Here is a 54,908-nt window from a genome sequence, read left to right as displayed (position 1 = left end):
TCACGCCGGGCCTGGACAGCTTGCAGATGCTCGCCGACGCGCCCGGGCTTGCAGATCTTGCGCACATCTCGGCGAAAACCCTGCAGCTGTTACCCAGTGCCTCGTTGTCGTTCATTCAACTCATCGATGTCCTGTACTGGGCCAAGGCCCAGGTGGAAGAGGGCGCCCACGCCGTGGTGCTGAGCCAGGGCACTGACACCCTGGAGGAGGTCGCGTACTTTCTCGAACTGCTCTGGCCCTTCGATGCGCCCCTGATCCTCACCGGTGCCATGCGTGCCGCCAGCGAGCCCGGCGCTGACGGCCCTGCCAATCTGCTGGCAGCGGTGCGGGTGGCGCTGGATGCGCAGAGCCGCGGTCGTGGTGCGTTGGTAGTGATCAATGATCAGATCCATGCCGCGGCCCATGTGCGTAAAACCGAGAGCCTGGCCATGGCGGCTTTCAGCTCACCGCACTTCGGCTGCGAAGGCCTGCTGATAGAGGGGCGTATCTGTTACCTAAAACCCGCCCGGCCGCGTCAGCCATTACCAGAACCCTGGCGCCTGGATCAACGTGTGGCGCTGCTGGAGGCTGATTTTGCCGCCGATACCCTGCTGCTCGAGCAAGTCGCCGGGCTTGGGTATGAAGGGCTGGTGATCGCCGGGTTCGGCGCCGGGCATGTGTCGGCAGCCTGGGCCAAGTGCTTGGGATACATCACCACCCGGATGCCGGTGATTATTGCCTCGCGAACCGGTTCGGGGCCTACGGCAAATCACACCTATGGCTTCGACGGCGGCGAAATGGACCTGCAACGCAAAGGCGCACTGATGGCGGGTTTCTTGTGTCCGCGCAAATGCCGGGTACTGCTGTGGGTGCTGATCGGCTGCGGGATGGATGACGAGCTGGAGCACTGGCTGGCCGGGTATCGTCAGCCGCGATGAGGGGAAGGTCACGTGGGGCCGCGTGTCGGCCCCACGTGTCTTCGCAGGGGCGCTTAGACGAAGCGCTGAGGTGCTACGCCGCGCGGCAGGCGGCTGCTGCCAGGCAGGGCGCTCAGGCGTGCACGCCAGTTGGCCTTGAAGCAGAACGTGCTCGGGGCAGGGCTGGCCTTGGCCATGCGTTGTTTACGCAGCTCTGCCAGGGACGGGGTGGATTTCTTGGCCGACGCAGGCGACTCCGTCTTGACCAGGGACCGCTGACACGATTTGCAGGAAACCTGGTCAGGGGTGGAGGTGCTGGTGAGGTTATTACCGGCGCGACCGCAAGCGACTGCGTCGCCGCTGGTTGAGTAGTGCATTACCAAGCTGTACATCTCCAAACATATGAACAAAAGCCCCCTATTTTCGCACAGGTTGGCGGCGGATGCGGCGCCATCGTCAACGCGATGCTGGAGGCTTGAGTCAGAAGGTTGAAGGACAGCGTTGTTTACAGGGGAGAAATGGTACCGAGTGCGCCAATCGCAATGGCCAGCGCCAGAAAACCCACGACGAAGATTGCAAGCTTACCCATGGAGCGCTCCAGATGAAGGTTTTGCGGTGCAGCGCCAGGCTGCAGTCGCGAAATGCGCCCGGTAGAGCGGGGCGCAGGACTATTTTCGCTCTGGCGCTGTTACCGAAACAGATTCAGATGGCGCGGCAAAATGCGGATCAGATCAACTGGAGTGCTGTTGTTCAACGTCGCCAGGCACCTTCAGGCACTTCAACCTCCCGCTCGGCTTGCGCCAGGGCGCGCTTCAAGCCCTCGGCATCAAAAGGTATGCAATAAGCCGGTTTGGCCCGTTCGAACCGCCAGCTTTCATCCAGGCCCCCGGCATCGACTGCGTCGTAACCCAGGTCGTCGAGCAGCCTGCTCACCAGCGATTTCGCTTCATCATCATCGCTGGCAACAGGTAGGGCGCGCCGATCTGCTGCGCCGTTACCACGGGCGTCTTTCTCCAAATCCTGGGCAAGAATTGCATTGAATACCTTCACTACCCGCGAACCCGGCAGATGCTCGGCAAGCAGGCGACTGGTAGTGGTTTCGAAACGGTCCAGCGCAGGAAACAGACCATCGCGGTCCGGGTAGTAGTTGTTGGCGTCCATGACGATTTTGCCCTGCAGCCACTGCGCGGGCACGCTGTGGTAGTGCGCGAAGGGAATTGCCAGCAGTACCACGTCAGCAAACCGTGCAGCTTCTTCTGCACTGCCCACTTCGCAGCCGAGAATGCCGCTGCGCACGCTGCTCATGGTCTGCGGCCCCCGCGAGTTGCTGAGCATCACCTTATGCCCGGCGGCCAGCGCCAGCTGCGCCACTGCCCGCCCGATAAAACCTGCCCCGATTATGCCAATGCGCATGTCCTTGCTCCGTTGCGTGATAGGAGCGTTTATGATGATTGGCAACCAGTAGTAGATAAATTACCAAGCTGTATCGAGTGTCGTTACCAGGAGTGTTGAATGATGGATCGCCTGACCAGCATGGGCGCCTTTGTAATGGCCGCTGAAGAGGGGTCCTACGCCAGTGCGGCGCAGCGTCTGGGCATGTCGCCGCAGATGGTGGCCAAGCATGTAGCCGCCCTGGAGCATCGCCTGGGCGCGCGCCTGCTCAACCGTACAACTCGACGGCAAAGCCTGACCGAGCTTGGCAGCGCTTACTACGAGCGCTGCAAGCATATCCTCAGTGAGGCGCAGGCGGCCGACTCCCTGGCGCAGATCATGAATGACACGCCGCGGGGCAAACTGAAGGTCAGTGCGCCAGTTACCTTTGGCTCCTACAGCCTGATGCCAATGGTGACCGACTTTCTACGCCAGTACCCGCAGGTCGAAATTGACCTGCACCTGACCGACCGTTTCGTCGACCTGGTCGAGGAGGGCTTCGAAGTGGCATTTCGCATCGGCCCCCTGGGCACTTCCAGCCTCACCGCCAGGCCCCTGGCACCTTACCGCCTGGTGACCTGCGCTTCACCGCGCTACCTGACCGCCCACGGTATCCCACGAACGCCAGCCGATCTCGAACAGCACGAATGCCTGGGCTACGCCTACTGGTCGCGCCCAGCCGACCGTGAATGGCAATTCGTCCAGGGCGATACGCTGCACAAGGTGCAGGTCGCCAGCCGTTTGCAGGTCAACGAGAGCAGGGCGCTGATGTCAGCGGCGCTGGATGGCTTCGGCATTGTGCTGGGGCCGGAAGACTTTCTGCGCCCGGCGCTGCAAAGTGGCGAGCTGGTGCGGGTGCTGGCGGACTACCAGCCACCGAGCCGGCAGATGCATTTGCTCTATACGGCAAGCCGTCAGCGCACGGCCAAGCTTCGGTGCTTTGTCGAGACTGTACTTGGGCGTTTCGCTGAGGCTTGAGCAGGACAAATAAAAAAGGCCGCCTAGCGGCAGCCTTTTGTTGTCGAACATGAACGTGGAAATCAATCCCAGCTCAACGCCCCACCCGTCTGATACTCAATTACCCGCGTCTCGAAGAAGTTCTTCTCTTTCTTCAAGTCCATGATCTCGCTCATCCATGGGAACGGGTTGGTGGTACCTGGGTACTCTTCCTTCAGGCCGATCTGCGACAGGCGACGGTTGGCGATGAACTTGAGGTAGTCCTCCATCATCGCTGCGTTCATGCCCAGCACGCCGCGCGGCATGGTGTCGCGGGCGTATTCGATTTCCAGCTGGGTGCCCTGCAGGATCATCTGCGAGGCTTCTTCCTTCATTTCGGCATCCCACAGGTGCGGGTTTTCGATCTTGATCTGGTTGATCACGTCGATACCGAAGTTCAGGTGCATGGACTCGTCACGCAGGATGTACTGGAACTGTTCGGCAACGCCAGTCATCTTGTTGCGACGACCCATGGACAGGATCTGGGTGAAGCCGCAGTAGAAGAAGATGCCTTCCAGGACGCAGTAGTAGGCGATCAGGTTGCGCAGCAGCTCTTTGTCGGTCTCGACGGTGCCGGTGTTGAACTCAGGGTCGGAGATCGCGCGGGTGTAGCTCAGGCCCCAGGCGGCTTTTTTAGCGACCGACGGGATCTCGTGGTACATGTTGAAGATCTCGCCTTCATCCATGCCCAGCGACTCGATGCAGTACTGGTAGGCGTGGGTATGGATCGCCTCTTCGAAGGCCTGGCGCAGGATGTACTGGCGGCACTCGGGGTTGGTGATCAGGCGGTACACGGCCAGGGCCAGGTTGTTGGCAACCAGGGAGTCGGCGGTGGAGAAGAAGCCCAGGTTGCGCATGACGATGCGACGCTCGTCGTCGGTCAGGCCTTCCGGGTTTTTCCACAGGGCGATGTCCGCGGTCATGTTGACCTCTTGCGGCATCCAGTGGTTGGCGCAGCCGTCCAGGTACTTCTGCCAGGCCCAGTCGTATTTGAACGGTACCAGCTGGTTGAGGTCGGCGCGGCAGTTGATCATGCGCTTTTCGTCAACCGCGACGCGGGCAGCAGAACCTTCCAGCTCAGCCAGGCCTTCGGCGATGTCGAGTTTGTCCAGGGCCGCCTTGGCGCGTTTGACCGCTTCGGAGTCGTCGGCAGTCACGGCGCGCGCTTCCAGGGCAGCCACACCGCCAGCGTTATCGAGCTTGTCGATGCCTGCGGCAGCAGCTTGAGTGGCGGTAGTGCCTTTGGCGGCTTCTTCGCCTTCGTCTTTATCGAATTCGTCCCAGCTCAGCATGGTGGGTCTCCTGCTTGAGGGCCATATCAGTATGGCCGGTGGATCTTGGTTGCGGTGCTTGCGGTTGGGTACTGCGGTGCACGCAAAAACTTGGAATGCTTCCCCGGGCTGAGGCCCTCGGGGGAGGTCGGGGTGGCCCCGACCTTGTTGTTCGGCGCTTTGGAAAGGGGGCGGCAGGGCCGGCCCTTTCGCGGGTCAAGCCCGCTCCTACAGGGAGCGGGCCTTCAGGCGCTTATTGGCAGGCTTCGCAATCCGGCTCGTCGATCGCGCAGGCCTTTGGTACCGGAGCAGGGCCGGCTGGCGCTGCTTGTACCGGGGCGCTGTCGCCACCGCTGGAGACGGCGTTGAGCTTGCCGGTGTTGATGGTCGACTTCTCGGTGCTGGTCGCGGCCAGGGCACGGAGGTAGTAGGTGGTTTTCAGGCCACGGTACCAGGCCATGCGGTAGGTCACGTCGAGCTTCTTGCCCGAAGCGCCGGCGATGTACAGGTTCAGCGACTGGGCCTGGTCGATCCACTTCTGGCGACGGGAGGCGGCATCGACGATCCACTTGGTTTCCACTTCGAAGGCGGTCGCGTAGAGGTCTTTGAGCTCTTGCGGAATGCGCTCGATCTGCTGCACCGAACCGTCGTAGTACTTCAGGTCGTTGATCATGACCGAGTCCCACAGGCCGCGGGCCTTGAGGTCGCGAACCAGGTACGGGTTGATCACGGTGAATTCGCCCGAGAGGTTCGATTTCACGTACAGGTTCTGGTAGGTCGGCTCGATGGACTGCGATACGCCGGTGATGTTGGCGATGGTCGCGGTCGGCGCGATGGCCATGATGTTCGAGTTACGAATACCTTTTTGTACGCGGGCACGCACCGGCGCCCAGTCCAGGGTTTCGTTCAGGTCGACGTCGATGTACTTCTGGCCACGGGCTTCGATCAGGATCTGTTGCGAATCCAGCGGCAGGATGCCTTTGGACCACAGCGAGCCCTGGAAGGTCTCGTAGGCGCCACGCTCGTCGGCCAGGTCGCAGGACGCCTGGATGGCAAAGTAGCTGACCGCTTCCATCGACTTGTCGGCGAACTCGACGGCAGCGTCGGAGCCGTAAGGGATGTGCTGCAGGTACAGCGCGTCCTGGAAGCCCATGATGCCCAGGCCGACCGGACGGTGCTTGAAGTTCGAGTTACGCGCTTGCGGCACCGAGTAGTAGTTGATGTCGATCACGTTGTCGAGCATGCGTACGGCGGTGTTGACGGTGCGCTGCAGCTTGGTGGTGTCCAGCTTGCCATCGACAATGTGGTTCGGCAGGTTGATCGAGCCCAGGTTGCAGACCGCGATCTCGTCCTTGTTGGTGTTCAGGGTGATCTCGGTGCACAGGTTCGAGCTGTGCACCACGCCCACGTGCTGCTGCGGCGAACGCAGGTTGCACGGGTCCTTGAAGGTCAGCCATGGGTGGCCGGTCTCGAACAGCATCGAGAGCATCTTGCGCCACAGGTCTTTGGCCTGGATGGTCTTGAACACCTTGATCTTGTTGTACTCGGTCAGGGCTTCGTAGTACTCGTAGCGCTCTTCGAAGGCCTTGCCGGTAAGGTCGTGCAGGTCTGGCACTTCCGATGGCGAGAACAGGGTCCACTTGCCGTCATCGAAGACGCGCTTCATGAACAGGTCAGGGATCCAGTTGGCGGTGTTCATGTCGTGGGTACGACGACGGTCATCACCGGTGTTCTTGCGCAGCTCGATGAATTCTTCGATGTCCAGGTGCCAGGTTTCCAGGTAGGCACACACGGCGCCCTTGCGCTTGCCACCCTGGTTAACGGCGACGGCGGTGTCGTTGACCACTTTCAGGAACGGCACGACGCCCTGGGATTTACCGTTGGTGCCCTTGATGTAGGAGCCCAGTGCACGCACAGGGGTCCAGTCGTTGCCCAGGCCACCGGCGAATTTCGACAGCATTGCGTTGTCGTGGATCGCGTGGTAGATGCCCGAGAGGTCGTCCGGCACGGTGGTCAGGTAGCAGCTCGACAGCTGTGGACGCAGGGTACCGGCGTTGAACAGGGTCGGGGTCGAGGCCATGTAGTCGAAGGACGACAACAGGTTGTAGAACTCGATGGCACGGGCTTCTTTGTCTTTCTCTTCCAGTGCCAGGCCCATGGCCACGCGCATGAAGAACACCTGAGGCAGCTCGAAGCGTACGCCATCCTTGTGGATGAAGTAGCGGTCGTACAGGGTCTGCAGGCCCAGGTAGGTGAATTGCTGGTCGCGCTCGTGGTTGATCGCCTTGCCCAGTTTGTCGAGGTCGAAGTCGGCCAAGGCAGGGTTGAGCAGTTCGAACTCGACACCCTTGGCGATGTAGGCAGGCAGGGCCTTGGCGTACAGTTCGGCCATTTCGTGGTGGGTGGCGCTCTCGGCGACTTCGAGGAAGCCCAGGCCTTCGGCGCGCAGGGTGTCCATCAGCAGGCGGGCGGTCACGAACGAGTAGTTCGGCTCGCGCTCGACCAGGGTACGGGCGGTCATCACCAGGGCGGTGTTGACGTCGGTGAGGGCCACGCCGTCGTAGAGGTTCTTCAGGGTTTCGCGCTGGATCAGGTCGCCATCGACTTCGGCCAGGCCTTCGCAGGCTTCGCTGATGATGGTGTTCAGGCGGTTCATGTCCAGTGGCGCCAGGCTGCCGTCGGCGCGGGTGATGCGGATGCTTGGGTGCGGCTGCACGCCGGCGTCTTCGGCGTGACCACGGGTGGCACGTTCCTTGGCACGCTGGTCGCGGTAGATCACGTAGTCACGGGCGACTTTCTGCTCGCCGGCACGCATCAGGGCCAGTTCGACCTGGTCCTGGATTTCTTCGATGTGGATGGTGCCGCCCGAAGGCATGCGACGCTTGAAGGTCGCGGTGACTTGTTCGGTCAGGCGGGCAACGGTGTCGTGGATGCGCGACGAGGCGGCGGCGGTGCCGCCTTCAACTGCGAGGAACGCTTTGGTGATGGCCACGGTGATCTTGTCATCGGTGTAGGCGACGACAGTGCCGTTACGCTTGATCACGCGCAGTTGGCCCGGAGCGGTGGCAGCCAGATCCTGGTTCGAATCAGCGGCCTGCGGCGCCAAAGCCTGCGGGTTCTCGCGAGTTGTGTCGGTTTGCATGGGTGTCTCCACGTTCTCTAAGTATGTTTAGGCGCTTTGTGAGCGCCAACCGTTCCGTCCGAAAGCCCAACAACCGACCTTGAGGGCGCGCAGGAACGAGCGTTCCGGCATGCCGCACAGGTCGGGCATACTCACTTCGGGACAGTTCAGGAATTAGGGCAAATGCTGCCGCTCCCTGGCCGAAGTCAAAGGTCTTGAATCTACGACTCAAAACTGTTGCTGTCGGGTGTGCTGAAGGCTTGCAACACCCGTACCCGAAACAACACCCTCCAAGGGTTTGCAACGGAAGCCTGCGCAGGAGCGGTTTGGCTGCTGATCTCTTCTAAAGTTCCAGCAAAAAATCTAGCCGTTGAGGGCTTGAGTTCTCTGCTTGACTTGTGCTTGGGATTTTCAGGAAACCCCAAGATGTAGTGTTTTGTTTCGCTTGGGATACAAGATAATGCGGTCTTGGGGGTAATGCAAGGTCGCGGTCTGTGGATAACTTGTGCGTATTTTGTGAGTGATTTCACTCAACCCCTTGTAGGCCGCGTCTTAGCGCGCAATGACCGCCCGTCACCGATTTTTTCGCGGGGCAAAGGGTCGCAGGCGGATTTTGCGGGCGCGAACCCTATCACAAAAAATCGGCTTGTCCGAGCGCCTTGCCCACTGGTTTTTTACTGCGGGTAACGGCGGTTGGCAGGCGCCGGTGCCCGACGTAGTATCCGGGGCCAATGTTGCCTTTTGGTGATCTGGGCACTCTTTATAACAACAAGCTGTTGAGGTGAGCCGTGGAGCAGAGCAGTCGGGTATTGATCGTCGAGGATGACCAGCGGCTGGCTGACCTGACCCGTGAATACCTGCAGGCCAATGGCTTTGTCGTGGACGTGGAGGGCGATGGCGCCCGGGCGGCGGCGCGAATCATCGCCGAGCAGCCCGACCTGGTGATCCTCGACCTGATGCTGCCTGGCGAGGACGGCCTGAGTATCTGCCGCAAGGTGCGCAAGCAGTACCCCGGGCCGATCCTGATGCTCACCGCGCGCAGCGACGACCTCGACCAGGTCCAGGGCCTGGACCTGGGCGCCGACGACTACGTGTGCAAGCCGGTGCGCCCGCGCTTGCTGCTGGCGCGTATCAACGCCCTGCTGCGGCGCAGCGAGGCTGTGGCCGAGCCGCAAGTACCGCAAGCTTTGCAGTTTGGCCCGTTGCGGGTCGATAACACCTTGCGCGAGGCCTGGCTGTACGACAGCGGCATCGAACTGACCAGCGCCGAGTTCGACCTTTTATGGCTGCTGGTAAGCAACGCCGGGCGCACCTTGTCGCGCGAGGAGATCTTCACCTCCCTGCGCGGCGTCGGCTATGACGGCCAGGACCGCTCCATTGATGTGCGTATTTCGCGCATCCGCCCGAAAATAGGCGACGACCCGGAGCACCCGCGGATGATCAAGACCATCCGCAGCAAAGGCTACCTGTTCGTTCGTGAAGCGGCCCAAGCCATGGGCCAGGTGCCATGAACTCGATCTTTTTGCGCATCTATGGCGGCATGCTCGCCGCCCTGGTGCTGGTGGCGGTGCTTGGCGTGCTCAGCCTGCACCTGCTCAACGAGGTGCGCGCCGGCCAGTACCGCGAACGCCTGGCCCACGGCACCTTTACCCTGATGGCTGACAGCCTGGCGCCGCTGGATGCTGTCGAGCGCAAGCGCGCGCTGTTGATATGGGAGCGCCTGCTGGGGATTCCCCTGGAGTTGCAGGCGCTGAGCAGTACTGCGCTGGACGGTAGCCAGCGCAGCGGCTTGCAGCGTGGGCAGGTACTGGTCGAGAAGACCGGCCCGCACGCGGCCAAGGTGCTGCGCCAGGTCGGTGATCAGGATTTGCTGCTGGTCGGTGAAGTGCAGCAGATCAGCGAGCAACTGGCCCGCGCCACTATTTATCTGCTCGCCGATGAACTGGTGCGCTACCCGGTGGCCGAGCAGCCCCAGCGCCTGGCCGCCCTCAAGCAGAGCAAGGGTTTTGGCTTCGACCTGCGCCTGCAGCGGGTCAATCAGACCGACATGGACGAAGACCAGCGCCGGCGCATCGATGAAGGCGACACGGTGATGGCCCTGGGCAAGGACGGTGACTCGATCCGCGTGTTCGCCGGCCTGGTCGGCACGCCCTGGGTACTGGAAATCGGCCCGCTGTACCAGATGAACCCCTATCCGCCGCAGTTGCTGGTACTGATTGCGGTGCTGGGCCTGTGCCTGATCGGCCTGATCGTCTACCTGTTGGTGCGCCAGCTGGAGCGGCGCCTGTCGGGGCTTGAGGCCGCGGCAACGCTGATCGCTCAGGGCAGCCTGGAAACCCGCGTGGCGGCCGACGACGCCGACTCGGTCGGGCGCCTGGCCGCAGCGTTCAACGGCATGGCCGAACACCTGCAGCGCTCGCTGACCATCCAGCGCGAGCTGGTGCGGGCGGTGTCTCACGAGCTGCGCACGCCGGTTGCGCGCTTGCGCTTTGGCCTGGAGATGATCGCCAGCGCCAGTAATGACCAGGCCCGGGACAAGTACCTGACCGGCATGGACGGTGATATCCAGGACCTCGACAAGCTGGTCGATGAGATGCTCACCTACGCGCGCCTGGAGCAGGGCGCGCCGGCCCTGCATTTTCAGCGCGTCGACCTGGATGCCTTGCTCGACCAGGTGATCGCCGAGCTGGCGCCGCTGCGCCGCGAGGTACGGGTGCTGCGCGGTCCCTGCCAGGGCGGCGAAAAGGGTCCGGACGGGCAGGGGCCGTGGGTCGAGGCCGAGCCGCGCTACCTGCACCGGGCGCTGCAGAACCTGGTCAGCAATGCCATGCGCCACGCCGAATCACAGGTCAGCCTCAGCTATCAGCTGGGCCTGCAACGGTGCCGGATCGATGTCGAGGACGATGGCCCCGGCGTGCCGGAAAGCGTCTGGGAGCGCATCTTCACCCCCTTTACCCGCCTCGACGACAGCCGCACGCGTGCCTCTGGCGGGCATGGCCTGGGCTTGTCGATCGTGCGGCGGATCATTTACTGGCATGGCGGGCGGGCGTCTGTGGGGCGCAGCGAGCGCCTGGGCGGCGCCTGCTTCAGCCTCAACTGGCCGCGCAACCAGGACGGCGCATGAGTTCGCCGATCGCCCTGCAGGCGTTGCTCGACGAAGCCTGCTTCGATGCCTTGCTGCTGGCATTGTATGGCCCCGAACTGATGCCAGCGCAGCGGCCGGTGCTGGTCTCGCAGTGGTCCAAGTACTACTTCGCGCTGCTCTGGCGGACGTTGCGCGAGGGCGCAAACCTGGCGGCTTTCAGCCAGACATCGCTGCTGCTGGATGAGCGCGGCTTGCCGCTTGCGCTGATCGCCGACGGCGCCCCCTGCCAGGACCTGCTGGCTGAGCATCTGCAACCGCTGGTTGCGCGCCTGGCCGAGCGGGGCGCGCTGGCAACGGCGGTGTTGTGGGGCAATGCCGGTGATTGCCTGGATCAACTGCTGCAAGGCAGTGGCGACAGCTCAGGCTTGCAGGTGCTGCTGTCAACGCCCGGCAGCCCTTTGTATGCCGCCGTCAGCCAGGATGCTCGAGGACTGCGTCGGCGCCGCACCTGCTGCCTGAGTTACAAGGTCGACTGGGTCGGGCATTGCGAGCATTGCCCGTTGCTGCCCTGAAACTCAGACGCTGATCAGGCTCAACAGCTGGTCATCCTGCAGGCAGAACTGCCCCTCAAGCTCCCGGCCGTGGTGCCAGTGCGCCGACAGGTCGGTCAGCAGGCGCAGGCGCGCATGGCCGTCTGCGGACCACTCCAGCACTTGGGCATGCTCGAAATAGAAGCGCTGCTTGACGATCGGGTAGAGCGCCTTGAACAGGCTTTCCTTCAGCGAGAAGGTCAGGGTCACGGTCAGGCCTACCTGGCTGGGGTCCATACGCTGCAGTTCGGCGTCGGTAAGAATCTCCCGGGCCAGGCGTTCGGCGCGCTCGTCGCTGAGCAGGCATTCCTGGTCCAGGCCCAGGCCCTGGCAATCGCTGCTGCGCGCCACCACGGCGGCGGCCCAGCCTTTGCCGTGGGTGATCGAGCCGCAGATGCCGGCCGGCCAGATCGGCGCGCGGTCTTCATCGGTGCCGGGGACATAGTCGCGGCCATCGAGCTGCATCAAGGCGGCGCGGGCACACACCCGGCCGGCCAGGTACTCGGCCTGGCGCTTGGCCACCGAGCGTTGCAGGCTGGCGGTTTGCTCGATACCGGCGCGAGCGAAGTCGTCGCTGGCAAGCAGGGCGGGGTCGAACGGGCAACTGACCAGGATCGCGCCGGGGACCGGACGCGGCAGGGGCCAGTGGTGCAGAAGCGGGGCGCAGCAGGTGGGCAGTCGGTTCATGGCCGGTATTGTGCCGTGGCTGCTGCCGGCGTGCCACTGCGTAGGAGCGGGCTTGACCCGCGATTGCGGTGTAACAGACACACCGCAATCGTGGGTCAAGCCCGCTCCTACAGGGGTCAACCGTTATTGAAGATCTTCTTGAAGAACGCCTGCAGATCCGCCCACGAGCTTTCATCCGCCGCCTTGTTGTAGCCAATATCCGGCCCGCCATGCTCGCCATGGCTGAGGCGGTCGGCATCGGGGTTGGTAAAGCCGTGCTTGGCACCGGGAATGCTGACGAACTCATAGGTCGCCCCGGCTGCGTGCATTTCTTCCTTGAATTTTTCCACCTGCTCCGCGGTCACCATGCTGTCGCTGGCGCCATGCTCTACCAGCACTTTGGCCTTGACGCTGCCGTCTGTCGCCGGCGTGTTGGTGACCAGCGCACCATGGAAGCTGGCCACCCCGGCCAGCGCTTCACCACGGCGCGCGGCGTCGAGCACCACCTTGCCGCCGAAACAGTAACCGATGGCGGCGATCTGCTCTTTATCGGTCTGTGGCTGAAGCTTGAGCAGTTCAACCCCGGCATCGAAGCGCTTAGCTGCCGCGCTCGGGTCTTTCAGCGCGGCAGCCATGAACGCCTGGGCATCGGCCGGGTGCTCGGTGTGCTTGCCGTCGCCATACATGTCGATGGCCAGGGCGCTGTAGCCAAGCCCGGCAAGGTCGCGGGCGCGGCGTTTGGCATAGTCGTTGAGCCCCCACCATTCATGCACCACCACCACGCCCGGGCGTTTGCCCTCGGCGGCGTCGTCGTAGGCGTAATAGCCGACCAGGCGCTTGCCATCGGCATCCTGGTAGGGAATCTCACGGGTTTGCACCGCCGCCTGGGCCAGGCTGGCGGCACCGATCAGGGCCAGAGCGAGCAGACAACGCATGGTCGTACTCCTTGATTGCAGTCGGTTTTGCTCTCAGTGCAGCTGTTCAGCCGAGGTTCAGCCAGGGTTCAGCGGCGGTTCAGGAGGGCTTGCTTACTCTAGCTTCCACACCAACACAGTGCATCACCTGGAGTACCACACGATGAAAAAGCTCAACACCCTGCTGCTCACCGTTGCTTTCCTTGGCGCCAGCGCCGCCGCCCAGGCCGCTGACACCACCTTCGCCGGCGTCACTTATGGTCAGACCAGCGACAAGATGAAAAAGTCCGGCCTGTTGACCCGCAACACTGATCACCTGAACACCGACGGCATCATCAGCAAGGACAGCACCTACGGCATCCGCGTCGGCCAGATGAACGACCAGGGCCGCTACTACCTGACTTATGACAACGTCTCCAACGACCACAGCGGCCTGAAAGTACGCCAGGAAAACCTCCTGGGCAGCTACGACATGTTCTACCCGCTGGGCAACACCACCAAGCTGTTCGGTGGCGCCAGCGCCGGCCTGACCAAGATGAGCATGGAATCCTCCGGCTACAGCCGCGACACCGACACCGGCTACGCCATCGGCCTGCAAGCCGGCGTGCTGCAGCAAGTCAGCGACAATGCCTCGGTGGAACTGGGCTACCGTTACCTGCGCAGCAACGCCAGCACCGAGTTGTCCGAGCATGACGGTCCGAAAGTCGGCAGCCTGCGCCTGAACAGCAGCGCCCAGACCTACCTGTCGGCCAACTACGCGTTCTAAGTCGCCTGGCGATGTCCGAACCGGCCTGCATGCGCACGGCCGGTTCGCTGTTATTCTGCATTCGTCTACAAATTTGACTGGCCAATGAAGGCCGGCACGGGTCTGGAGGAGCGTATGAAACTGCTGGTGGTCGAGGATGAGGCACTCTTGCGTCATCACTTGTACAGCCGCTTGACGGAAAGCGGGCATGTGGTCGAAGCGGTGGCCGATGCCGAGGAGGCCCTGTACCAGGCCGAGCAGTTCAACCATGACCTGGCGGTGATCGACCTGGGCCTGCCGGGCATGAGCGGGCTCGACCTGATCCGCCAATTGCGTTCCCAGGGCAAGAGTTTCCCGATCCTGATCCTCACCGCCCGTGGTAACTGGCAGGACAAGGTCGAAGGCCTGGCCGCCGGCGCCGACGACTATGTGGTCAAACCCTTTCAGTTCGAAGAACTCGAAGCCCGTCTCAACGCTTTGCTGCGCCGCTCCAGCGGCTTTACCCAGTCGACCATCGCTGCCGGTCCCCTGGTGCTCGACCTCAATCGCAAACAGGCCACCCTCGACGAACAACCCCTGGCGCTGACCGCTTATGAATACCGCATCCTCGAGTACCTGATGCGGCATCACCAGCAGGTGGTGGCCAAGGACCGCCTGATGGAGCAGCTGTACCCGGACGATGACGAGCGCGACCCGAATGTCATAGAAGTGCTGGTCGGCCGCCTGCGGCGCAAGCTTGAGGGCAGCAACGGCTTCAAGCCGATCGATACCGTGCGCGGCCTGGGTTATCTGTTCACCGAGCGTTGCCGATGATCCGTTCGTTACGACTGCGCTTGATGCTGGCGGCTGCGGTGCTGGCGCTGCTGTTCATGCTCGGCTTGCTGCCGGCCTTGCAGAAGGCCTTCAGCCTGGCCTTGCAGGAATCGATCGAGCAGCGCCTGGCCTCGGACGTCACTACCTTGATTTCCGCCGCGCGCATCGAGAAAGGCAACCTGCAGATGCCGGTGCTGTTGCCCGACGAGAAATTCAACCTGCCCGACAGCCGCCTGCTCGGCTACATCTACGACCGCCAGGGCAACCTGGTGTGGCGCTCACGGGCCACGGCGGACGAGAACATCAACTACACCCCGCGCTACGACGGGCGCGGCAACGAATTTGCGCGGATTCGCCAGGACAACGGCGAGGAGTTCTTCGTCTACGACGTCGAGGTCAAGCTGCTTGGCGGCAAGACCGCCGCCTTCAGCATCGTCGCCCTGCAACCGGTGCGTGAATACCAGCACACCCTCGACGGGCTGCGCGAAAAACTCTACCTGGGCTTTGGCGCGGCATTGCTGGCGTTGCTGGTGCTGCTATGGGCCGGGCTGACCTGGGGCCTGCGTTCGCTGCGGCAGATGAGTCGCGAGCTTGATGATGTCGAATCCGGTGCCCGCGAAGGCCTGAGCGGTGAGCACCCGCGGGAGTTGCTGCGCCTGACCGACTCGCTCAACCGCCTGCTGCGCAGCGAACGCGAGCAGCGCCGGCGCTATCGGGATTCGCTCGGCGACCTGGCCCACAGCCTGAAAACCCCGTTGACCGTGCTCCAGGGCGTCAGTGAGAGCATGGCCCAGCGCCGCGAAGACCGTGAGCAGGCGCGGGTGCTGCAAAGCCAGATCGAGCGCATGAGCCAGCAGATCGACTACCAGTTGCAGCGCGCCAGCCTGCGCAAGAGCGGCCTGGTGCGCCACCAGGTGCAGTTGCGACCATTGCTCGACAGCCTGTGCAGCACCCTGGCCAAGGTCTACCGCGACAAACATGTGCACATCAGCGTGGACGTGCCGGCCAACGCCATGGTGCCCATGGAGCAGGGCGCCTTGCTCGAGCTGCTCGGCAACCTGCTGGAGAACGCCTACCGCCTGTGCCTGGGCCAGGTACGCATCAGCCTGCAAGCCACCGCCGTACAGGTGGTGCTGTGCATCGAGGACGATGGCCCGGGCGTGCCGCCCGACCAGCGCGAACGCATCCTCCAGCGTGGCGAGCGCCTCGACCGGCAGAACCCGGGGCAGGGCATTGGCCTGGCGGTGGTCAAGGACATCATCGAAAGCTACGACGCCACCCTGACCCTCGATGACTCGCCGCTGGGCGGTGCGGCCTTTCGCATCCGTTTTGAGCTGGAGCGAAATACCTAGGCGGATTACCGCCATCATTGTCACAAACCTTTGCATGGCGTGCGGAAATCCGCCAACCCCAGCCCCTCGACCTGCAACCTCTTTGTGCATCGCAGCCCCGTAAAACCGGGGCTTGCACCGTTAAAGCGCATTTTGGCATCGGGCTTGCTATGGACTCATCAGAGTTCTGCCAGGCAGCTCGACACAACAAATCCCTCCAGTGCAGGAGGGTTCGCGCTTTAGGTACCCCGCATCCTGGGAAGGATGAGCCGGTACCCTTGAGGAATTAGCCATGACGACGCGTCAGCCACTGTACAAATCGCTGTATATCCAGGTGTTAGTAGCGATCACCATCGGTATCCTGCTGGGCCATTACTACCCTGAAACCGGCGTGGCCCTGAAGCCACTGGGTGACGGGTTCGTCAAACTGATCAAAATGGTCATCGCCCCGATCATCTTCTGTACCGTGGTCAGCGGCATCGCCGGCATGCAGAACATGAAGTCGGTCGGCAAGACCGGTGGCTACGCGCTGCTCTACTTCGAAATCGTCTCGACCATCGCCCTGATCATCGGCCTGGTGGTGGTCAACGTGGTCAAGCCTGGCGCCGGCATGCACATCGATGTCAGCACCCTCAACGCCAGCAGCGTGGCCGCTTACGCCGCCGCCGGCGCGCAGCAGACCACCGTCGGCTTCCTGCTCAACATCATCCCCAACACCGTGGTCGGCGCCTTCGCCAACGGCGACATCCTGCAAGTGCTGATGTTCTCGGTGATCTTCGGCTTCGCCCTGCATCGCCTGGGTGCCTACGGCAAGCCGCTGCTGGACCTGATCGACCGCTTCGCCCATGTCATGTTCAACATCATCAACATGATCATGAAGCTGGCGCCGGTCGGTGCCTTCGGTGCCATGGCCTTCACCATCGGCCAGTACGGCGTCGGTTCGCTGGTGCAACTGGGCCAGCTGATGATCTGCTTCTACGTCACCTGCGTGCTGTTCATCCTGGTGGTGCTCGGCGGTATCGCCCGCGCCCACGGTTTCAGCATCCTCAAGCTGATCCGCTACATCCGTGAAGAGCTGATGATCGTTCTCGGTACCTCCTCCTCGGAGTCGGCGCTGCCACGCATGCTGACCAAGATGGAGCGTCTGGGCGCGAAGAAATCCGTGGTTGGCCTGGTGATCCCGACCGGCTACTCGTTCAACCTCGACGGCACCTCGATCTACCTGACCATGGCCGCGGTGTTCATCGCCCAGGCCACCGATACCACCATGGACATCACCCACCAGATCACCCTGCTGCTGGTGCTGCTGGTGGCTTCCAAAGGTGCTGCCGGCGTTACCGGTAGTGGCTTCATCGTCCTCGCCGCAACCCTGTCGGCCGTTGGCCACCTGCCGGTTGCAGGCCTCGCGCTGATCCTTGGCATCGACCGTTTCATGTCCGAAGCCCGCGCCCTGACCAACCTGATCGGCAACGCTGTGGCCACCGTGGTCGTGGCCAAGTGGGTCAAGGAGCTGGACGAAGACAAGCTGCACGCCGAGCTGGCGTCCGGCGGCTCGCCGCTGACCGACACCCGCCCGATGGATGACCTCGGTGTGGCTGAAGGCCCTGCTCGCTAACAGGCAGGCGCTGTAATGCAAAAAGCCCATCTTCGGATGGGCTTTTTTGTGTCTGCGGGGGCTTCATCGCGGGGCAAGCCCGCTCCTGCAGATGGGGTGGGAGCGGGCTTGCCCCGCGATGCTTTATTCCACCCGGGTCTCGCCGCTATACACCAGGGTATGGCGACAGCGCCGGCACAGGTAGCGCCGCCCCTGGCGCACCAGGCTGTGGCGTTGCGCCGAGAACGGGAAGTCGCTGCCAGCGCACGGGCAGCGGTAGATGTAGCGGGTGACCGTGCGGCGTTTGACCGCGTAGTTGTGGCAGCGGTGTGGCGGCAGCTCGTACACGCCGCGCATGATCAGTTGCCATTCCTCGCCATGGGGCTGGATACGCTCGCCAAACAGTTGGTGGGCCACCAGGTGGGCGACCTCGTGGGGTACGGTCTGCTTGAGGAAGTCTTCGCTGTTTTCGCGGTACAGCTGCAGGTTGAAGCGCAGCAGGTTCTCGTGCAGGTGCGCGACGCCGGCCTTCTGGCCGCGCAGCTTGAAGCTGACTTCGGGGCGCGGGAAGGGCCGTTTGAAAAAGGTTTCGGCTTGCTGGTAACAGGTTTCGACGCGGGATTTGAGCAGTTCGGGCATATCGGGGAACACTCCTGGCCGACAATTATGCCGCAACCGCGGCGGCGCTGCCGAGCCACCTGTCAGCGCACAGTATCAGGCCGCCTTGCGGCGGCCTGATGGTGAGTGCACCTATGTTGCTGTTTCTAATAATGCAGGTCAGTTGGTGTAGACGGGCCCCACGCCCAGTCCCCAGACAATCACGGTGAAGGCCATGATGGCGACCAGCACCACCAGCCCTACCGCCAGTACCGAACTCGAGAACAGAAAGCCCTCATCGGAAGGAATGTTCATGAAGGTCGGCAAGCCGACATACAGCAGGTACACCGTGTAGCACACCGCTGCGGTGCCGACGATCATGCCCAGCCACAGGTGCGGGTACAGCGCCGCCAGGCCGCCGACGAACAGGGGCGTCGCGGTGTAGGTGGCAAAGGCGATGCAGCGCGCCAGGCTTGGGTTGGCATCGTAGGTGCGGGCCATCCAGTGGATGAACGCGCCCATCACCGCCACGCCGCCGAGCATGGCCAGGTAAGACATGATGGTCATCCACAGCGCGCTTTCCTGGGTCAGCATGACCGGCGCGCGATCGCCGATGACCCAGCCGACCTGGGTGGTGCCGATAAACGCCGAAACCGCCGGGATCGCGGCGAGGATCAGCGTGTGGGTCAGGTACATGTGGCTTATGCTTTCTTCTTCACCGCGTATTTCTTTCCATTCCTGATCGGGATGGGTAAATAGCCCAACAACGTGATGGATCATGCCGGTCACTCCTTTCGTTGTTGCCATCGCCCCCCAGCGGAGCGCTTGCGGCCCCAAGTCTGGGCCAGAGGTTGGAGGTCACCTTTGTGTGGCCTTATGTCGCAGTATAGGAAGGCGTTCGCCGCATAAAGCCGGCTTTTTAGAGCAAATCGCGCTGTCAGGGCCGTGCTTAATCACGATGCAGTCTTTATCGGATTGGCCTACGCCCACTGGCGGTTTAAGGGTAAAATGCTCGGCTTTTGTCACACCTCGCGGATTCCAAGCGCTATGGGCACCCTTTCGGTCAACCAGAACAAACTGCAAAAACGCCTGCGTCGTCTCGCCGGCGAAGCCATCACTGACTTCAACATGATCGAAGACGGTGACAAGGTCATGGTCTGCCTGTCCGGCGGCAAAGACAGCTACACCATGCTCGATGTTCTGCTGCACCTGCAGAAAGTGGCGCCGATCAAGTTCGACATCGTCGCGGTGAACATGGACCAGAAGCAGCCGGGCTTTCCCGAGCACGTGCTGCCGGCCTACCTCGAGGCGCTCGGTGTCGAGTACCACATCGTCGAGAAAGACACCTACTCGGTGGTCAAGGAACTGATCCCGGAGGGCAAGACCACCTGCTCGCTGTGCTCGCGCCTGCGCCGTGGCACCCTGTACACCTTCGCCGACGAAATCGGCGCGACCAAGATGGCCCTGGGGCATCACCGCGACGACATCGTCGAGACTTTCTTCCTCAACATGTTCTTCAACGGCACCCTCAAGGCCATGCCGCCCAAGCTGCGTGCCGACGACGGGCGCAACGTGGTAATCCGCCCGCTGGCCTACTGCAGCGAGAAGGACATCCAGGCCTACTCGGACATGAAGGAATTCCCGATCATCCCGTGCAACCTCTGCGGCTCCCAGGAAAACCTGCAGCGCCAGGTGGTCAAGGACATGCTGGTGGAGTGGGAGCGCAAGACCCCGGGGCGTACCGAGAACATCTTCCGTGGCCTGCAGAACGTGGTGCCGTCGCAGCTGGCTGACCGCAACCTGTTCGACTTCACCAGCCTGAAGATCGACGAAACCGCCACCCCGCGCTTTGTCGACGTGCTGAACATCTGACGGCCATGCGCGATTACCAATGGCTGCATGAGTATTGCCTGAACCGCTTCGGCTCGGCCGCCGCCCTCGAAGCGCACCTGCCCCAGGCGAAAAGCCCTGAGCAGTTGCGTGAGATTGGCGCCGACCGCTACCTGTCGACCCTGGCCTTGCGGGTGTTTCGCGCCGGCTTGAAGCACAGCCTGGTGGACGCCAAGTGGCCGGCCTTCGAGCAAGTGTTTTTCGGCTTCGACCCGCAAAAGGTCGTGCTGATGGGTGCCGAGCACCTGGAGCGGCTGATGCAGGACACGCGCATCATCCGCCACCTGGGCAAGCTCAAGAGCGTGCCGCGCAATGCGCAGATGATCCTCGACATCGAGAAGCAGCACGGCAGCTTTGGCGCGTTCATTGCCGACTGGCCGGTGACCGACATCGTCGGTCTGTGGAAGTACCTGGCCAAGCATGGCAGCCAGCTGGGCGGGCTGTCGGCGCCGCGTTTCTTGCGCATGTGCGGCAAGGACACCTTCATCCCCACCAATGACATGGCCGCGGCGCTGATCGCCCAGGACATCATCGACAAGCCGCCGACCAGCCAGCGCGACCTGGCCCTGGTGCAGGAAGCCTTCAACCAGTGGCATGCGCAGAGCGGGCGGCCGCTGTGCCAGCTGTCGGTGATGCTGGCGCACACCGTCAATCACTGAAATCGCTGGTGCCGCCATCGCTGGCAAGCCAACTCCCGCAAAACCCTGTGGGAGCGGCGGTGCGGCGACCCGACTTGCCCCGCGATGAACTCACCGCCTAGTGCGAACCTTCTCCGGCCAACCGCCGCTCATACTGAAAGCGCCAGCGCACATACAGCAAGGCACTGACGAACAGCGCAAGGCTGATCGCCACTTCCAGCCAGCCGAACAGCGCCCGCGCCGGGTCGAAGGCGGCGAGCACGCCCTTGATGAAGTACAGGTTGACCACAAAGCAGGTCCAGGCATGGGCGCGGGCGTTGCCCAGCAGCATGCCCGGCAGCAGCAGGGCCAGCGGCACCAGCTCGATCGCCAGGATCACCCCGACCCGCGCACCATGAAGGTCGGCGAACAGCAGGTTGTTCAGGGTCAGCAGGGCGACCAGGCCGAAAAAGCTCGCCAGGCTCAGCGCCCGGGTCAGGCGCAGGCGCGGCGCCAGCCATTCGAGCGACGGCAATACCTTGGGCTTTTTAGCCACGGCCGTTCTCCAGTAGTTTGGCGGTAGACGCCAGACGCTGGCCCAGGGCGCGGCACAGGGCGATTTCGTCGGCATCCAGGTCGCGCTTGCCGTCGGCGCCGGCATGGTGGCTGGCGCCATAGGGCGTACCGCCGCCACGGGTTTCCAGCAATGCCGACTCGCTGTAGGGCAGGCCCATGATCAGCATGCCGTGGTGCATCAGCGGCAATAGCATCGACAGCAGGGTCGATTCCTGGCCGCCGTGCAGGCTGGCGGTGGAGGTGAACGCCGCCGCTGGCTTGCCGACCAGGCCGCCGCTCAGCCACAGGCTGCTGGTGCCGTCGATGAAGTACTTGAGCGGTGCGGCCATGTTGCCAAAGCGCGTCGGGCTGCCCAGGGCCAGGCCCGAGCAGTGGCGCAGGTCGTCGAGGCTGGCATACAGGGCGCCGGTGTCGGGGATGTCCGGGGCGACGGCTTCGCACTCGGTGGAAATCGCCGGTACCGTGCGGATACGTGCCTCAAGGCCGGCCATCTCGACGCCGCGGGCAATCTGCCGGGCCATCTCGCTGGTCGAGCCGTGGCGGCTGTAGAACAGGATCAGGATATACGGCGCGCTCACGGCAGGATCTCCAGCACCTTCTCTGGTGGCCGGCCGATCGCGGCTTTATCGCCGGCAATCAGGATCGGCCGCTCGATCAGCTTCGGGTGCTGGACCATGGCCTCGATCAACTGCGCCTCGCTGAGGCTGGCATCGGCCAGGTTGAGCGTCTTGTATTCGTCTTCACCGCTGCGCAGCAGCTGGCGGGCACTGATGCCAAGCTTGCCGAGCAGGGCCTTGAGCTCGCCGGCGGTCGGCGGGGTTTCCAGGTAGCGCACCACGGTCGGGGCCAGGCCGCGGGCTTCGAGCAGCTCCAGGGCGCCACGGGATTTGGAGCAGCGCGGATTGTGATAGAGGGTCAGGTCAGTCATGTTCGGGTCGCATCCAGCAGGGTGTGGCGGCTATTCTAACCGCAGCGACTTCGCATTTTGCTTGAATCTTCGAGAAGGATTGACCCATGACAAGGCGTTTGGCAGCAGCACTGGCCATCACCGCGAGCCTGTTGCTCGGCGGTTGCGGTGCAGATTACGGCCTGGACCAGCACGGCCAGGCAGTGAAAGCCGAGCAGATTGAAGGGCACTGGCTGGTGCTCAACTACTGGGCGGAATGGTGCGGCCCGTGCCGTATCGAAATTCCCGAACTCAACGCCGCGGCCAAACAATGGCAGGGGCAGGGCGTGCAGGTAGTGGGGGTGAACTTCGACGGCCTGCAGGGTGAAGACCTGAAAAAGGCCAGCGAAGCCCTGGGTATCGGCTTCACCGTACTGGCCAGCGACCCGGCCGAGCGTTACCAATTGCCGCGCAGCGAAGCCTTGCCGGTGACCTACATCATCGATGACAAGGGCAAGGTGCGTGAGCAATTGCTGGGCGAGCAGACGCTGGAGGGCCTGAACCAGAAGATCAAGGCGCTGAAAGGCGCCTGACGGCTCAAGCTGCAAGCTGCAAGATAGAGCCAGAGCGCGTTCAGTCTGCTCTTACTTGCGGCTTGAAGCTTGTGGCTTGCCGCTTAAGTCACCCCTCCTCAGGCCAGAAACGCAGCGGCTTGCCCTCGGCGGGCCAGAAGCGCACTTGCTCGATCGGCGAGATATCCCAGCGCTGCACGGTTTCCAGCGCCTGCAGGAAGCGTTTTTCCTGCTCCATCAGCGCCGGCGCACACAGCTTGCGGGTACTGCCGACCTTGCCGAAGCTCAGCTTGTCGCCTTCCAGCTGGTACGGCGCGAACCAGTGGTTGCAGCCGCCGTTGCCATAGGCGCGGCCGTCGGCAGCCAGGGTCAGGGTCAGGTGGCTGTAGTCCATCAGCGGACGTTCGCCAATCCACTCCAGCAGGTAGCTGCGTTCCTGTTCCAGCTTCATCGGCTCGGCGGCGCAACCCAGCAGGGCAGTGCCGATCAGGGCTGAGAGCAACAGCGTTTTCACTGGGCCGTCTCCTTGCATTTCGGGCACAGGTGTTTGTCGCCGCGGCTGATCCAGCCAAGCTCGGCGATGCGTGCGCTGGCGGCCGGTTGCTGGGCTTTTTTACCCAGTTTGGCGTCGACCGCGAATTCGAAGCTCAGGGCGGCCTGGCAGCTGTCGCAGTTGACCTCCCAGGTGTGGATCGCCAGTTCGCCGAACACCGGGCCGCTGGCTACCGCGACCCATTGGCCGGTCGGGTTGATCAAGTGGCGCACCGACTCCACGGTCAGGCGCATGGACAAGTCCTTGCTGCCCTTGAGGGTCACCAGCAGAACGTCGTTCTTCTGGATCGAGCCGCCGTTGCCGGTCACTTGATAGCGGCCTGGCACCAGGGCGCGGCACTCGATCAGGGTGTGTTGCGGGTTAAACAGGGTGTAGCGGAAATCGTGTTCGACCATGGGTCCTCCAAATCTGCCGCGTATCCTAGCATCAACCCTCGACCAAGTTCTGCGGATTGCCTGCCGCCCAGCGGCTTATGTTGTCCAGGGTGGTGGCGGCGATGGCCGCCAGCGCTTCACGGGTGAGGAAGGCCTGGTGGGCGGTGACGATGACATTGGGGAAGGTCAGCAGCCGCGCCAGCACGTCGTCCTGCAAGGGCAGGTCGGAGCGGTCTTCGAAGAACAGCTGGGCTTCCTCTTCATAGACATCCAGGCCCAGGTAGCCGAGCTGGCCGCTTTTCAGCGCCTCGATCAGCGCCGGCGTGTCGACCAGGGCGCCGCGGCCGGTATTGATCAGCATGGCCCCGGGTTGCAGGTCGGCCAGGCTCTGGGCGTTGATCAAGTGGCGGGTGTCGTCGGTCAGCGGGCAGTGCAGGCTGATGACCTGGGCCTGGCGCAGCAACTCCGGCAGGCTCAGGTAGCGTGCCCCGAGCGCCAGCAGGTCGGGGTTGGGGTAGGGGTCGTAGGCCAGCAACTGGCAACCGAAACCGGCCATGATCCGCGCAAAGGCCGCGCCGATCTGCCCGGTACCGACCACGCCGACGGTCTTGCCGTGCAGGTCGAAGCCGGTCAGGCCGTGCAAGGTGAAGTCGCCTTCGCGGGTGCGGTTGTAGGCCCGGTGCAGGCGCCGGTTGAGGGCCAGGATCAGCGCCACCGCATGCTCGGCCACGGCATGTGGTGAGTAGGCCGGCACCCGTACCACGGCCAGGCCCAGGCGTTTGGCGGCGGCCAGGTCGACGTGGTTGTAGCCGGCCGAGCGCAGGGCGATCAGGCGCGTGCCAGCGGCCGCCAGGCGCTCCAGTACCGCAGCGCCAAGGTCGTCATTGATGAAGGCGCAGACCACTTCGTGGCCGGCCGCCAGCGGCGCGGTGTCTTCGGTAAGGCGCGCCGGTTGAAAGTGCAGCTCAATCTCTGGCGCCGGTGCCGCGCTGGTGAAGCTGTCCTGGTCGTAGGTCTGGCTGCTGAAAAACAATACGCGCATGGGATGTTCCTGAAGGCTTTGCCTGAAAGTTTAACCAAGGGGCAAGGATCGGGCCTTGCCCCAGGTCAGCCAGGGTTCAGGCGCTCATGCGCGCCTGGGCAGTCAGCCGGGTGATGGCCCGGTCCAGTTCGTCCAGCGCTTGCGGCGCCTGTGGGTCATCCTGTTTGAGCAAGGTTTCACTGCGTTGGCAGGCGGCGCGCAGTTGCGGCACCCCGCAGTAGCGCGAGGCGCCATTGAGGCGGTGCACGCGCTCGATCATGCCATTGCGGTCGGCTGCCTCGCGGGCGACACGAATCGCTTCGCGGTCGGACTCCAGCGACGCCAGCAGCATCGCCAGCATGTCGGCGGCCAGGTCCGGCTTGCCGGCAGCCAGGCGCAGGCCTTCCTCGGGGTCGAGCACCTTCAGTTCGCTGCTGTCCGGCGTGCGCTCCAGCGGGCGTTCCGGGCGCGGCGCACCGAGGGCCATGCCGGTCCATTTGAGCACCACCTGGGCCAGTTGGCGCTCGCTGATCGGTTTGGTCAGGTAGTCGTCCATGCCGCTGTGCAGCAGGGCGCGCTTTTCGTTGGCCATGGCGTGGGCGGTCAGTGCCACGATTGGCAGCGCCGGGCCGCTCTGGCTGGTTTCCCACTGGCGGATCTGCTCGGTGCATTCGCGCCCGTCCATGCCGGGCATCTGCACGTCCATCAGCACCAGGTCGAAGCGCTCGTCCTGCACCGCCTGAACCGCCGCATAGCCGCTGTCGACCGCCAGCACTTCGGCACCCAGGTCTTCGAGCAGGGTTTGCACCAGCAGCAGGTTGGCCGGGTTGTCGTCGACGCACAGCACCTTCGGCAACGGCTGGTCGGACACCGGCTTGCTCTCGCTGCCCGGGCGCCGCGGCTGGACCATCTCGACCAGGGCCCGGCGCAATTTGCGCGTGCAGGCAGGCTTGGCCTGCAACTGGCCGTGGGCATTGGGCAGGTAAGGGTGGTACAGCGCCTGTTCGGTGGTCGGGCACAGCACCAGGGCCTGGCAGGCGAGGTTTTCCAGTTGCTGGATGTACTGACCGAGGCGCTCCGGCGAGAGGCTGTCGAGGTTGACCCCAAGCACCGCCAGCTCGAAGGGTTGCCCGGCCAGGCTGGCGGCTTCGACCGCATGCAGCAGTTGTTCGACCGTGGTGTACAGGCTGACGCTCAGGCCACAGTCTTCCAGTTGATGCTCCAGGGCCTGGCGCGCCAGCTCGTGGCTGTCGACAATTGCTACGCGGCGGCCCACCAGCGGTTGCGTTGGCAGGTCTTCGGCGTCGTCGCGGGCCTTGGGCAGGCTCAGGCTGATCCAGAACTGCGAGCCTTCGCCGGGCGTACTGTCGACGCCGATCTCACCGCCCATCTGTTCGATCAGGCGCTTGGAAATCACCAGGCCCAGGCCTGTGCCACCGGGTTGGCGCGACAGCGAGTTGTCGGCCTGGCTGAAGGCCTGGAACAGTGCCCGCACATCCTGGCTGGACAAGCCGATGCCGGTGTCCTGAACGCTGATGCGCAACTGCACGCTGTCTTCGCGCTCGTCCTCGAGCATGGCCCGGGCGACGATGGTGCCCTCGCGGGTGAACTTGATGGCGTTGCTGACCAGGTTGGTAAGGATCTGCTTGAGCCGCAGCGGGTCGCCAACCAGCGACAGCGGTGTATCGCGGTACACCAGGCTGACCAGCTCCAGCTGTTTGGCGTGGGCCGCCGGGGCGAGGATGGTCAGGGTGTCCTGGATCAGGTCGCGCAGGTTGAACGGAATGCTGTCGAGCACCAGCTTGCCGGCCTCGATCTTGGAGAAATCGAGGATCTCGTTGATGATGCCCAAGAGGCTGCCGGCGGACTTTTCGATGGTGCCCAGGTAGTCGAGCTGGCGCGGGGTCAGTTCGCTTTTTTGCAGTAAATGGGTGAAACCGAGAATGCCGTTCAGCGGCGTACGGATTTCATGGCTCATGTTGGCGAGGAACTCGGACTTGATCCGGCTGGCCTCCAGGGCCTCCTTGCGCGCCATGTCCAGCTCGATGTTCTGGATCTCGATGGTTTCCAGGTTCTGGCGCACGTCTTCGGTGGCCTGGTCGATGCTGTGCTGCAGCTCTTCATGGGCGTTGTGCAGGGTTTCGGCCATACGGTTGATCCCCGCAGCCAGTTCATCAAGCTCGTAACTGCCCATTGCCGGCAAGCGTTCTTCGAGGTTGCCGTCTTTCAACTGGGTGACTGCGTATTTGATCTGGCCGATCGGGCCGTTGATCGTGCGGCTCATGCGCAGGGCCAGCAGGGCGGTGGCGGCCAGGCCGAGGAAAATCAGCAGCAGGCTGGTAAACAGGCTGCGGTAGCCGCGCAGCAGGGTGCCGTCGTGGGACAGCTCGATTTCCACCCAGCCGAGCAGGCGATCGGCTTCGCCGGGAATCAGCTCGCCGGCCAGGTCGCGGTGGCGGCCGAACACCGGCAGCAAGTAACGGGTGGCGTCATTGCCGGTGCGCTGCAGCAACTGCGTGCCGCCACCGGTGGGCGCCTGGTTGAGCATGCTCGGGCCGGCGTGGGCCAGGGCGTTGCGGTCGGGGCCGAGAAAAGCCACGGCACGCACATCGGACTGCTCCAGGGCCTGGGCGGCAATGCGCTCCAGCTGCGCCGGGTCGTGCCGCGCCAGGGCCGGCGCCACCAGCGGGGCCAGTTGCTCGGCAATCATCTTGCCGCGTTGCAGCAGTTGGGTCTGCAGCTCGCTCTGCTGCAACCAGGTGAAGTAGCCGCCCAGCACCAGCGCCATCAGGCCGGCTGGCAACAAGGCGAGCAACAGCACGCGGCTTCTGATCCCCAATCTATTCAGCACGCCACTCTCCTGTGCCCGGTAAGCGCTGTAAGCCTCCGCCAGCTCCTGCTGACGGACCAAGTCGGAAAAGTACCGCGCCTACTCGCGTAATGCACTCATTTGTATCTGCTTTTGTCGATTGCCAAGGATAACCGGGGCTTTGGTCGAGCTGCGGTTGCCTGTGCACGGGGAATGCCGAATAATCGCGTGATTGAGAATTGCTAGCATCGGCCAATGACTCCTGTATCTATTAGCACCTCCAACATCCTTGCCATCGAGGACGATCCGGTCCTGGGTGCCTACCTGCGCGAAGAGCTGCAACGCGGCGGCTTCAAGGTCACCTGGTGCCAGAATGGCAAGGAGGGCCTGCAGGTCGCGCAGAGCAGCCGCTTTGATGTGGTGCTGATGGATATCCTGCTGCCCGGCCTCAACGGCCTGGATGTACTGGCGCAGTTGCGCAAAAGCAGCTCGACGCCGGTGATCCTGATGTCGGCGCTGGGCGCCGAGGCCGACCGCATCAGCGGTTTCAAGCGGGGCGCCGATGACTACCTGCCCAAGCCCTTCAGTATGGTCGAGCTGCAGGTTCGCATCGAAGCGATTCTGCGCCGGGTAGCGCTGGAGCGGCGCCACCAGCAACCGGCTGCGATGCTGGCCGGTGAACTGCGCTTCGACGAAGAGGCCAGCGATGTCTGTTATGGCCAGCAGTGGGCGGGGCTGACCCTCAGCGAGTACCGCCTGCTCGACACCCTGCAGCGCAGCGATGAAGAGGTGTTGAGCAAGGCCTTCCTTTATCAGCAGGTGTTGCAGCGCGGCTATGCTCGCCACGATCGCAGCCTGGACATGCACGTCAGCCAGATCCGCCGCAAGCTCAAGGCCATCGGCTACCTGGAGCGCGAGGTGCGCACGGTGTGGGGCAAGGGCTACGTGCTCAGTAGCGTCGAGGTGCATTGAGGTGCCCAATCGTCATTCCGTGTTCTGGAAACTGGCGATCCTGCTGGTGGGCTTCTGCCTGCTGATGATCGGCCTGAGCTGGACCTGGGGCCGGCACATGGACACCCAGAACGCCTTCCTTTCCGAACAGGCCAAAAGCATCCTGCAAGGCTATGCCAGCGATGCCGAGCAGGCCTGGCTGCAAGGCGGGCAGGCCGGTATCGACGCCTGGCTGGCGGCGGTGGGTGAAAAGGAAAGCGGCTGGGTCGGGGTGATCGGCCCGAACCTGCAGTCGTTGAGCAGCACGCCGCTCAACGAGGCTGAAAGCCGGCGCCTGACCTTTCTGCGCGGCATCGACTGGCCAGTAAGCCCGCGCGCGATCGGCATGCCGTGGATGCGCCTGCCGTTCCCGCAACAGCCACATTTGGGCACCCTGGTCATGGAGCTGCCGCAGCGCCTGGCGCCGGGGCAGTACCGGGTGCTATGGCGAGTGGTGACCAACGGCATCATCCCCGGGCTGTTTACCTTGCTGTTGTGCGTAGGCCTCTACCGCATGCTGGTTGTGCCGCTGATCCAGTTGCGCGAGCAGGCCAATGCCTGGCGCGCCGACCAGCTCTCGGCGCGGGTCGCCAGCAGCACTACCAGCCGCCAGGATGAACTGGGCGAACTGGGCCGCGCTTTCGACGACATGGCCGAACGCCTGCAAGGCACGGTGGCCTTGCAACAGCAGCTGTTGCGCGACCTTTCCCACGAGCTGCGCACGCCCTTGAGCCGCTTGCGCGTGGCCTGCGACAGCGAGGCGGATGCCGAACAGCTACGCGTACGCCTGGGCCGTGAAATCGACTGCATGCAGCATCTGGTTGAAGACGCCCTGCAACTGGCCTGGCTCGATACCGAGCGGGCGCCATTGAGCAAGGAGCCGATCCAGGTCCAGGCCCTGTGGGAAATGCTCGCCGAGGATGCCTGCTACGAAAGTGCCTGGCCGGCCGCGCAACTGCGCTGCGGGCTGGATGCCTCGTGCTGGGTGCAAGGCAACCTCAACAGCCTGGCCCAGGCCCTGGAGAACATCCTGCGCAATGCCATTCGGCATTCCTCGGCCACGGGGGTGATCCGTCTGGACGGGCGGCGCCAGGGCGATACCTGGCTGATCTGGCTGGAAGACCAGGGTGGTGGCGTCGCCGAAAGCGAGCTGGAGCGCATTTTCGCACCCTTTACCCGCCTGGACGGATCGCGCCCCGGCGATGGTGGCTTCGGGCTGGGCCTGAGCATTGCCCGCAATGCCGTGGTCCGCCAGGGCGGGCGCTTGTGGGCGCAGAACACCGGGCAGGGCTTGCGCCTGAACATGCAGCTGCCAGCAGTGTGATCTCCTTTGTGTGCGGCGGTGCGGCGACCCGACTTGACCCCCGATAGGGCCGCAACAGGCTCCGCAATCCCAGCTTATAGCTCGCAGCTATAACCCCAACACATTGCGTGATATGGGCAAATCCCGTTTGCCGGTATGATAGGCGCCCCCGCAGTCTGGATTGCGAATACGCCATGACCTTGCAGTACCCAACCATCGCCGATTGCGTCGGCAACACGCCTCTGGTCCGCCTGCAGCGCATTGCCGGCGAAACCAGCAATACCCTCCTGCTCAAGCTTGAAGGCAACAACCCGGCAGGCTCGGTCAAGGACCGGCCGGCGCTGTCGATGATCACCCGCGCCGAGCTGCGTGGGCAGATCAAGCCGGGCGATACCCTGATCGAAGCGACCTCGGGCAACACCGGCATCGCTCTGGCCATGGCGGCGGCGATCAAGGGTTACAAGATGATCCTGATCATGCCCGACAATTCCAGCGCCGAGCGCAAGGCGGCGATGACCGCCTATGGCGCCGAGCTGATCCTGGTCAGCAAGGAAGAGGGCATGGAAGGCGCCCGCGACCTGGCCGACCGCCTGCAGGCCGAAGGCCGTGGCCTGGTGCTCGACCAGTTCGGCAATGGCGACAACCCTGAAGCCCACTACGTGAGCACCGGCCCGGAAATCTGGCGCCAGACCCAGGGCAGCATTACCCACTTCGTCAGTTCCATGGGCACCACCGGCACCATCATGGGCTGCTCGCGCTACCTCAAGGAGCAGAACCCGGCGGTGCAGATCGTCGGCCTGCAGCCGATGGAAGGCTCGGCCATCCCCGGTATCCGCCGCTGGCCGCAGGAATACCTGCCGAAGATCTACCAGTCCGAGCGCGTTGACCGCGTGGTCGACATGGCCCAGAGCGAAGCCGAAGAAACCACCCGCCGCCTGGCCCGGGAAGAGGGCATTTTTTGTGGCGTGTCCTCCGGTGGTGCAGTGGCAGCCATGCTGCGCCTGTCCCGCGAGCTGGAAAACGCCGTAATGGTGGCGATCATTTGCGACCGTGGCGACCGTTACCTGTCGACCGGCATTTTCGATTCAGTGAACTGATGTCCAAGAACAAACGTAACAGCGGCCTGCGCTTTCAGCCGGCCGGTGGCACCCGCGCGCCACAGATCCCCACCGGCAAAAAGCAGCGCCTGAGCATCGAGCGCCTGGCCGGTGACGGCCGGGGCATCGCCTTTCTCGACGGTCGCACCTGGTTTGTCAGTGGCGCGCTGGCCGAGGAAGAGGTCGAAGCGCGGGTGCTCAACACCCACGGCAAGGTGGTCGAGGCGCGCCTTGAGCGGGTGTTCAGTGCCAGCCCGGCGCGCCGCGAGGCCCCGTGCAAGCACTTCGACCGCTGTGGCGGCTGCAACCTGCAGCACCTGCCCCATGCCGAGCAACTGGCGCTCAAGCAACGCCTGCTGGCCGAGCAGTTGCAGCGGGTTGCCGGCGTGCAGCCCGAGCATTGGGCCGCGCCGCTGAGCGGTCCGGAATTCGGCTACCGGCGCCGGGCGCGGGTTGCGGTGCGTTGGGACAACAAGGCAAAACAGCTTGAAGTCGGTTTTCGCGCCGAAGCCAGCCAGGACATCGTCGCCATCGACGACTGCCCGGTGCTGGTACAACCCTTGCAGTCGATCATGCGTCACTTGCCTACGCTGTTGCGCAGCCTGAGCAAGCCGCAAGTGGTGGGTCACGTCGAACTGTTCAGCGGTACCGCGCTGGCGCTGCTGTTGCGCCACACCGGGCCATTGGGTGAGGGCGACCTGGCGCGCCTGCAGGCGTTCTGCGCCGAGGCCGGTGCGCAGCTGTGGCTGCAAGGCGAGGGTGAACCTTTGCCGCTGGACGCCGGTCAGAGCCTCGGTTTCCGCCTTGAACCGTGGAACCTGGAGCTTGCGTACCGGCCGGGCGATTTCGTCCAGGTCAACGCCCAGGTCAACACCGCGATGATCGAGCAGGCCCTGGCCTGGTTGGCGCCGCAGGCCGATGAGCGCGTGCTCGACCTGTTCTGCGGCCTGGGCAACTTTGCCTTGCCGCTGGCCCGGCAGGCCAAGGAAGTGGTGGCGGTGGAAGGGGTGCAGGCGATGGTCGAGCGGGCCGCCGCCAATGCCCGTAGCAACAATTTGCATAACACGCAGTTTTTTCAGGCCGATTTATCGCAGCCTTTGGCGGCGTCGGGCTGGGCCGCAGGAGGCTTTTCTGCGGTACTCTTGGACCCACCGCGTGATGGTGCATTTGAGGTTGTGCGAAAAATCGCAGACCTCGCCGCGAAACGTCTTGTTTATGTATCGTGCAATCCGGCGACCCTGGCCCGCGACACCGTTGAACTGGTCAGGCAGGGTTACCGGTTAAAAAGTGCCGGGATTCTCGACATGTTTCCTCAGACGGCGCATGTCGAAGCCATGGCGTTATTCGAAGCGGGTTAGCCAGGCTGACGCGTTCGGCGCTGCACCTTGGGTCCGGCAGGGGCAGCACCAGTGATTTCAAGCGCATCGCGAATGCGCTGTAGGGAAAGGTAAACAAAGATGGTACAGGTGAGAGTGCACCAGCCGGTCAACACCGACGGCAGTATCAATCTCGAAGCATGGCTGGATCATGTGGTGAGCGTCGACCTGGCGCTGGACCGGGAGGCCCTCAAGGCCGCTTGCGAGTTCGCCCAGGACATCGAAAAAAAGGGCAACCCGGCCAAGCATTCCTGGGCCGATGGTACGTCGAGTTTCCAGGCCGGCCTGGAAATCGCTGAAATCCTGGCCGACCTCAAGCTCGACCAGGACTCGCTGGTCGCCGCGGTCATCTACCGCGCCGTGCGCGAAGGCAAGGTGACCCTGGCTGAAGTCGGCCAGCGTTTTGGCCCGGTGGTCTCCAAACTGATCGACGGCGTGCTGCGCATGGCTGCCATCAGTGCCAGTCTCAGCCCGCGCCAGTCGCTGGTGCTGGGCTCGCAGGCGCAGGTCGAGAACCTGCGCAAGATGCTCGTGGCAATGGTCGACGACGTGCGCGTGGCGTTGATCAAGCTGGCCGAGCGGACCTGCGCGATTCGCGCGGTCAAAGGCGCCGACGACGAGAAACGCAATCGCGTCGCCCGCGAAGTCTTCGATATCTACGCACCGCTGGCCCACCGACTGGGCATCGGTCATATCAAGTGGGAGCTGGAAGACCTGTCCTTCCGCTACCTCGAACCCGATCAGTACAAGCAGATCGCCAAGCTTTTGCACGAGCGCCGGCTGGACCGCGAGCGCTTCATCAGCGACGTGATGAACCAGCTGCAGAACGAACTGCTGGCCACCGGCGTCAACGCCGACATCAGCGGCCGGGCCAAGCACATCTATTCGATCTGGCGCAAAATGCAGCGCAAGGGCCTGGAATTCAGCCAGATCTACGACGTGCGCGCAGTGCGCGTGCTGGTCCCGGAAATGCGCGACTGTTACACCGCGCTGGGTATCGTCCACACCCTCTGGCGGCACATTCCCAAAGAGTTCGACGACTACATCGCCAACCCCAAGGAAAACGGCTACCGCTCGTTGCACACCGCGGTGATCGGCCCTGAGGGCAAGGTCCTCGAGGTGCAGATCCGCACCCATGCCATGCACGAAGAGGCCGAGCTCGGCGTCTGCGCGCACTGGCGCTACAAGGGCACCGACGTCAAACCCAGCTCCAACCACTACGAGGAGAAAATCTCCTGGTTGCGCCAGGTGCTGGAATGGCATGAGGAGCTGGGCGACATCGGTGGCCTGGCCGAACAGCTGCGCGTTGATATCGAACCGGACCGGGTCTACGTATTCACCCCCGATGGCCACGCCATCGACCTGCCCAAGGGCGCCACGCCGCTGGACTTTGCCTACCGGGTGCACACCGAGATCGGCCACAACTGCCGCGGGGCGAAGATCAACGGCCGCATCGTGCCGCTCAACTACAGCCTGCAGACCGGCGAGCAGGTCGAGATCATCACCAGCAAGCACGGCAACCCCAGCCGCGACTGGCTGAACTCGAACCTGGGCTACGTCACCACCTCGCGGGCGCGGGCGAAGATCGTCCACTGGTTCAAGCTGCAGGCCCGCGACCAGAACGTCGCCGCCGGCAAGACCCTGCTCGAGCGCGAACTCAACCGCCTGGGCCTGCCGCAGGTCGACTTCGAACGCCTGGCGGAAAAAGCCAACCTGCGTACCGCCGAGGACATGTTCGCTTCGCTGGGCGCCGGGGACCTGCGCCTGGCGCACCTGGTCAACGCCGCGCAGCAACTGGTCGAGCCCGAGCGCAGCGATCATGTCGAGCTGGTGCCGCGCAAGGCCACCGGCTACAAGCCGGGCAAGCGTGGCGACATCCAGATCCAGGGCGTCGGCAACCTGCTCACGCAAATGGCCGGTTGCTGCCAGCCGCTGCCGGGCGATGCGATTGTTGGCTACATCACCCAGGGCCGTGGCGTGACCATCCACCGTCAGGACTGCGCCTCGGTGCTGCAACTGGCCGGGCGCGAGCCGGAGCGGATCATCCAGGTCAGCTGGGGGCCGGTGCCGGTACAGACCTACCCGGTGGATATCATCATCCGTGCCTACGACCGTCCGGGCTTGCTGCGTGACGTTTCCCAGGTCCTGCTCAACGAGCGGATCAACGTGCTGGCGGTCAACACCCGCTCGAACAAGGAAGACAACACCGCACTGATGTCGCTGACCATCGAGATTCCTGGCCTGGATGCCCTCGGGCGCCTGCTGGGGCGGATTTCGCAACTGCCGAACATCATCGAGACGCGGCGTAACCGTACGCCGTAAGACTGCTATCGCGGGCCAGGCCCGCTCCTGCAGGCATCCTCTGTGGGAGCGGGCTTGACCCGCGATAAGGAACCCAAGATGTATACCCTAGACGACCTGCTCCACCTCATGGCCCGCCTGCGCGACCCGCAGCATGGCTGCCCGTGGGACCTCAAGCAGACCTACGCGACCATCGTCCCCTACACCCTCGAAGAAGCCTACGAAGTGGCCGACGCCATCGAGCGCAGCGACTTCGAGCACTTGCAGGGCGAACTCGGTGACCTGCTGTTCCAGGTGGTCTACTACAGCCAGCTGGCACGCGAAGAAGGCCGTTTCGAGTTCGATGGCGTGGTCGACAGCATCACCCGCAAGCTGATCCGCCGCCATCCGCACGTATTCCCAAGCGGTGAACTCTACGCTGCCCTCGACACACCCAAGCTCGACGAAGCCCAGGTCAAGCAGCGCTGGGAACAGATCAAGGCCCAGGAGCGCGCCGAGAAGGGCGAGCCCGAGCAGTTGTCGTTGCTCGACGACGTGCCGGCCGCGTTGCCGGCCTTGTCGCGGGCGGCCAAACTGCAAAAGCGTGCCGCCCAGGTCGGTTTCGACTGGCCGCACGCCTTGCCGGTGCTCGACAAGGTTCGCGAAGAACTCGACGAAGTGCTGCAGGCCATGGCCGATGACGACAGCGTGGCCCTGGCCGACGAGCTTGGCGATTTGCTGTTCGCGGCGGTCAACCTGGCCCGGCACCTGAAGGTCGACCCGGAAAACGCCCTGCGCGGGGCGAACAAAAAGTTTGAGCGACGTTTCCGTTTTATCGAACAGGCATTGCGCGACATAGGCCGTCCGATTGAAGATTGCACCCTCGAAGACATGGATGCGCTCTGGGGCGAAGCCAAACGTCAGGAAAAGAACCTGCCCAGCTGCGGCTGAGCTGTTGCATAAGTGAGTGAACGATGAGCCTTTCCCTTCGCGACCAATTGCTCAAGGCCGGTCTGGTCAACCAGAAACAGGTCAAGCAGGTCAGTAAAGATCAGAAGAAACAAAAGCGCCTGGAGCACAAAGGCCAGGTCGAGGTCGACGATACCCAGCAGCGGCTGGCCAAGGAAGCCATGGCGGAAAAAGCCAAGCGCGACCAGGAGCTCAACCGCCAGCAGCAGGAGAAGGCCGAGCAGAAGGCCCGCGCCGCCCAGGTCAAGCAATTGATCGAAGTCTCGCGCCTGCCCAAGCTGACCACCGAGGACTACTACAACTTCGTCGACGACAAGAAGGTCAAGCGTCTGTCGGTCAACGCCCTGATGCGCAGCAAGCTGAGCAGCGGTTCGCTGGCCATCGTGGCCCATGGCGGTGGTTACGAAGTGATCCCCCGTGAAGCGGCGCTGAAGATCCAGGAGCGCGACCCGCAGCGCATTGTCCTGCTCAACACCCAGGTTGACGAGCCGGATGCCGACGATCCGTACGCGGCCTACGTGATCCCTGACGATCTGATGTGGTAAAGACGACAAACCCCGCTTCGGCGGGGTTTGTTTTTTCTGGAGGGGGTTATTGCTGTTGCCGTCTGTTCTCGAGGTATTCCAGCTCGATGCGGTAGCTGTGGGCCTCATGCTCGTTGTGGAACATGCCGACCAGCTCACCCTGCTGATGCACATCCCAGATGCGCACGCCTGCAGCCAGGCCTTCGTGAGACATTTTGCTTTCGTCGCGCTCAGTTACTTTGACAGTCATCTGCAAACTCCACTTTCAGTTAACTGCGGCACCGTGTCGCAGGTCTCTTTTATAGAATTTGTTAGCAGGCTAAGTAAATAAACGGCGCATGAAACATCTTTCATGTCCCTGTGGGGGCGGGCTTGCCCCGCGATGCGATGTGACTGGTAGCCTGCGATCGCGGGGTAAGCCCGCTCCTACCAAGGGTGTAAAAAAACCCCGCACTTGGCGGGGTTTGGGGTGTTACCAGCAGTCAGGCAATCAGTTGCCCTTGACTGTCTTGCCGTCGACCGTGCCGTCCTGCAGGACGATCACGTACTCCTTGCCGTCGGTCTCGACCTGGCGCAGTTGCACCAGCAGGTAATCCCAGTCCTTGGCGAACCACAGCTCGGTGATGCGCTTGCTCTGGCTCGGGTCGCGCACGCGCTCGACCTTGATGGCATCGACCTGGCCGGTCTTGGTGGTGACTTTCTCGCTGCCCAGGACGCGGAAGTCGTAGGTGTCGATCTCGTCGCCATCGACCACCTGGTAGCTCACGCTCTTCTTGCCGGCTGCCACGTCATGTTGCAGGGCCAGTTGATAGGTGGACTTGTCGAGCACACCGCGGTTGAGCGGCAGGTTGATCGCGTCGCCGCGGTCGGTGCCGGTGATCTTCTTGCTGCTCCAGTCGAAATCCAGATCGACCTTCTTGGCCTTGCCCAGGCCGCCACGTTCGAAGTGGTAGGTCTGGGGCAGCAGGGTGTCCTTGTCCAGCTTCAGGGTACTTTGCTCAGTCAGGCTGGCGATCATCATCGACGCCTTGAAGTTGAGGTCCCAGGTACCGTTGGCGTTCATTTTCAGGCTGCGCTCGGCAGTGCCGCTCATGGGCAGTTGCTTCCAGTCGGCGGTGTAGCTGGCCGAGAATGGCTTCAGATCGGCTGCCTGCAACGGCAGCGCGAGCACGGCGAGAGCGAAGAGCAGGGCACGACGCATAATTTCTCCTAGGGTCGAATCAAGTGGCCGCTGGCCGCCAGAGGCTGGCCATCCAGTAGAGCACCGTGCTCGCCCAGGCGCAAACGGCCCTCGGCAAACCAGCGCACCGCCAGCGGATAGATCAGGTGTTCCTGGCTGTGAACCCGCTGTGCCAGACGTTCTGGCGTGTCATCCAACTCTACCGGTATCACTGCCTGTACGACCAGCGGTCCGCCATCGAGTTCCTCGGTGACGAAGTGCACGCTGCAGCCATGCTCGGCATCGCCGGCTTCCAGCGCCCGTTGATGGGTGTGCAGGCCTTTGTACTTGGGCAGCAGGGAAGGGTGGATGTTCAGCAGGCGGCCCTGGTAGTGACGGACGAAGCCGGCACTGAGGATGCGCATGAAACCGGCCAGCACCACCAGTTGCGGGCGGTAGCCATCGATCAGTTCGACCAGTGCCGCGTCGAATGCCTCGCGGCCGTCGAAGGCCTTGTGGTCGAGCACGGCGGTGGCGATACCGGCGTCTTTGGCGCGCTGCAGGCCATAGGCGTCGGCGCGGTTGGAGATGACCGCGCAGAGCCGCACCGGGCTGTCGCCGGTGCGGGTGCTGTCGATCAATGCTTGCAGGTTGCTGCCGGTGCCGGACAACAGCACCACGACATCACAGGTCTTGCTCGGCATCAGTGTGCCTTGACGTTCTTCAGCTCAACCTGGGCAGCGCCTTCGGCGGCGATGCCGATCTGGCCGATGACCCATGGCTGCTCGCCGGCTTCACGCAGGACCTTCAGGGCGATGTCGACCTGGTCCTGGGCGACGCAGATGACCATGCCGACGCCGCAGTTCAATACGCGGTGCATTTCGTGCTCGTCGACGTTGCCTTGCTGTTGCAGCCAGTCGAACACCGCCGGGCGATTCCAGCTGGCCACGTCAACCACAGCCTGGGCGCCTTTTGGCAGGACGCGCGGGATGTTGTCGAGCAGGCCGCCACCGGTGATGTGGGCCATGGCCTTGACCGCGCCGGTGTCCTTGATCAGCTTGAGCAGCGGCTTTACGTAGATGCGCGTCGGGGCCATCAGCAGTTCGGTCAGCGGCTTGCCGTCGAGCTGGACGGTTTCGATGTCGGCACCGGAAACTTCGATGATCTTGCGGATCAGCGAGTAGCCGTTGGAGTGCGGGCCGGACGATGGCAGGGCGATCAGCGCGTCGCCAGTGGCAACCTTGGAGCCGTCGATGATTTCGGCTTTTTCTACCACGCCAACGCAGAAGCCGGCCAGGTCGTAGTCTTCGCCTTCGTACATGCCTGGCATTTCAGCGGTTTCACCGCCGACCAGGGAGCAACCAGCCAGTTCGCAGCCAGCGCCGATACCGGTGACCACGGTAGCGGCAACGTCGACATTGAGTTTGCCGGTGGCGTAGTAGTCGAGGAAGAACAGCGGCTCGGCACCACAGACCACCAGGTCGTTGACGCACATGGCGACCAGGTCCTGGCCGATGCTGTCGTGCTTGTTCAGGTTCAGTGCCAGGCGCAGCTTGGTGCCGACGCCGTCGGTGCCGGAGACCAGAACCGGCTGCTTGTAGCCGGCCGGGATCTCGCAGAGGGCGCCAAAACCGCCCAGGCCGCCCATGACTTCCGGGCGCGCCGTGCGCTTGGCAACGCCTTTGATGCGTTCGACCAATGCTTCACCGGCGTCGATGTCTACACCGGCGTCCTTGTAGCTCAGGGAGGGTTGCTTGCTCATGATCCAGGCCTTTAGGGGGGAGGGATTCAGGGGAATCGACCGTGACCTGCCAGGCAAGGCGGAGGGAATCCGGCTGCCTGACCGTCGCCGGTCTGCGAAGGCGCGCGATTTTATCAGGGTTGCCCGGTAGCGGCCATCCTCAGGCCGACGGGCAGGGCCTTAAATGTTGCGAAAAATACGCTTTAACAGTGCGCGACTGGTTGCCACGGCGCAGGCTGTATAAGGTATAGCAAAGGCGATGGGCGCAATTTGCCGCCAGCGGTTGAATGTTTTACCGGGTGCTGCGGTCTGAGCTGCGTCCGTTTTTGTCGCCCACGCTTCTTTATTACCTGGACAGGAATCCTCCATGCGTTTGCGTAATTACCTGGCCGCCGGCTGTCTGGCCCTGTTCGGCCTCTCGGCTCAGGCCGAAACCCTCTCCGGCCTTTATCAGGTCCGCGAACCGGTCACCGGCCAGGGCGCCGAAGCCCGTACCCAGGCCACCGAAAAAGCCCTCGAAACCCTGGTGTTGCGCCTGACCGGCGACGCCAAGGCTGTGCAAAGCCCGGGCCTGGCTGCGCTGCGCAAAGACCCGCAACAAATCATCAGCCAGTTCGGCTTCGAGGCCGGCCCGCCGGAAACCGTGCTGGTCGACTTCGACCCGGGCAGCACCGAGCGCGCCTTGCGTCAGGCGGGCCTGGCCCTGTGGGGCAATAACCGGCCAGCGATCCTCGGCTGGTGGTTGAACGACAGCATCGAAGGTTCGAACCTGGTCGGCGACGGCCAGGGCAGCGCCGAACCGCTGCGTCGCGCCGCCCAGCACCGCGGCCTGCCGCTGCGCTTGCCGCTGGCCGATCTGCAGGAGCAACTGGTGGCAACCGGCAAGAATCTTGAAGGCACCGACCCGGCGCCGCTGCGCGAGGCTTCCGAGCGCTACGGCGCCGATGCCTTGCTGGCGGTGCACGCCAGCGAAGCCGATGGCAAATGGCAGGGCAAGTGGCGCCTGTGGCTGGGCGAGCAGCGCGAGCAGGGCACTGCCGAGGGCGCTGATCAGGCGGCCCTGGCCGATGCCGTGATGCTCGCCGTCAGTAACCGCCTGGCGCCGCGCTTCGTCGCCCGTCCAGGGGCCAGCAGCGAAATGCAGGTGCAGGTCCAGGGCATGACCCTGGAACGTTATGCCGAACTGGGCCGGGTGCTCGAGCCTTACGGCGCGCGGCTCAAGGTGGTGCAGGGCGATACCCTGACCTACCAGGTCACCGGCAACAGCGATCAGTTGCGCGCGCAACTGGGCCTGGCCAAGTTGCAGGAGCTGCCGGCCGATGCGCCCGCGGCACCTGCAGCCGTCGATCCGGCCAACCCCGGGGCAACCCAGGCCGCCGCCCCGCAACCCTTCAACGGGCTGCGTTTTCGTTGGTAAACCCTGACCTGGCCGGGAGCCGTTCATGACTGATACACGTCGCTGGGTATGGGTAGGTGGGGCGCTGCTGTGCGCGGCCTTGCTGTATTGGCTGCACCCGATTCTTTCGCCGTTTCTGGTCGGCATTTTGCTGGCCTACCTGGCCGATCCGCTGGTCGACCGTCTGGAGCGCGCCGGCCTGTCGCGCACCTGGGGTGTGGTGGTGGTGTTTGCCCTGTTCACCCTGCTGCTGACCTTGTTGCTGCTGGTATTGGTGCCGATGCTGGCCAAACAGCTGGTGCGCCTGTATGAGCTGGCGCCGCAGATGCTCGACTGGCTGCAGCACCAGGCCCTGCCCTGGGTGCAGACGCGCCTGGGCCTGGCCGACGGCTTCTGGAAGTTCGACAAGATCAAGGCCGCCATCAGCGAGCACATGGGCCAGACCACCGACATCGTCGGGGTCATCCTGTCCCAGGCCACGGCTTCGGGCCTGGCCCTGATCGGCTGGCTGGCCAACCTGGTGCTGATCCCGGTGGTGAGCTTCTACCTGCTGCGCGACTGGGACCTGATGATGGCCAAGATCCGCAGCCTGCTGCCGCGCCAGCGCGAGGAGCGGGTGGTGGCCCTGGCCGGTGAGTGTCACGAAGTGCTGGGCGCCTTCGTCCGTGGCCAGCTGCTGGTGATGCTGGCCCTGGGTATCATCTATGCCTCGGGGCTGATGCTGGTGGGCCTGGAGCTGGGCTTGCTGATCGGCCTGCTGGCGGGCCTGGCGGCGATCGTGCCGTACATGGGCTTCATTATTGGTATCGGCGCGGCGATGATTGCCGGGCTGTTCCAGTTTGGCGGCGACCCTTATCCTTTGCTCGGCATCGCAGCCGTATTCATGGTCGGCCAGGCGCTCGAAGGCATGGTGCTGACACCGCTGCTGGTGGGCGATCGCATTGGCCTGCACCCGGTGGCGGTGATCTTCGCGATCCTGGCCGGTGGCGAGATGTTCGGTTTTACCGGGGTGTTGCTGGCCTTGCCGGTGGCGGCGGTGATCATGGTGCTGCTGCGCCATGTGCATGACCTGTATAAAGAGTCGGATATCTACGCGGGCGAAATCGACCCGGATCTCTAGCTTGATAGCACCTGGCTTGCATTGGCCTTTACCCGCTAATGCAAGCCTTTGATTTTACTTGTGGTCTGCGCCGATTGTGCGAGGGGCTCCACGGGTATAAACTTTGCAGACTTTTCACAAAAGGCCCCTTGCGGTTCCCCGGAACTGCCCAGCCAGCATGAAACCGATCCAGTTGCCCCTGGGTGTGCGTCTGCGTGATGACGCCACCTTCATCAACTACTATCCGGGTGCCAACGCCGCCGCTTTGGGCTACGTCGAGCGACTCTGCGAAGCCGACGCCGGCTGGACCGAAAGCCTGATCTACCTGTGGGGCAAACAGGGCGTGGGCCGCACCCACCTGCTGCAGGCCGCCTGCCTGCGCTTCGAGCAACTGGGTGAACCGGCGGTGTACCTGCCCCTGGCGCAATTGCTCGATCGTGGCGTCGAATTGCTCGACAACCTCGAACAGTACGAACTGGTCTGCCTCGACGACCTGCATGTCATTGCCGGCAAGCCGGAGTGGGAAGAGGCCATGTTCCACCTCTTCAATCGCCTGCGCGACAGTGGTCGGCGCCTGTTGCTGGCTGCCTCCAGCTCGCCCCGCGAACTGCCGATCAAGCTCGCCGACCTCAAGTCGCGCCTGACCCTGGCGCTGATCTTCCAGATGCGGGCGCTGTCGGACGAAGACAAGCTGCGCGCCCTGCAATTGCGTGCTTCGCGCCGCGGCCTGCACCTGACCGACGAGGTCGGGCACTTCATCCTCACCCGTGGCACCCGTAGCATGAGCGCACTGTTCGACCTGCTCGAGCGCCTCGACCAGGCCTCTTTGCAGGCTCAACGCAAGCTCACCATCCCGTTCTTGAAAGAAACTTTGGGCTGGTAAGGCAGGGGCTAGAGCCTCGGCACATAAAAGTCACATTTTTTTCGATTGAATTTGCAAATCGATGCGATAGAAGGCATAGTCTCGACTTCTTTAAATTCCAGACACGGTCGTGCCCATGCTAAATCGCTTCGCACCCCTCGTGCCCCTCGCACTCGTGACCCTGCTTTTTGGCTGCGCGACCACCGGTCCCGTATCGCAGCAGCAGGTTCAGCAGCAACCGGTTTCCGCTCAGGTTTCGACCAAGTCCTCCGTCCAGGCGACGTTCGAGGAAGAGCTGGCCACCGAAGAAGAGCTGCAAGATTTCTCCAGCAGCAAGCCTTACCAGCTGCCAGCCCTGGCCGACAACATTCTCGAGCGCGGCATGTCGCTGATCGGTACCCGCTACCGTTTCGGTGGTACCTCCGAGAACACCGGCTTTGATTGCAGCGGCTTCATCGGCTACCTGTTCCGCGAAGAAGCCGGCCTCAACCTGCCGCGCTCTACCCGCGAAATGATCAACGTCAAGGCCCCGCTGGTTGCTCGCAACAACCTCAAGCCAGGCGACCTGCTGTTCTTCAGCACCAATGGTCGCGGCCGCGTCAGCCACGCCGGTATCTACCTCGGCGACGATCAGTTCATCCACTCCAGCAGCCGCCGCAGCGGTGGCGTGCGCATCGACAAGCTCGGTGATCGCTACTGGAGCAAGACCTTCATCGAAGCCAAGCGTGCACTGGCCATGGCTCCGGCCGCGACCACGCTCTCGCGCAACTGATCCTTCGACAGGTTTGACCACGGCGACGTAGCTGAAAAGCTCGTCGCCGTGCGTGTTTACAGAAAGCGTCTAATCTAAATTCTCAACTCTTTTCGGCTCTTGGCCGAAGCGGCTTCAGACAGGATGTTCTGACCATGGCGATGATGGCGCGCTTCGCTCTACTTTCCCTCGCAGCACTGCTCGGTGCCTGCTCAAGTCATGCCCCGGCCCCGCGTAAAGTGGTCGAGCCGGCAGTCATGGCCCCGCAAGTGTATTTCTCCCCGGTTGCCGAAGACGTGCTGTTCCGCGCCCTCGGCCTGGTCGGCACGCCGTACCGTTGGGGCGGCAACACCCCGGATTCGGGTTTCGACTGCAGCGGCCTGATTGGCTACGTCTATCGTGATGCTGCGGGCATCTCGTTGCCGCGTTCGACCCGGGAGATGATCGGCATCCGCGCACCGAGCATCGAGCGCAACGACCTGCAGTCCGGCGACCTGGTGTTCTTTGCCACCAATGGTGGCTCGCAGGTCAGCCATGCCGGTATCTATGTCGGCGAAGGGCGCTTCGTCCATGCCCCGGCCACCGGCGGAACGGTGCGCCTGGACTACCTGTCCAACAGCTATTGGCAAAAGACCTACCTGAACGCCAAGCGGGTGCTGCAGCCAGCGCACCTGGCGCGCAACCCCTGACCTGTGCGAGGTAGACGATGACCGCCCAGACGCTCTACCTCGACGACCCCCTCTACCACTACCTGCAAAGCGTGTCGCTGCGCGAGACGCCGTTGCTCGCCCGTTTGCGTGAAGAAACCCAGGCCCTGGCCGAAGCACGCTGGCAGGTGGCACCGGAGCAAGGCCAGTTGCTGGCGCTGCTGGTGCGCCTGATCGGTGCCGAGCGGGTGATCGAGGTGGGTACTTTCACCGGCTACAGCGCTTTGTGCATGGCTCAGGCCATGGCACACGGGCAGTTGCTCTGTTGCGACCTTGAAGGCAGCTACAACGCCGTGGCCTGGCGCTACTGGCAGGAGGCTGGAGTCGCCGAGCGCATCGAGCTACGCCTGGCGCCGGCGTTGCAGACCCTGGCGACACTGCCATCAGCGCGCTACGACCTGATCTTCATCGATGCCGACAAGGCCAACTACCCGCACTATCTGGAAGAGGCCCTGCGACTGCTGCGAGTGGGCGGGCTGGTACTGTTCGACAACACCTTGTGGAGCGGGCGGGTGCTTGAGCAAAACCCGCACAGCGAAGACACCCGCGCCATTCAGGCCTTGAACCGCACGCTCAAGGACGACCCACGGGTGGACCTGTCGATGCTGCCGATTGGCGATGGCTTGACCCTCTGCCGCAAACGCTAAGCTCCCCCGGCTTACCGGGCCTTGCTCACCCGCCAGATCGTGTTCCCGACATCATCGGCTACCAGCAGCCCGCCGCGCTGATCGTTGATCACCCCGACCGGCCGGCCCATGGCCTTGCCTTCATCATTGAGAAACCCGCTGAGCACGTCGATCGGCTTGCCCGCAGGTTTGCCGGCAGTGCTGAAGGGTACGAAGATCACCTTGTAGCCACTGTGCGGCTTGCGGTTCCACGAGCCATGCTGGCCAATGAACGCGCCTTGCTCGAACGGTGCCGGCAGCACCCCTGCTTCGGCGAAGGTCAGGCCCAGCGACGCCGTGTGCGGCCCCACCGCATAGTCCGGGGCAATGGCGCTGGCCACCAGGTTCGGATCAGACGGGTTGACCCGCTGATCGATGTGCTGGCCGTAATAGCTGTAGGGCCAGCCATAGAAGCCGCCATCCTTGACCGAGGTAATGTAGTCGGGCACCAGGTCGCTGCCGATCTCGTCACGCTCGTTGACTGCGGTCCACAGCTGTCCGGTGTGCGGCTCCCAGGCCAGGCCGTTGGGGTTGCGCAGGCCCGAGGCGAAGATCCGCGTCTGGCCGCTGGCCGGGTCGACTTCCCAGATCGCCGCGCGGCCTTTTTCCTGGTCCATGCCGTTCTCGCCGACATTGCTGTTGGAGCCGACGGTGACGTAGAGCTTCTTGCCGTCACGGCTGGCGATCACGTTCTTGGTCCAGTGATGGTTCAGCGTGCCGCCCGGTAGTTCGGCCACGGCTGTACCTGGGCCCTTGATCGAAGTCGTGCCGGGTTCATAGTGAAAGCGCAGCAGGCGATCGGTGTCGGCAACGTAGAAATCATTGCCGACCAGGGCCATGCCGAACGGTGAATTGAGGTTCTCGATAAAGGTCGTGCGGGTTTCCGCCACGCCGTCGTGGTCGCTGTCGCGCAGCAGGCTGATGCGGTTGGCGCTGGGCACGCCGGCGCCGGCGCGGTCCATGACTTTGCCCATCACCCAGCCGCGAATGCCCTTGCCGTCATCGGGCTTGGGCGGGGCATTGGTTTCGGCCACCAGGATGTCGCCGTTGGGCAGGGCATAGAGCCAGCGCGGGTGGTCCAGGCCTGCGGCGAAGGCCGCCACCTGGGTGCCGGGCGCGGCCTTGGGCGTCATGCCCTGGGGCCAGCCAATGGCGGGGGCGATGTTGACGGTGGGGATCAGGGTCTTGTTCGGTTCGGGCAATTGCGGCGACGGGCCGACCCCGTCGCTGACCTCAAGGCGGGCGTTCTCGCCGCAGCCGCTTAACCCCGCAGTCACTGCCAGCAGCAGTGCAATCGGCTTGATACCCATGTCGTTTCCCTCGCAATGATGGCCGCTATTGCCAGTAGAGGCACGCCAGGCGTGGGAGGTTCCCCGGGTCAGGCCTGCTTGAGCAACAGGGCGATGCCGGGGTGATACTGGCCGGCTTCGTTGTGCAGCTTGCGGTAGGCGTAGGGAAAGTACCAGGCGATGGCGCAGGCGTTATGCTTTTGCAGGTCGTCGACCAGGTCCTGCAGCTCTTCGGGGCTGGCGTGCTGGCCGGCTTTCCAGGGGCTGGCGAACAACGCAGCGACTTTAAGCTGGCTGGGCGCGGCAATTTGCCGAGCAGCCTGGACGGTTTCGCCCAGGGCGTTATTCAGGTCGAGCTTGGCGATGCGTGGCCAGCGCTGGCTGGCCTGCAGGTAGGCGGCCTCTTCGCGGTTGGCGATGTACAGGTCGCAGCGGCCTTCGCGATCGCCGTCATCGCGCTGCTTCTTGCTCTGGTGCTGCTGCAGGGTCACCAGCTCGGCCTGCCAGGCGGCGGCCGAGAGCAGCCCGAGGTTGGCCTGGGCGCCGTGCCAATAGGGCGCCTCACCGTCCCCCAGGGTCTGGTTGAAGCGGTCGATGCAATCGACCCAGCGTTCCAGGGCCGGGCGCAGGAACTCCAGGCGCGCATTATTGATGATCAGGCCTTGCATGCTGCTCTCCCTTATAGTTGTGATCGAGTACAGCCGAGGTATGGCTATTTGATATCACTGAAGTCAGTGTTGCACAAGATGACAAAGGCGCCATTGATCCAGGCCAGTGCAGCGCCTTTCATTGACGCTCCGGGTGCAACCCTCTAACCTTCGCGACTTGTTTCAGGTGCTCTGCAGGCGATGGCCTGGCAGGGTGAAACAGGGAAGCCGGTGGGCGCGTAAAACGCGCGAATCCGGCGCTGCCCCCGCAACGGTAGGTGAGTCAAGGCTGTGCAGGGCCACTGGGCATTCGTGTCCGGGAAGGCGCGCAGCCCCGGGTGTCGATGGCCCCGCTCACAAGCCCGGAGACCGGCCTGTAACAGCCAACGGCATCACGGAGGGTGATGCGCGGTTCCTCCGGCCTGTGCCGCAGCCCTGCGCGTTTTCCGTCTGCCATATCCATTCATCTGTCACGCCCGTTCCTTCGATACGCTGAGCAGCCGTCGGCTGCTGCGTTCGGTGAGATCGGCCGACAGTGGTTTGCGGAGAACCTCATGACTGAATCCACCGAGCGCGACGAACGCCACCTGGCGCGCATGCAGCGCAAAAAGGCCGTGATCGACGAGCGCATCGCCAACTCGCCCAACGAATGCGGCTTGCTGCTGGTACTTACCGGCAACGGCAAGGGCAAGAGCAGTTCGGCCTTCGGCATGCTCGCCCGGGCCATGGGCCACGGCATGCAGTGTGGCGTGGTGCAGTTCATCAAGGGCCGCAACAGCACTGGCGAAGAGCTGTTCTTCCGGCGCTTTCCCGAGCAGGTGCGCTACCACGTGATGGGCGAGGGCTTTACCTGGGAAACCCAGGACCGCCAGCGCGACATCGCTGCCGCCGAAGCTGCCTGGGCAGTGTCGCGGCAGATGCTCCAGAACCCGTCGATCGCCTTCGTGGTGCTTGATGAACTGAACATCGCCCTCAAGCACGGCTACCTCGACCTCGACCAGGTGCTCAGCGACCTGCAGGCGCGCCCGCCGATGCAGCACGTGATCGTCACCGGTCGCGCGGCCAAAGACGAAATGATCGAACTGGCCGACACCGTCACCGAAATGGGCATGATCAAGCACGCCTTCCAGGCCGGCATCCGCGCCCAGAAGGGCGTCGAACTATGAGTGATGCGCGCCATTGCCCGGCGGTATTGATCGCCGCACCGGCCTCCGGCCAGGGCAAGACCACGGTGACCGCCGCACTGGCGCGCCTGCATCGCAACCAGGGGCGCAAGGTCCGCGTGTTCAAGTGCGGCCCGGACTTTCTTGACCCGATGATCCTCGAGCGCGCCAGTGGTGCGCCGGTGTATCAGCTCGACCTGTGGATGGTCGGCGAGCAGGAAAGCCGCCGGCTATTGTGGGAGGCGGCGGGCGAGGCCGACCTGATCCTCATCGAAGGGGTCATGGGCCTGTTCGATGGCACGCCATCGAGCGCCGACCTGGCCCGGCATTTTGGCGTGCCGGTGCTGGCGGTGATCGATGGCACCGCCATGGCCCAGACCTTCGGCGCCCTGGCCCTGGGCCTGGCGCGCTATCAGCCGGACCTGCCGTTTGCCGGGGTGTTGGCCAACCGTGTCGGTACCCTGCGCCATGCCCAGTTGCTTGAAGGCAGCCTGACCGAGGGGCTGCGCTGGTACGGTGGGCTGTCGCGAGAAACCGGCATCGAATTGCCGAGCCGTCACCTGGGGCTGGTGCAAGCCAGTGAACTGAACGACCTTGATGCGCGGCTGGATGCTGCCGCAGCGGCCCTGGGCGCCAGTTGCGATGCGGCGTTGCCGCCAGCGGTGCGCTTTGCCGCGCCGACCGAGTTTGCCATCGAGCCGTTGCTGCAAGGTGTGCGCATTGCGGTTGCCCGCGACGAAGCCTTTGCCTTTACCTATGGCGCCAACCTCGACCTGCTGCGGGCCATGGGCGCGCAGCTGGCGTTCTTCTCGCCGCTGCATGACACAAGCTTGCCAGCCGCCGACAGCCTGTACCTGCCCGGCGGTTACCCCGAATTGCATCACCAGGCGCTGGCGGCCAACACACCGATGCTCGAGGCTATCCGCGCCCATCACCACGCCGGCAAGCCGTTGCTCGCCGAATGCGGCGGCATGCTCTACCTGCTCGATGCGCTCACCGATGTTGCCGGCGAGCGTGCCGAACTGCTCGGCCTGCTGGCAGGCGAGGCAGTGATGCAAAAGCGCCTGGCCGCCTTGGCCCTGCAGGCCGTAGAGCTGCCTGAAGGCACCTTGCGCGGGCACACCTATCATCATTCGCTGACCAGTACCGAGCTTGAGCCGGTTGCCCGCGGCCAGAGCCCCAACGGTGGTCGTGGTGCCGAGGCGGTGTACCGCCAGGGGCGCTTGACCGCCTCCTACGTGCATTTCTATTTTGCTTCCAACCCCCAGGCGTCGGCGGCGCTTCTGTGTCCATGACTGAACATGCTTTTACCGAGGCCGAACGTGCGGCGGTCTACCGCGCCATCGGCGAGCGTCGCGACATGCGTCACTTCAGTGGCGGCGAAGTCGCCCCCGAGTTGCTCGCGCGCCTGCTTGAGGCCGCGCACCAGGCGCCCAGCGTCGGGCTGATGCAGCCCTGGCGTTTCATCCGTATCACCCAGCGCGAACTGCGCCAGCGGATCCAGGCCCTGGTGGAAGAGGAGCGCCTGCGTACAGCGCAGGCGCTCGGCGAGCGCTCCGATGACTTCATGAAACTCAAGGTCGAAGGCATCAACGACTGCGCCGAGCTGCTGGTGGCGGCGCTGATGGATGGGCGCGAAGCGCACATTTTCGGCCGCCGGACCTTGCCGGAGATGGACCTGGCGTCGTTGTCCTGTGCGATCCAGAACTTGTGGCTGGCGGCCCGCGCCGAAGGTCTGGGCATGGGCTGGGTGTCGCTGTTCGAGCCCCGGGCCCTGGCCGAGTTGCTCGGCATGCCGGCCGGTGCCAAGCCGTTGGCAATCCTCTGCCTGGGCCCGGTTCACGAATTTTACCCGGCGCCGATGCTGGTGCTTGAAGGCTGGACCACAGCGCGGCCGCTGCACGACATGCTGTTTGAAAACCAGTGGGGGGAGTCTTGATGAGCGTGGCGTTGCTGACAGTGGCCGGGGTGGCGCTGGATGCGCTGCTGGGCGAGCCCAAGCGCCGGCATCCGCTGGTAGCCTTCGGGCGCCTGGCCGGGCGCCTGGAACAGCGCTTGAATGCCGGCGGCCGTGGCTGGCGCAGCCACGGCGTCAGCGCCTGGTTCCTGGCGGTGGTGCCGCTGACCTTCATCGCCATGCTGTTGTCCTGGCTGCCGTACATTGGCTGGCTGATTGAAGTTTTGGCGCTGTACTGCGCCCTCGGCCTGCGCAGCCTTGGCGAGCACGTAACGCCGGTGGCCGAAGCCCTGCGCCAGGGCGACCTGGAAAAAGCCCGCCAGCGCGTCGGTTATCTGGTCAGCCGCGAAACCCGCGAGCTGGACGAAACCGCCGTGGCCCGCGCCGCCACCGAGTCGGTGCTGGAGAACGGCAGCGATGCGGTGTTCGCCGCGCTGTTCTGGTTTGTCGTTGCCGGCGTACCGGGGGTGGTGCTCTATCGCCTGAGCAACACCCTCGACGCCATGTGGGGCTATCGTAATGAACGTTTCGAGCGTTTTGGCTGGGCTGCGGCGAAGATCGACGATGTGCTCAACTATATTCCGGCACGCTTGGTGGCGCTGACTTACGCGCTGCTGGGCAAGACCCGCCTGGCCCTGAGCTGCTGGCGGCGCCAGGCGCCGTTGTGGGACAGCCCCAATGCCGGGCCGGTGATGGCGGCCGGGGCCGGAGCCCTGGGCGTAGAGCTGGGCGGGCCGGCGGTGTATCACGGCGAGCTGCACGAGCGCCCGCAACTGGGCGAAGGCCCGCAGGCCGATGCCGACGCCATCGAACGCGGTTGGCGCCTGGTTTGCCAGGGCGTGTGGTTGTGGTTGCTGCTGTTGTGCCTGGGGGCTGAATTCTATGCTTGAACACGGTGGTCGCCTGCAACGCGCAGTGCAGCAATACGGCATCGCCCGCGAAGACTGGCTGGACCTGTCCAGCGGCATCGCCCCCTGGTCTTATTCCATCCCCGAGATTCCGCTGCGGGCCTGGGCGCGCTTGCCTGAATCCGAAGACGGCCTCGAGCAGGCGGCCCGTGATTACTATCAGGTCGAGCAACTGTTGCCAGTGGCCGGCTCCCAGGCGGCGATCCAGGCTTTGCCACGCCTGCGTCGCCCCGGCACGGTCGGGGTGCTGTCGCCGTGCTACGCCGAACACGCCGAAGGCTGGCGCCGCGCTGGGCACCGGGTGCGCGAGTTGCCGCTGGACCAGGTCGAGTATTACCTCGACAGCCTCGACGTGCTGGTGGTGGTCAACCCCAACAACCCCACCGGGCAGCTGATTGCTGCCGAGCAACTGCTGGAATGGCATGGTCGCCTGGCCCGCCGTGGCGGCTGGCTGCTGGTTGATGAAGCGTTCATGGACAACACCCCGCAACACAGCATTGGCGCCCATGCCGAGCGCAGCGGGTTGATCGTGCTGCGCTCGTTCGGCAAGTTCTTCGGCTTGGCCGGCGTACGCCTGGGCTTTGTTCTGGCCGAGCGCCAGTTGTTGCAACTGCTCGCCGAACAGCTCGGGCCCTGGACCATCAGCGGCCCGACGCGGATCCTCGGCCAGGCCTGCCTGCTCGACGGCGCCGCCCATCAGCAGCAGATCATCCGCTGCGCCGCTGCCAGCCAGCGCCTGGCCGAGGTGCTCAGTGCGGCAGGTTTCGCCCCCAGCGGCAGCTGCGACCTGTTCCAGTACCTGGTCACCGAGCAGGCGCCGCGCCTGCATGAATTCATGGCCCGGCACGGCATCCTCCTGCGCCTGTTCAGCCAGCCGCCGAGCCTGCGTTTCGGCCTGCCGGCCAGTGAACAGGACTTTCAGCGCCTGGCCCAGGCTTTCAGCGATTACCGCAAGGAACAAGCATGACCACCCTGATGGTGCAGGGCACCACCTCCGATGCCGGCAAAAGCACCCTGGTGACCGCGCTGTGCCGCTGGCTGTTGCGCCAGGGCATTGCCGTGGTGCCGTTCAAGCCGCAGAACATGGCGCTCAACAGTGCCGTGACCGCCGAGGGCGGCGAGATCGGCCGCGCCCAGGCGGTGCAGGCGCAGGCCGCGGGTCTGGCGCCCCACACCGACATGAACCCGGTGCTGCTCAAGCCCAACAGCGACACCGGCGCCCAGGTGATCGTCCATGGCCGCGCGGTCACCAGCATGAACGCCGTGGCCTATCACGACTACAAGGCCATCGCCATGCAGGCCGTGCTGGCTTCGCACCAGCGCCTGAGCGCGGCCTATCCGGTGGTGATGGTCGAAGGCGCCGGCTCGCCGGCTGAAATCAACCTGCGTGCCGGCGACATTGCCAACATGGGCTTTGCCGAGGCAGTCGACTGCCCGGTGATCCTGATTGCCGACATCAATCGGGGCGGGGTGTTTGCACACCTGGTCGGCACTTTGGAGCTGCTCTCGCCGAGTGAGCAGGCACGGGTCAAGGGCTTTGTCATCAACCGTTTTCGTGGCGATATCGCCTTGCTCCAGCCGGGCCTGGACTGGCTTGAAGAACGTACCGGCAAGCCAGTGCTGGGCGTGCTGCCCTATGTGCTGGACCTGCACCTGGAAGCCGAAGACGGTATCGACCAGCGCCAGGGCCTCAAGGCCGGGCGCCAGCTCAAGGTGATCGTGCCGGTGCTGCCGCGCATCAGCAACCACACCGATTTCGACCCGCTGCGCCTGCACCCGCAGGTCGATCTGCAGTTTATCGGCCCCGGTCAGCCGATTCCGCCCGCTGACCTGATCATTTTGCCCGGCTCCAAGAGCGTGCGCGGCGACCTGGCGCAATTGCGTGAGCGTGGTTGGGACCAGGCGATCAGTCGCCACCTGCGTTACGGCGGCAAGGTCCTGGGCATTTGCGGCGGGCTGCAGATGCTCGGCCAGCGGGTGGAAGACCCCTTGGGCCTGGAAGGCCCAGCGGGGGCCAGCGATGGCCTCGGTCTGCTGGATTTTGTCACCGTGCTCGAAGCCGAAAAGCAGCTGCGCAATGTCGCCGGCACCCTGCAGCTGGAGCAGGCGGCCATCAGCGGCTATGAGATTCATGCCGGGGTAACCCAGGGGCCGGCGCTGGAACGCCCGGCGGTGTTGCTCGACGGCGGCCGCGCCGATGGCGCCATCAGCGCCGACGGGCAGATCCTCGCCACCTACCTGCATGGCCTGTTCGAGGCGCCGCATTGCTGCGCCGCGCTGTTGCGCTGGGCCGGGCTGCAGGAGGTCGAGCAGATCGACTACCACGCCCTGCGCGAACGCGACATCGAGCGCCTGGCCGACCTGGTCGAGCAGCACCTGGACACCGCGCGCCTGCGCCAACTCTGCGGACAGAACTGAAATGCTCAACCTGATCCTTGGCGGCGCCCGTTCGGGCAAGAGCCGCCTGGCCGAACAACTGGCGGTGCAGAGCGGCCTGGCGGTCACCTACATCGCCACCAGCGAACCGCTCGACGGCGAGATGAATGCACGGGTGCAGTTGCACCGCGAGCGGCGTCCGGCCGAGTGGGGATTGATCGAAGAGCCGCTGGAGTTGGCGCGGGTGCTGCGTGCCACTGCCAGTGCCGAGCGCTGCCTGCTGGTTGATTGCCTGACCCTGTGGCTGACCAACCTGCTGATGCTCGACAACCCTGAGCGCCTGGCGGCCGAACGCACGGCGCTGCTCGAGTGCCTGGCAGCGTTGCCGGGCGAAATCATACTGGTCAGCAACGAAACCGGCCTGGGCGTAGTGCCCATGGGCGAGCTGACCCGCCGTTATGTCGATGAAGCAGGCGCGCTGCACCAGGCCATTGCCGAGCGCTGCCAGCGCGTGGTGCTGACTGTCGCCGGCTTGCCGCTTACCCTGAAAGGACCTGCACTATGAGTCAAACCTGGTGGCGTGAAGCCTGTCGAGCTGTCGACCCGATTGTTCGCGAACAGGCCCTGGCGCGGCAACAGCAACTGACCAAGCCGGCAGGCTCGCTGGGTCGCCTGGAGCAGCTGGCAGTGCAACTGGCCGGCTTGCAAGGCCAGCTCAAGCCGAGCGTCGAGCAGGTGTGGATCGCGATTTTTGCCGGCGATCACGGTGTGGTCGCCGAAGGCATCTCGGCTTACCCGCAGGCGGTGACCGGGCAGATGCTGCTCAATTTCGTCAGCGGCGGTGCTGCAATCAGCGTGCTGGCGCGGCAGCTGAATGCTCAACTGGAAGTGATCGACCTGGGTACCATCGACCTGGCCCTAGAGCTGCCGGGCGTGCGCCACCTGCGCGTCGGCCCGGGCACGGCCAACTTCGCCCAGGTACCGGCGATGACCTACGATCAAGGCCTGCAGGCTCTGCAAGGCGGGCGCGAGAGTGCCCTGCGCGCAGCCGCCAGCGGCGCCCGGTTGTTTATCGGCGGCGAGATGGGTATCGGCAACACCACCGCCGCCAGCGCCCTGGCCTGCGCCGTGCTCGGCTGCCCGGCAAGCGAGCTCAGTGGTCCGGGTACCGGCCTGGACGCCGCCGGTGTGCGGCACAAGGCCGAGGTCATCGAGCGCGCCTTGCTGCAGCATGCCAATCTTGGCGACGACCCGCTGCAGCGGCTGTTGTGTTTTGGCGGTTTCGAGATCGCCGCGCTGGTCGGCGCCTACCTGGGTTGCGCCCAGGCCGGTGTCGCGGTGCTGGTGGATGGGTTTATCTGCACCGTTGCCGCGCTGGTGGCGACGCGTATCAATCCGGGTTGCCGCGACTGGCTGCTGTTCGGCCATCGCGGCGCCGAGCCCGGTCATCGCCGGGTGCTCGCCGAACTCGACGCCGAGCCGCTGCTGGAGCTGGGCCTGCGCCTGGGCGAGGGCAGTGGTGCGGCACTGGCGGTGCCGCTGTTGCGCCTGGCCTGTGACCTGCACGGGCAGATGGCGACCTTCGCCGAAGCTGCGGTAGCGGACCGCCCGGCATGATCATCGACCTGCTGCGCCACGGAGAAACCGAACTGGGCGGCGGCCTGCGCGGTAGCCTCGACGATGCCCTGACTGACAAGGGCTGGGCGCAGATGCGCGCGGCGGTGAGTGATGCCGGCCCTTGGGATGCATTGGTCAGCTCGCCATTGCAGCGCTGCGCACGCTTTGCCCAGGAGCTGGGCGCGCAGTTGAACCTGCCGCTGCAGCTGACGCCGGGGCTGCAAGAGCTGCATTTCGGTGAGTGGGAAGGGCGCAGCGCGGCAGCGCTGATGCTCACCCATGAAGCCGAGCTCGGCCGGTTCTGGGCTGACCCTTATGCCTACACACCGCCAGGTGGCGAGCCGGTGGCGGATTTCTCCGTACGGGTGTTGCAGGCCATCAGCGCCTTGCACCAGGCCCATGCCGGCCAGCAGTTGCTGCTGGTCACCCACGGCGGCGTCATGCGCCTGTTGCTGGCCCGCGCCCGTGGCCTGCCGCGTGAACAGCTGCTGCAGGTCGAAGTGGTCCATGGCGCCTTGTGCCGCCTGGAACTGCTGGCCGACGGCAGCCTGCGCGAGGTGTGCTGAGATGCTGGGGTTCTGGATCGCCCTGCAGTTTCTCAGCAGCTTGCCGGTGCGCCTGCCGGGCCTGCCGGCGCCGGAACAAATGGGCCGCTCATTGCTGTTTTACCCGCTGGTAGGGCTG

56 protein-coding genes and 1 riboswitch (2 of these 57 only partly in view) are annotated in these 54,908 nt (G+C 64.0%); of the genes, 35 read left to right on the top strand and 21 right to left on the bottom strand.

The window, feature by feature from the left end; genetic code table 11:
* Positions 1 to 917: the 3' portion of an asparaginase gene (locus tag LOY54_RS20925; protein ID WP_258607790.1), read on the top strand. The gene continues 76 nt to the left of window position 1, outside the view; only the last 917 of its 993 coding nucleotides appear in the window; the start codon falls outside the window, past its left edge; the stop codon is at positions 915 to 917.
* Between the two features lie 53 nt (positions 918 to 970).
* On the opposite strand, the gene LOY54_RS20920 is transcribed toward LOY54_RS20925, so the two are convergent.
* Positions 971 to 1,273 (bottom strand): hypothetical protein, encoded by a 303-nt coding sequence (locus LOY54_RS20920; protein ID WP_045195772.1) that lies wholly within the window; start codon positions 1,271 to 1,273, stop codon positions 971 to 973.
* A 373-nt stretch (positions 1,274 to 1,646) separates the two neighbouring features.
* Positions 1,647 to 2,309: an NADPH-dependent F420 reductase gene (locus LOY54_RS20915; RefSeq protein WP_258607788.1), complete on the bottom strand. Its 663-nt coding sequence runs from the start codon at positions 2,307 to 2,309 to the stop codon at positions 1,647 to 1,649.
* Between the two features lie 99 nt (positions 2,310 to 2,408).
* Between LOY54_RS20915 and LOY54_RS20910 the strand changes: the two genes are divergently transcribed.
* A complete protein-coding gene (locus LOY54_RS20910) occupies positions 2,409 to 3,305 on the top strand; it encodes a LysR family transcriptional regulator (protein WP_258607786.1) in 897 nt (298 codons plus the stop codon).
* Positions 3,306 to 3,367: 62 nt separating this feature from the next.
* Here LOY54_RS20910 and LOY54_RS20905 read toward each other — a convergent pair whose 3' ends face one another.
* Both LOY54_RS20905 and LOY54_RS20900 read right to left on the bottom strand, forming a co-directional pair.
* Positions 3,368 to 4,615 carry a ribonucleotide-diphosphate reductase subunit beta gene (locus tag LOY54_RS20905; RefSeq protein ID WP_045195614.1) on the bottom strand — a complete coding sequence of 416 codons (1,248 nt, stop codon included), beginning with the start codon at positions 4,613 to 4,615 and terminating at the stop codon, positions 3,368 to 3,370.
* Between the two features lie 232 nt (positions 4,616 to 4,847).
* On the bottom strand, positions 4,848 to 7,736 hold the full coding sequence (locus LOY54_RS20900) for a ribonucleoside-diphosphate reductase subunit alpha (RefSeq protein WP_258607784.1): 2,889 nt from the start codon (positions 7,734 to 7,736) through the stop codon (positions 4,848 to 4,850).
* A gap of 767 nt (positions 7,737 to 8,503) precedes the next feature.
* On the opposite strand from LOY54_RS20900, the gene LOY54_RS20895 reads away from it, so the two are divergent.
* From LOY54_RS20895 to fhuF, 3 genes are read left to right on the top strand one after another with little or no spacing between them, the layout of a single operon-like run.
* Positions 8,504 to 9,226, top strand: a complete 723-nt coding sequence (locus LOY54_RS20895) for a response regulator transcription factor (RefSeq protein WP_258607782.1) — start codon at positions 8,504 to 8,506, stop codon at positions 9,224 to 9,226.
* Positions 9,223 to 10,839 (top strand): ATP-binding protein, encoded by a 1,617-nt coding sequence (locus LOY54_RS20890; RefSeq protein ID WP_258607780.1) that lies wholly within the window; start codon positions 9,223 to 9,225, stop codon positions 10,837 to 10,839. The genes LOY54_RS20895 and LOY54_RS20890 overlap by 4 nt, the downstream gene beginning before the upstream one ends.
* Positions 10,836 to 11,372 carry a siderophore-iron reductase FhuF gene (gene fhuF, locus LOY54_RS20885; RefSeq protein WP_258607778.1) on the top strand — a complete coding sequence of 179 codons (537 nt, stop codon included), beginning with the start codon at positions 10,836 to 10,838 and terminating at the stop codon, positions 11,370 to 11,372. Before LOY54_RS20890 ends, fhuF begins: the two co-directional genes overlap by 4 nt.
* Positions 11,373 to 11,375: 3 nt before the next feature.
* Here fhuF and LOY54_RS20880 read toward each other — a convergent pair whose 3' ends face one another.
* Both LOY54_RS20880 and LOY54_RS20875 read right to left on the bottom strand, forming a co-directional pair.
* Positions 11,376 to 12,077: a 4'-phosphopantetheinyl transferase gene (locus LOY54_RS20880; protein ID WP_258607776.1), complete on the bottom strand. Its 702-nt coding sequence runs from the start codon at positions 12,075 to 12,077 to the stop codon at positions 11,376 to 11,378.
* Between the two features lie 116 nt (positions 12,078 to 12,193).
* On the bottom strand, positions 12,194 to 12,991 hold the full coding sequence (locus LOY54_RS20875) for a dienelactone hydrolase family protein (protein ID WP_258607774.1): 798 nt from the start codon (positions 12,989 to 12,991) through the stop codon (positions 12,194 to 12,196).
* A gap of 142 nt (positions 12,992 to 13,133) precedes the next feature.
* On the opposite strand from LOY54_RS20875, the gene LOY54_RS20870 reads away from it, so the two are divergent.
* From LOY54_RS20870 to LOY54_RS20855, 4 genes are all read left to right on the top strand, one after another.
* Entirely contained in the window at positions 13,134 to 13,736 is a 603-nt protein-coding gene (locus LOY54_RS20870) for an outer membrane protein (protein ID WP_045195603.1), read from the top strand.
* A 114-nt stretch (positions 13,737 to 13,850) separates the two neighbouring features.
* Entirely contained in the window at positions 13,851 to 14,528 is a 678-nt protein-coding gene (locus LOY54_RS20865) for a response regulator (protein ID WP_045195602.1), read from the top strand.
* Positions 14,525 to 15,880 (top strand): ATP-binding protein, encoded by a 1,356-nt coding sequence (locus tag LOY54_RS20860; protein WP_258607772.1) that lies wholly within the window; start codon positions 14,525 to 14,527, stop codon positions 15,878 to 15,880. The genes LOY54_RS20865 and LOY54_RS20860 overlap by 4 nt, the downstream gene beginning before the upstream one ends.
* 271 nt (positions 15,881 to 16,151) lie before the next feature.
* Positions 16,152 to 17,474 carry a dicarboxylate/amino acid:cation symporter gene (locus tag LOY54_RS20855; protein WP_045195599.1) on the top strand — a complete coding sequence of 441 codons (1,323 nt, stop codon included), beginning with the start codon at positions 16,152 to 16,154 and terminating at the stop codon, positions 17,472 to 17,474.
* A 123-nt stretch (positions 17,475 to 17,597) separates the two neighbouring features.
* On the opposite strand, the gene LOY54_RS20850 is transcribed toward LOY54_RS20855, so the two are convergent.
* Together LOY54_RS20850 and LOY54_RS20845 are read right to left on the bottom strand one after the other, a co-directional pair.
* The gene (locus LOY54_RS20850) at positions 17,598 to 18,092 is read right to left on the bottom strand and encodes a SprT family zinc-dependent metalloprotease (protein ID WP_045195598.1); all 495 of its coding nucleotides are present in this window, start codon (positions 18,090 to 18,092) and stop codon (positions 17,598 to 17,600) included.
* A gap of 138 nt (positions 18,093 to 18,230) precedes the next feature.
* The gene (locus LOY54_RS20845) at positions 18,231 to 18,830 is read right to left on the bottom strand and encodes a Yip1 family protein (RefSeq protein WP_093380265.1); all 600 of its coding nucleotides are present in this window, start codon (positions 18,828 to 18,830) and stop codon (positions 18,231 to 18,233) included.
* 267 nt (positions 18,831 to 19,097) lie between these two features.
* On the opposite strand from LOY54_RS20845, the gene ttcA reads away from it, so the two are divergent.
* Positions 19,098 to 19,922 carry a tRNA 2-thiocytidine(32) synthetase TtcA gene (gene ttcA, locus LOY54_RS20840; RefSeq protein WP_038993896.1) on the top strand — a complete coding sequence of 275 codons (825 nt, stop codon included), beginning with the start codon at positions 19,098 to 19,100 and terminating at the stop codon, positions 19,920 to 19,922.
* 5 nt (positions 19,923 to 19,927) lie between these two features.
* Positions 19,928 to 20,599, top strand: a complete 672-nt coding sequence (locus tag LOY54_RS20835) for a DNA-3-methyladenine glycosylase I (protein WP_258607770.1) — start codon at positions 19,928 to 19,930, stop codon at positions 20,597 to 20,599.
* Between the two features lie 97 nt (positions 20,600 to 20,696).
* Here LOY54_RS20835 and LOY54_RS20830 read toward each other — a convergent pair whose 3' ends face one another.
* The 3 genes from LOY54_RS20830 to arsC are packed head-to-tail and all read right to left on the bottom strand — an operon-like array spanning position 20,697 to position 22,061.
* Positions 20,697 to 21,113 carry a DUF2069 domain-containing protein gene (locus LOY54_RS20830; RefSeq protein ID WP_093380269.1) on the bottom strand — a complete coding sequence of 139 codons (417 nt, stop codon included), beginning with the start codon at positions 21,111 to 21,113 and terminating at the stop codon, positions 20,697 to 20,699.
* The gene (wrbA, locus tag LOY54_RS20825; protein ID WP_093380271.1) at positions 21,106 to 21,711 is read right to left on the bottom strand and encodes an NAD(P)H:quinone oxidoreductase; all 606 of its coding nucleotides are present in this window, start codon (positions 21,709 to 21,711) and stop codon (positions 21,106 to 21,108) included. Before wrbA ends, LOY54_RS20830 begins: the two co-directional genes overlap by 8 nt.
* A complete protein-coding gene (arsC, locus tag LOY54_RS20820; RefSeq protein ID WP_093380273.1) occupies positions 21,708 to 22,061 on the bottom strand; it encodes an arsenate reductase (glutaredoxin) in 354 nt (117 codons plus the stop codon). Before arsC ends, wrbA begins: the two co-directional genes overlap by 4 nt.
* 86 nt (positions 22,062 to 22,147) lie before the next feature.
* Here arsC and LOY54_RS20815 point away from each other — a divergent pair, with 86 nt between their 5' ends.
* Entirely contained in the window at positions 22,148 to 22,612 is a 465-nt protein-coding gene (locus LOY54_RS20815) for a TlpA disulfide reductase family protein (RefSeq protein ID WP_093380276.1), read from the top strand.
* An 88-nt stretch (positions 22,613 to 22,700) separates the two neighbouring features.
* On the opposite strand, the gene LOY54_RS20810 is transcribed toward LOY54_RS20815, so the two are convergent.
* The 4 genes from LOY54_RS20810 to LOY54_RS20795 form a co-directional block, all read right to left on the bottom strand.
* Entirely contained in the window at positions 22,701 to 23,105 is a 405-nt protein-coding gene (locus LOY54_RS20810; protein ID WP_408980531.1) for an META domain-containing protein, read from the bottom strand.
* Positions 23,102 to 23,539 (bottom strand): hypothetical protein, encoded by a 438-nt coding sequence (locus tag LOY54_RS20805; protein ID WP_045195583.1) that lies wholly within the window; start codon positions 23,537 to 23,539, stop codon positions 23,102 to 23,104. Before LOY54_RS20805 ends, LOY54_RS20810 begins: the two co-directional genes overlap by 4 nt.
* A gap of 31 nt (positions 23,540 to 23,570) precedes the next feature.
* Complete coding sequence (locus LOY54_RS20800; protein WP_195884840.1) at positions 23,571 to 24,560, bottom strand: 2-hydroxyacid dehydrogenase; 990 nt, start codon at positions 24,558 to 24,560, stop codon at positions 23,571 to 23,573.
* A gap of 76 nt (positions 24,561 to 24,636) precedes the next feature.
* Positions 24,637 to 27,390, bottom strand: coding sequence for a response regulator (locus LOY54_RS20795; RefSeq protein ID WP_045195580.1), 2,754 nt, complete (start codon positions 27,388 to 27,390; stop codon positions 24,637 to 24,639).
* A 213-nt stretch (positions 27,391 to 27,603) separates the two neighbouring features.
* On the opposite strand from LOY54_RS20795, the gene LOY54_RS20790 reads away from it, so the two are divergent.
* The 7 genes from LOY54_RS20790 (at position 27,604) to LOY54_RS20760 (ending at position 35,908) form a co-directional block, all read left to right on the top strand.
* Entirely contained in the window at positions 27,604 to 28,320 is a 717-nt protein-coding gene (locus LOY54_RS20790) for a response regulator transcription factor (RefSeq protein ID WP_045195578.1), read from the top strand.
* A gap of 1 nt (position 28,321) precedes the next feature.
* The gene (locus LOY54_RS20785; protein WP_258607765.1) at positions 28,322 to 29,662 is read left to right on the top strand and encodes a sensor histidine kinase; all 1,341 of its coding nucleotides are present in this window, start codon (positions 28,322 to 28,324) and stop codon (positions 29,660 to 29,662) included.
* A gap of 173 nt (positions 29,663 to 29,835) precedes the next feature.
* Positions 29,836 to 30,738 carry a cysteine synthase CysM gene (gene cysM, locus LOY54_RS20780; protein ID WP_045195576.1) on the top strand — a complete coding sequence of 301 codons (903 nt, stop codon included), beginning with the start codon at positions 29,836 to 29,838 and terminating at the stop codon, positions 30,736 to 30,738.
* Complete coding sequence (gene rlmD, locus LOY54_RS20775) at positions 30,738 to 32,096, top strand: 23S rRNA (uracil(1939)-C(5))-methyltransferase RlmD (protein ID WP_258607762.1); 1,359 nt, start codon at positions 30,738 to 30,740, stop codon at positions 32,094 to 32,096. Before cysM ends, rlmD begins: the two co-directional genes overlap by 1 nt.
* A gap of 99 nt (positions 32,097 to 32,195) precedes the next feature.
* Entirely contained in the window at positions 32,196 to 34,436 is a 2,241-nt protein-coding gene (relA, locus tag LOY54_RS20770) for a GTP diphosphokinase (RefSeq protein WP_045195574.1), read from the top strand.
* Positions 34,437 to 34,514: 78 nt separating this feature from the next.
* Positions 34,515 to 35,345, top strand: coding sequence for a nucleoside triphosphate pyrophosphohydrolase (gene mazG, locus LOY54_RS20765; protein WP_093380294.1), 831 nt, complete (start codon positions 34,515 to 34,517; stop codon positions 35,343 to 35,345).
* Positions 35,346 to 35,368: 23 nt separating this feature from the next.
* The gene (locus LOY54_RS20760) at positions 35,369 to 35,908 is read left to right on the top strand and encodes a DUF2058 domain-containing protein (RefSeq protein WP_258607761.1); all 540 of its coding nucleotides are present in this window, start codon (positions 35,369 to 35,371) and stop codon (positions 35,906 to 35,908) included.
* A gap of 46 nt (positions 35,909 to 35,954) precedes the next feature.
* Here the strand turns inward: LOY54_RS20760 and LOY54_RS20755 are convergent, their stop codons facing one another.
* The 4 genes from LOY54_RS20755 to purM all read right to left on the bottom strand — a co-directional run bounded on the left by LOY54_RS20755 (position 35,955) and on the right by purM (position 38,808).
* Positions 35,955 to 36,137, bottom strand: coding sequence for a hypothetical protein (locus tag LOY54_RS20755; protein WP_038993913.1), 183 nt, complete (start codon positions 36,135 to 36,137; stop codon positions 35,955 to 35,957).
* A 240-nt stretch (positions 36,138 to 36,377) separates the two neighbouring features.
* On the bottom strand, positions 36,378 to 37,088 hold the full coding sequence (locus LOY54_RS20750) for a DUF3108 domain-containing protein (RefSeq protein WP_195884837.1): 711 nt from the start codon (positions 37,086 to 37,088) through the stop codon (positions 36,378 to 36,380).
* An 8-nt stretch (positions 37,089 to 37,096) separates the two neighbouring features.
* On the bottom strand, positions 37,097 to 37,750 hold the full coding sequence (purN, locus tag LOY54_RS20745; protein WP_258607759.1) for a phosphoribosylglycinamide formyltransferase: 654 nt from the start codon (positions 37,748 to 37,750) through the stop codon (positions 37,097 to 37,099).
* Complete coding sequence (gene purM / locus LOY54_RS20740; protein WP_045195563.1) at positions 37,750 to 38,808, bottom strand: phosphoribosylformylglycinamidine cyclo-ligase; 1,059 nt, start codon at positions 38,806 to 38,808, stop codon at positions 37,750 to 37,752. The genes purN and purM overlap by 1 nt, the downstream gene beginning before the upstream one ends.
* Positions 38,809 to 39,154: 346 nt before the next feature.
* Here purM and LOY54_RS20735 point away from each other — a divergent pair, with 346 nt between their 5' ends.
* From LOY54_RS20735 to LOY54_RS20710, 6 genes are all read left to right on the top strand, one after another.
* On the top strand, positions 39,155 to 40,204 hold the full coding sequence (locus LOY54_RS20735; RefSeq protein WP_258607757.1) for a DUF2066 domain-containing protein: 1,050 nt from the start codon (positions 39,155 to 39,157) through the stop codon (positions 40,202 to 40,204).
* A gap of 25 nt (positions 40,205 to 40,229) precedes the next feature.
* Complete coding sequence (locus tag LOY54_RS20730; protein ID WP_045195560.1) at positions 40,230 to 41,303, top strand: AI-2E family transporter; 1,074 nt, start codon at positions 40,230 to 40,232, stop codon at positions 41,301 to 41,303.
* A gap of 157 nt (positions 41,304 to 41,460) precedes the next feature.
* Entirely contained in the window at positions 41,461 to 42,165 is a 705-nt protein-coding gene (hda, locus tag LOY54_RS20725; RefSeq protein ID WP_010220358.1) for a DnaA regulatory inactivator Hda, read from the top strand.
* 115 nt (positions 42,166 to 42,280) lie between these two features.
* Positions 42,281 to 42,916: a C40 family peptidase gene (locus LOY54_RS20720; protein WP_045195558.1), complete on the top strand. Its 636-nt coding sequence runs from the start codon at positions 42,281 to 42,283 to the stop codon at positions 42,914 to 42,916.
* 134 nt (positions 42,917 to 43,050) lie between these two features.
* Positions 43,051 to 43,584 (top strand): C40 family peptidase, encoded by a 534-nt coding sequence (locus tag LOY54_RS20715; RefSeq protein WP_093380304.1) that lies wholly within the window; start codon positions 43,051 to 43,053, stop codon positions 43,582 to 43,584.
* Positions 43,585 to 43,601: 17 nt separating this feature from the next.
* Positions 43,602 to 44,249: an O-methyltransferase gene (locus LOY54_RS20710; RefSeq protein WP_093380307.1), complete on the top strand. Its 648-nt coding sequence runs from the start codon at positions 43,602 to 43,604 to the stop codon at positions 44,247 to 44,249.
* Between the two features lie 11 nt (positions 44,250 to 44,260).
* Here the strand turns inward: LOY54_RS20710 and LOY54_RS20705 are convergent, their stop codons facing one another.
* Positions 44,261 to 45,577 carry a sorbosone dehydrogenase family protein gene (locus LOY54_RS20705; RefSeq protein WP_258607756.1) on the bottom strand — a complete coding sequence of 439 codons (1,317 nt, stop codon included), beginning with the start codon at positions 45,575 to 45,577 and terminating at the stop codon, positions 44,261 to 44,263.
* Positions 45,578 to 45,645: 68 nt separating this feature from the next.
* Entirely contained in the window at positions 45,646 to 46,224 is a 579-nt protein-coding gene (locus tag LOY54_RS20700) for a hypothetical protein (protein WP_045195550.1), read from the bottom strand.
* Between the two features lie 147 nt (positions 46,225 to 46,371).
* A riboswitch (cobalamin riboswitch) is annotated at positions 46,372 to 46,596 on the top strand.
* 161 nt (positions 46,597 to 46,757) lie between these two features.
* Here LOY54_RS20700 and cobO point away from each other — a divergent pair.
* The 10 genes in view from cobO to LOY54_RS20650 are tightly spaced (at most 1 nt apart) and all read left to right on the top strand, a layout consistent with a single transcriptional unit that may run on beyond the window.
* Positions 46,758 to 47,369 carry a cob(I)yrinic acid a,c-diamide adenosyltransferase gene (gene cobO, locus LOY54_RS20695; protein ID WP_258607755.1) on the top strand — a complete coding sequence of 204 codons (612 nt, stop codon included), beginning with the start codon at positions 46,758 to 46,760 and terminating at the stop codon, positions 47,367 to 47,369.
* On the top strand, positions 47,366 to 48,661 hold the full coding sequence (locus LOY54_RS20690; protein ID WP_258607754.1) for a cobyrinate a,c-diamide synthase: 1,296 nt from the start codon (positions 47,366 to 47,368) through the stop codon (positions 48,659 to 48,661). Before cobO ends, LOY54_RS20690 begins: the two co-directional genes overlap by 4 nt.
* A complete protein-coding gene (bluB, locus tag LOY54_RS20685; protein WP_176794226.1) occupies positions 48,652 to 49,305 on the top strand; it encodes a 5,6-dimethylbenzimidazole synthase in 654 nt (217 codons plus the stop codon). Before LOY54_RS20690 ends, bluB begins: the two co-directional genes overlap by 10 nt.
* The gene (gene cbiB / locus LOY54_RS20680; RefSeq protein ID WP_045195541.1) at positions 49,305 to 50,213 is read left to right on the top strand and encodes an adenosylcobinamide-phosphate synthase CbiB; all 909 of its coding nucleotides are present in this window, start codon (positions 49,305 to 49,307) and stop codon (positions 50,211 to 50,213) included. Before bluB ends, cbiB begins: the two co-directional genes overlap by 1 nt.
* Positions 50,206 to 51,198, top strand: coding sequence for a threonine-phosphate decarboxylase CobD (gene cobD / locus LOY54_RS20675; RefSeq protein WP_258607753.1), 993 nt, complete (start codon positions 50,206 to 50,208; stop codon positions 51,196 to 51,198). Before cbiB ends, cobD begins: the two co-directional genes overlap by 8 nt.
* Complete coding sequence (locus LOY54_RS20670; RefSeq protein ID WP_093380316.1) at positions 51,195 to 52,649, top strand: cobyric acid synthase; 1,455 nt, start codon at positions 51,195 to 51,197, stop codon at positions 52,647 to 52,649. The genes cobD and LOY54_RS20670 overlap by 4 nt, the downstream gene beginning before the upstream one ends.
* 1 nt (position 52,650) lies before the next feature.
* Positions 52,651 to 53,172 (top strand): bifunctional adenosylcobinamide kinase/adenosylcobinamide-phosphate guanylyltransferase, encoded by a 522-nt coding sequence (gene cobU, locus LOY54_RS20665; protein WP_213603476.1) that lies wholly within the window; start codon positions 52,651 to 52,653, stop codon positions 53,170 to 53,172.
* Positions 53,169 to 54,224: a nicotinate-nucleotide--dimethylbenzimidazole phosphoribosyltransferase gene (gene cobT / locus LOY54_RS20660; RefSeq protein ID WP_258607752.1), complete on the top strand. Its 1,056-nt coding sequence runs from the start codon at positions 53,169 to 53,171 to the stop codon at positions 54,222 to 54,224. Before cobU ends, cobT begins: the two co-directional genes overlap by 4 nt.
* Positions 54,221 to 54,790, top strand: coding sequence for an alpha-ribazole phosphatase family protein (gene cobC, locus LOY54_RS20655; protein WP_258607751.1), 570 nt, complete (start codon positions 54,221 to 54,223; stop codon positions 54,788 to 54,790). The genes cobT and cobC overlap by 4 nt, the downstream gene beginning before the upstream one ends.
* Position 54,791: 1 nt before the next feature.
* On the top strand, positions 54,792 to 54,908 hold the beginning of the coding sequence (locus LOY54_RS20650) for an adenosylcobinamide-GDP ribazoletransferase (RefSeq protein WP_258607750.1). The gene runs 612 nt beyond the window's last position; 117 of the gene's 729 nt are visible here — the first part of the coding sequence; it begins with the start codon at positions 54,792 to 54,794; its stop codon lies off the right edge, out of view.

It is taken from the genome of Pseudomonas sp. B21-032 (assembly GCF_024748965.1).
Lineage (GTDB): Bacteria > Pseudomonadota > Gammaproteobacteria > Pseudomonadales > Pseudomonadaceae > Aquipseudomonas.
Note: the sequence above shows the minus strand (reverse complement) of the source record. Positions and strands in the feature narration are given on the sequence as shown.

Excerpts from the sequence above, each read along its gene's own strand:
- LOY54_RS20870 (WP_045195603.1), top strand. The coding sequence starts at position 13,134 with ATGAAAAAGCTCAACACCCTGCTGCTCACCGTTGCTTTCCTTGGCGCC.
- fhuF (WP_258607778.1), top strand. The coding sequence starts at position 10,836 with ATGAGTTCGCCGATCGCCCTGCAGGCGTTGCTCGACGAAGCCTGCTTC.
- LOY54_RS20720 (WP_045195558.1), top strand. The coding sequence starts at position 42,281 with ATGCTAAATCGCTTCGCACCCCTCGTGCCCCTCGCACTCGTGACCCTG.
- LOY54_RS20850 (WP_045195598.1), bottom strand. The coding sequence starts at position 18,092 with ATGCCCGAACTGCTCAAATCCCGCGTCGAAACCTGTTACCAGCAAGCC.
- LOY54_RS20855 (WP_045195599.1), top strand. The coding sequence starts at position 16,152 with ATGACGACGCGTCAGCCACTGTACAAATCGCTGTATATCCAGGTGTTA.
- cysM (WP_045195576.1), top strand. The coding sequence starts at position 29,836 with ATGACCTTGCAGTACCCAACCATCGCCGATTGCGTCGGCAACACGCCT.
- cobC (WP_258607751.1), top strand. The coding sequence starts at position 54,221 with ATGATCATCGACCTGCTGCGCCACGGAGAAACCGAACTGGGCGGCGGC.
- LOY54_RS20800 (WP_195884840.1), bottom strand. The coding sequence starts at position 24,560 with ATGCGCGTATTGTTTTTCAGCAGCCAGACCTACGACCAGGACAGCTTC.
- LOY54_RS20845 (WP_093380265.1), bottom strand. The coding sequence starts at position 18,830 with ATGATCCATCACGTTGTTGGGCTATTTACCCATCCCGATCAGGAATGG.
- LOY54_RS20835 (WP_258607770.1), top strand. The coding sequence starts at position 19,928 with ATGCGCGATTACCAATGGCTGCATGAGTATTGCCTGAACCGCTTCGGC.
- LOY54_RS20915 (WP_258607788.1), bottom strand. The coding sequence starts at position 2,309 with ATGCGCATTGGCATAATCGGGGCAGGTTTTATCGGGCGGGCAGTGGCG.
- LOY54_RS20905 (WP_045195614.1), bottom strand. The coding sequence starts at position 4,615 with ATGCTGAGCTGGGACGAATTCGATAAAGACGAAGGCGAAGAAGCCGCC.
- LOY54_RS20805 (WP_045195583.1), bottom strand. The coding sequence starts at position 23,539 with ATGGTCGAACACGATTTCCGCTACACCCTGTTTAACCCGCAACACACC.
- purN (WP_258607759.1), bottom strand. The coding sequence starts at position 37,750 with ATGCCGAGCAAGACCTGTGATGTCGTGGTGCTGTTGTCCGGCACCGGC.
- LOY54_RS20815 (WP_093380276.1), top strand. The coding sequence starts at position 22,148 with ATGACAAGGCGTTTGGCAGCAGCACTGGCCATCACCGCGAGCCTGTTG.
- hda (WP_010220358.1), top strand. The coding sequence starts at position 41,461 with ATGAAACCGATCCAGTTGCCCCTGGGTGTGCGTCTGCGTGATGACGCC.
- cobU (WP_213603476.1), top strand. The coding sequence starts at position 52,651 with ATGCTCAACCTGATCCTTGGCGGCGCCCGTTCGGGCAAGAGCCGCCTG.
- LOY54_RS20735 (WP_258607757.1), top strand. The coding sequence starts at position 39,155 with ATGCGTTTGCGTAATTACCTGGCCGCCGGCTGTCTGGCCCTGTTCGGC.
- cobD (WP_258607753.1), top strand. The coding sequence starts at position 50,206 with ATGCTTGAACACGGTGGTCGCCTGCAACGCGCAGTGCAGCAATACGGC.
- LOY54_RS20760 (WP_258607761.1), top strand. The coding sequence starts at position 35,369 with ATGAGCCTTTCCCTTCGCGACCAATTGCTCAAGGCCGGTCTGGTCAAC.
- LOY54_RS20865 (WP_045195602.1), top strand. The coding sequence starts at position 13,851 with ATGAAACTGCTGGTGGTCGAGGATGAGGCACTCTTGCGTCATCACTTG.
- LOY54_RS20750 (WP_195884837.1), bottom strand. The coding sequence starts at position 37,088 with ATGCGTCGTGCCCTGCTCTTCGCTCTCGCCGTGCTCGCGCTGCCGTTG.
- LOY54_RS20715 (WP_093380304.1), top strand. The coding sequence starts at position 43,051 with ATGGCGATGATGGCGCGCTTCGCTCTACTTTCCCTCGCAGCACTGCTC.
- LOY54_RS20690 (WP_258607754.1), top strand. The coding sequence starts at position 47,366 with ATGAGTGATGCGCGCCATTGCCCGGCGGTATTGATCGCCGCACCGGCC.
- LOY54_RS20890 (WP_258607780.1), top strand. The coding sequence starts at position 9,223 with ATGAACTCGATCTTTTTGCGCATCTATGGCGGCATGCTCGCCGCCCTG.
- LOY54_RS20880 (WP_258607776.1), bottom strand. The coding sequence starts at position 12,077 with ATGAACCGACTGCCCACCTGCTGCGCCCCGCTTCTGCACCACTGGCCC.
- LOY54_RS20755 (WP_038993913.1), bottom strand. The coding sequence starts at position 36,137 with ATGACTGTCAAAGTAACTGAGCGCGACGAAAGCAAAATGTCTCACGAA.
- LOY54_RS20670 (WP_093380316.1), top strand. The coding sequence starts at position 51,195 with ATGACCACCCTGATGGTGCAGGGCACCACCTCCGATGCCGGCAAAAGC.
- cobT (WP_258607752.1), top strand. The coding sequence starts at position 53,169 with ATGAGTCAAACCTGGTGGCGTGAAGCCTGTCGAGCTGTCGACCCGATT.
- LOY54_RS20705 (WP_258607756.1), bottom strand. The coding sequence starts at position 45,577 with ATGGGTATCAAGCCGATTGCACTGCTGCTGGCAGTGACTGCGGGGTTA.
- LOY54_RS20910 (WP_258607786.1), top strand. The coding sequence starts at position 2,409 with ATGATGGATCGCCTGACCAGCATGGGCGCCTTTGTAATGGCCGCTGAA.
- LOY54_RS20875 (WP_258607774.1), bottom strand. The coding sequence starts at position 12,991 with ATGCGTTGTCTGCTCGCTCTGGCCCTGATCGGTGCCGCCAGCCTGGCC.
- LOY54_RS20710 (WP_093380307.1), top strand. The coding sequence starts at position 43,602 with ATGACCGCCCAGACGCTCTACCTCGACGACCCCCTCTACCACTACCTG.
- LOY54_RS20730 (WP_045195560.1), top strand. The coding sequence starts at position 40,230 with ATGACTGATACACGTCGCTGGGTATGGGTAGGTGGGGCGCTGCTGTGC.
- purM (WP_045195563.1), bottom strand. The coding sequence starts at position 38,808 with ATGAGCAAGCAACCCTCCCTGAGCTACAAGGACGCCGGTGTAGACATC.
- relA (WP_045195574.1), top strand. The coding sequence starts at position 32,196 with ATGGTACAGGTGAGAGTGCACCAGCCGGTCAACACCGACGGCAGTATC.
- cbiB (WP_045195541.1), top strand. The coding sequence starts at position 49,305 with ATGAGCGTGGCGTTGCTGACAGTGGCCGGGGTGGCGCTGGATGCGCTG.
- mazG (WP_093380294.1), top strand. The coding sequence starts at position 34,515 with ATGTATACCCTAGACGACCTGCTCCACCTCATGGCCCGCCTGCGCGAC.
- arsC (WP_093380273.1), bottom strand. The coding sequence starts at position 22,061 with ATGACTGACCTGACCCTCTATCACAATCCGCGCTGCTCCAAATCCCGT.
- LOY54_RS20790 (WP_045195578.1), top strand. The coding sequence starts at position 27,604 with ATGACTCCTGTATCTATTAGCACCTCCAACATCCTTGCCATCGAGGAC.
- ttcA (WP_038993896.1), top strand. The coding sequence starts at position 19,098 with ATGGGCACCCTTTCGGTCAACCAGAACAAACTGCAAAAACGCCTGCGT.
- LOY54_RS20920 (WP_045195772.1), bottom strand. The coding sequence starts at position 1,273 with ATGCACTACTCAACCAGCGGCGACGCAGTCGCTTGCGGTCGCGCCGGT.
- LOY54_RS20700 (WP_045195550.1), bottom strand. The coding sequence starts at position 46,224 with ATGCAAGGCCTGATCATCAATAATGCGCGCCTGGAGTTCCTGCGCCCG.
- rlmD (WP_258607762.1), top strand. The coding sequence starts at position 30,738 with ATGTCCAAGAACAAACGTAACAGCGGCCTGCGCTTTCAGCCGGCCGGT.
- LOY54_RS20860 (WP_258607772.1), top strand. The coding sequence starts at position 14,525 with ATGATCCGTTCGTTACGACTGCGCTTGATGCTGGCGGCTGCGGTGCTG.
- cobO (WP_258607755.1), top strand. The coding sequence starts at position 46,758 with ATGACTGAATCCACCGAGCGCGACGAACGCCACCTGGCGCGCATGCAG.
- LOY54_RS20900 (WP_258607784.1), bottom strand. The coding sequence starts at position 7,736 with ATGCAAACCGACACAACTCGCGAGAACCCGCAGGCTTTGGCGCCGCAG.